Annotated in this window: 31 protein-coding genes (1 of these 31 cut by a window edge); 12 read left to right on the forward strand and 19 right to left on the reverse strand. The window is 40.8% G+C overall.

Going from position 1 to position 42,582, the window contains the following annotated elements:
• From ABF638_RS01160 to ABF638_RS01170, 3 genes are all read left to right on the forward strand, one after another.
• Positions 1-1,148: the 3' portion of a glycosyltransferase gene (locus ABF638_RS01160; RefSeq protein ID WP_435019502.1), read on the forward strand. 1 nt of this gene lie to the left of the window's left edge; 1,148 of the gene's 1,149 nt are visible here — the last part of the coding sequence; the start codon is cut by the window's left edge — 2 of its three bases fall inside, at positions 1-2; the stop codon is at positions 1,146-1,148.
• 191 nt (positions 1,149-1,339) lie between these two features.
• The gene (locus ABF638_RS01165; RefSeq protein ID WP_435019504.1) at positions 1,340-2,506 is read left to right on the forward strand and encodes a glycosyltransferase; all 1,167 of its coding nucleotides are present in this window, start codon (positions 1,340-1,342) and stop codon (positions 2,504-2,506) included.
• Between the two features lie 237 nt (positions 2,507-2,743).
• A complete protein-coding gene (locus ABF638_RS01170; RefSeq protein WP_435019506.1) occupies positions 2,744-3,511 on the forward strand; it encodes a glycosyltransferase family 2 protein in 768 nt (255 codons plus the stop codon).
• A 128-nt stretch (positions 3,512-3,639) separates the two neighbouring features.
• Here ABF638_RS01170 and ABF638_RS01175 read toward each other — a convergent pair whose 3' ends face one another.
• Positions 3,640-4,515 (reverse strand): class I SAM-dependent methyltransferase, encoded by an 876-nt coding sequence (locus ABF638_RS01175; RefSeq protein WP_435019508.1) that lies wholly within the window; start codon positions 4,513-4,515, stop codon positions 3,640-3,642.
• A 61-nt stretch (positions 4,516-4,576) separates the two neighbouring features.
• Here ABF638_RS01175 and ABF638_RS01180 point away from each other — a divergent pair, with 61 nt between their 5' ends.
• From ABF638_RS01180 to ABF638_RS01190, 3 genes are all read left to right on the forward strand, one after another.
• Entirely contained in the window at positions 4,577-5,410 is an 834-nt protein-coding gene (locus ABF638_RS01180) for a 2OG-Fe(II) oxygenase (RefSeq protein ID WP_435019510.1), read from the forward strand.
• Positions 5,411-5,639: 229 nt separating this feature from the next.
• Positions 5,640-6,134 carry a YdcF family protein gene (locus ABF638_RS01185; RefSeq protein ID WP_435019562.1) on the forward strand — a complete coding sequence of 165 codons (495 nt, stop codon included), beginning with the start codon at positions 5,640-5,642 and terminating at the stop codon, positions 6,132-6,134.
• A gap of 22 nt (positions 6,135-6,156) precedes the next feature.
• Positions 6,157-6,696, forward strand: coding sequence for a WcaF family extracellular polysaccharide biosynthesis acetyltransferase (locus tag ABF638_RS01190; protein ID WP_435019512.1), 540 nt, complete (start codon positions 6,157-6,159; stop codon positions 6,694-6,696).
• A gap of 188 nt (positions 6,697-6,884) precedes the next feature.
• Here the strand turns inward: ABF638_RS01190 and hpsJ-A are convergent, their stop codons facing one another.
• The 8 genes from hpsJ-A to ABF638_RS01230 form a co-directional block, all read right to left on the reverse strand.
• Positions 6,885-7,616, reverse strand: a complete 732-nt coding sequence (gene hpsJ-A, locus ABF638_RS01195) for an HpsJ-like protein, cyanoexosortase A-associated (RefSeq protein ID WP_435019514.1) — start codon at positions 7,614-7,616, stop codon at positions 6,885-6,887.
• Positions 7,617-7,653: 37 nt separating this feature from the next.
• Positions 7,654-8,313, reverse strand: a complete 660-nt coding sequence (locus tag ABF638_RS01200; protein WP_435019516.1) for a cyanoexosortase A system-associated protein — start codon at positions 8,311-8,313, stop codon at positions 7,654-7,656.
• The gene (gene crtA, locus ABF638_RS01205; RefSeq protein ID WP_435019518.1) at positions 8,313-9,221 is read right to left on the reverse strand and encodes a cyanoexosortase A; all 909 of its coding nucleotides are present in this window, start codon (positions 9,219-9,221) and stop codon (positions 8,313-8,315) included. Before crtA ends, ABF638_RS01200 begins: the two co-directional genes overlap by 1 nt.
• Positions 9,222-9,555: 334 nt before the next feature.
• Positions 9,556-10,281 carry a PEP-CTERM sorting domain-containing protein gene (locus tag ABF638_RS01210; RefSeq protein ID WP_435019520.1) on the reverse strand — a complete coding sequence of 242 codons (726 nt, stop codon included), beginning with the start codon at positions 10,279-10,281 and terminating at the stop codon, positions 9,556-9,558.
• 977 nt (positions 10,282-11,258) lie between these two features.
• The gene (locus ABF638_RS01215) at positions 11,259-13,361 is read right to left on the reverse strand and encodes a glycoside hydrolase family 10 protein (protein WP_435019522.1); all 2,103 of its coding nucleotides are present in this window, start codon (positions 13,359-13,361) and stop codon (positions 11,259-11,261) included.
• A gap of 298 nt (positions 13,362-13,659) precedes the next feature.
• The gene (locus ABF638_RS01220; RefSeq protein WP_435019524.1) at positions 13,660-14,232 is read right to left on the reverse strand and encodes an HdeD family acid-resistance protein; all 573 of its coding nucleotides are present in this window, start codon (positions 14,230-14,232) and stop codon (positions 13,660-13,662) included.
• Between the two features lie 300 nt (positions 14,233-14,532).
• Positions 14,533-15,084, reverse strand: a complete 552-nt coding sequence (locus ABF638_RS01225) for an alpha/beta hydrolase (protein ID WP_435019526.1) — start codon at positions 15,082-15,084, stop codon at positions 14,533-14,535.
• Between the two features lie 184 nt (positions 15,085-15,268).
• On the reverse strand, positions 15,269-15,460 hold the full coding sequence (locus ABF638_RS01230) for a bromodomain-containing protein (protein WP_181929045.1): 192 nt from the start codon (positions 15,458-15,460) through the stop codon (positions 15,269-15,271).
• Positions 15,461-15,900: 440 nt separating this feature from the next.
• On the opposite strand from ABF638_RS01230, the gene ABF638_RS01235 reads away from it, so the two are divergent.
• From ABF638_RS01235 to ABF638_RS01245, 3 genes are all read left to right on the forward strand, one after another.
• A complete protein-coding gene (locus ABF638_RS01235; protein ID WP_435019528.1) occupies positions 15,901-16,362 on the forward strand; it encodes a pyridoxamine 5'-phosphate oxidase family protein in 462 nt (153 codons plus the stop codon).
• A 59-nt stretch (positions 16,363-16,421) separates the two neighbouring features.
• Positions 16,422-17,543, forward strand: coding sequence for an aldo/keto reductase (locus ABF638_RS01240; RefSeq protein ID WP_435019530.1), 1,122 nt, complete (start codon positions 16,422-16,424; stop codon positions 17,541-17,543).
• Between the two features lie 264 nt (positions 17,544-17,807).
• The gene (locus ABF638_RS01245; protein ID WP_435019532.1) at positions 17,808-18,404 is read left to right on the forward strand and encodes a DUF411 domain-containing protein; all 597 of its coding nucleotides are present in this window, start codon (positions 17,808-17,810) and stop codon (positions 18,402-18,404) included.
• Between the two features lie 59 nt (positions 18,405-18,463).
• Here ABF638_RS01245 and ABF638_RS01250 read toward each other — a convergent pair whose 3' ends face one another.
• Together ABF638_RS01250 and cbiE are read right to left on the reverse strand one after the other, a co-directional pair.
• Positions 18,464-19,432: a tetratricopeptide repeat protein gene (locus ABF638_RS01250; RefSeq protein WP_435019534.1), complete on the reverse strand. Its 969-nt coding sequence runs from the start codon at positions 19,430-19,432 to the stop codon at positions 18,464-18,466.
• A 336-nt stretch (positions 19,433-19,768) separates the two neighbouring features.
• Positions 19,769-20,986, reverse strand: coding sequence for a precorrin-6y C5,15-methyltransferase (decarboxylating) subunit CbiE (gene cbiE / locus ABF638_RS01255; protein ID WP_435019536.1), 1,218 nt, complete (start codon positions 20,984-20,986; stop codon positions 19,769-19,771).
• Between the two features lie 105 nt (positions 20,987-21,091).
• Between cbiE and ABF638_RS01260 the strand changes: the two genes are divergently transcribed.
• Positions 21,092-21,301 (forward strand): hypothetical protein, encoded by a 210-nt coding sequence (locus ABF638_RS01260; protein WP_435019538.1) that lies wholly within the window; start codon positions 21,092-21,094, stop codon positions 21,299-21,301.
• Positions 21,302-22,004: 703 nt separating this feature from the next.
• Here the strand turns inward: ABF638_RS01260 and ABF638_RS01265 are convergent.
• From ABF638_RS01265 to ABF638_RS01280, 4 genes are all read right to left on the reverse strand, one after another.
• Positions 22,005-23,213, reverse strand: a complete 1,209-nt coding sequence (locus ABF638_RS01265) for a 4-hydroxy-3-methylbut-2-enyl diphosphate reductase (RefSeq protein WP_435019540.1) — start codon at positions 23,211-23,213, stop codon at positions 22,005-22,007.
• Between the two features lie 532 nt (positions 23,214-23,745).
• Positions 23,746-24,603, reverse strand: coding sequence for an SGNH/GDSL hydrolase family protein (locus tag ABF638_RS01270; protein ID WP_435019542.1), 858 nt, complete (start codon positions 24,601-24,603; stop codon positions 23,746-23,748).
• Between the two features lie 170 nt (positions 24,604-24,773).
• Complete coding sequence (locus ABF638_RS01275; RefSeq protein ID WP_435019564.1) at positions 24,774-26,168, reverse strand: ammonium transporter; 1,395 nt, start codon at positions 26,166-26,168, stop codon at positions 24,774-24,776.
• Between the two features lie 492 nt (positions 26,169-26,660).
• Positions 26,661-26,984 (reverse strand): YnfA family protein, encoded by a 324-nt coding sequence (locus ABF638_RS01280; RefSeq protein WP_435019544.1) that lies wholly within the window; start codon positions 26,982-26,984, stop codon positions 26,661-26,663.
• A gap of 222 nt (positions 26,985-27,206) precedes the next feature.
• On the opposite strand from ABF638_RS01280, the gene ABF638_RS01285 reads away from it, so the two are divergent.
• Positions 27,207-31,850, forward strand: coding sequence for a GAF domain-containing protein (locus tag ABF638_RS01285; protein ID WP_435019546.1), 4,644 nt, complete (start codon positions 27,207-27,209; stop codon positions 31,848-31,850).
• Positions 31,851-32,044: 194 nt separating this feature from the next.
• On the opposite strand, the gene ABF638_RS01290 is transcribed toward ABF638_RS01285, so the two are convergent.
• The 4 genes from ABF638_RS01290 to ABF638_RS01305 form a co-directional block, all read right to left on the reverse strand.
• Positions 32,045-33,547, reverse strand: a complete 1,503-nt coding sequence (locus ABF638_RS01290) for an acyl--CoA ligase (protein ID WP_435019548.1) — start codon at positions 33,545-33,547, stop codon at positions 32,045-32,047.
• Positions 33,548-36,898: 3,351 nt separating this feature from the next.
• On the reverse strand, positions 36,899-37,615 hold the full coding sequence (locus tag ABF638_RS01295; RefSeq protein ID WP_435019550.1) for a pirin family protein: 717 nt from the start codon (positions 37,613-37,615) through the stop codon (positions 36,899-36,901).
• A 516-nt stretch (positions 37,616-38,131) separates the two neighbouring features.
• On the reverse strand, positions 38,132-39,685 hold the full coding sequence (locus ABF638_RS01300; RefSeq protein WP_435019566.1) for a cation:proton antiporter: 1,554 nt from the start codon (positions 39,683-39,685) through the stop codon (positions 38,132-38,134).
• Positions 39,686-39,755: 70 nt separating this feature from the next.
• Positions 39,756-40,757 (reverse strand): DUF389 domain-containing protein, encoded by a 1,002-nt coding sequence (locus ABF638_RS01305; protein ID WP_435019552.1) that lies wholly within the window; start codon positions 40,755-40,757, stop codon positions 39,756-39,758.
• 178 nt (positions 40,758-40,935) lie between these two features.
• Here ABF638_RS01305 and ABF638_RS01310 point away from each other — a divergent pair, with 178 nt between their 5' ends.
• The gene (locus ABF638_RS01310) at positions 40,936-42,501 is read left to right on the forward strand and encodes a cation:proton antiporter (protein ID WP_435019554.1); all 1,566 of its coding nucleotides are present in this window, start codon (positions 40,936-40,938) and stop codon (positions 42,499-42,501) included.
• The last annotated feature ends 81 nt before the right edge of the window (positions 42,502-42,582 follow it).

Raw genomic sequence — 42,582 nt, forward strand, 5'->3', positions numbered from 1 at the left:
TGACCAAAACCGCATATCATCTTTGGTTTCCAAATATCTTTGAATTTAAAGGTGGAATCCAAACTTATTCAGCATTTTTACTACAAGCTATTCAGAATATCTACCCTAATGATAACTACGGCGTGTTTCTCATGCATGACCGCAGTCCATCGGCTAATTTTACTAACGAAAAAATTACTCAGTTTCACTGCGCTGGGGTTGTGCCATTACCACTTAGAACACCTGTCTTTACTGCACAATTAATAGGATGGGGAATTTGCCAACGTCCTAATTTAGTTATTGCTAGTCACTTGAATTTCACTGTTGTAGCTAACAAATTAAATCGGCTAGCAGGTATACCATACTGGACAATTGCTCATGGAGTAGAAGCTTGGGATCTGAAAAACGCTGAAGTAAAAAAATCTCTAGGTCATGCAGACAAAATTTTAGCAGTCAGTCACTACACACGCGATCGCATACTCAAAAAACATCATCTCAATCCTGATAAAATTTCTATCTTACCTAATACATTTGAATCAAGTCGCTTTCAACCAGAACCAAAACCTGGCTATTTACTAGAGCAATATCAATTAAAAATAGAACAACCAATTATATTGACTGTGGCCAGACTAGCAGAGGCTGAACGCTACAAAGGCTATGACCAAATTCTGCAAGCACTACCTTATATTCGTCAAATAATTCCTGATGTCCACTACGTCATTGTTGGTAAAGGTAATGACAAAAGTAGAATTGAGCAGATGATTGTACAACTAGGGTTACAAAATTGTGTGACTCTAGCTGGATTTGTCCCTGATGAACAACTTTGTGATTATTACAACCTTTGTGATGTTTTTGCAATGCCTAGCAAAAGGGAAGGATTTGGTATTGTCTATCTAGAAGCACTAGCTTGTGGTAAACCTGTCTTAGGAGGCAACCAGGATGGAGCTATTGATGCTCTTTATCATGGTGAATTAGGTGCACTAGTTAACCCTGATAATGTAGAAGAAATTGCTCGAACTTTAGTTCAAATTATACAAGGTATATATCCCAATCAATTGATGTATCAACCAGATATTCTGCGTCAAAAAGTAATTGATTATTTTGGTTTTGAGCGTTTTCAAACTACTCTGGCTAAATATTTGGACAAGCACTTGCAATCTCTAAAATAATCAATATAAATATTTGATAGATAAATCGTATAGGACTAAAATTTACATAATTAATCACTGTAAGAAAGCGTATAAGCTTTTTTACAAATGCTTTGTAAAAATCCTGTGAATTAGGATTAATGTTTTTAACAAACTGGTATGATTGCCTTGATTTGGTATTACTTACATAACTGCTCGGAAATATTGACAACATGAAAGTTCTGCATGTGATTCCCTCTATTGCTCCAGTTAGAGGTGGGCCGAGTCAGGCAGTTTTAGAGATGGTAAAAGCCTTAAGAGATGAGTGTATTGAGGCTGAAATTGCTACGACTAATGATAATGGCACACAACTTTTGAATATACCTCTGGGGCAATGCACCCATTACCAACATGTTCCAGTCTGGTTTTTTCCTCGTTTCTCTCCTGCTATCCACTCACTGCGAGAATTTGCCTTTTCCAGAGAGTTAACCATTTGGTTGTGGCAGAATATTCACCACTATGACTTATTACATATCCATGCTATCTTTTCTTATGCTTCTACAGCAGCGATGGCGATCGCTCGGCTCAAAAACATTCCTTACATTGTTCGCCCATTAGGACAACTCTGTGAATGGTCGTTACAGCAAAGCGCTCGCAAAAAGCAAATTTATCTCAAACTCATAGAAAAGTCTAATCTTAATAATAGTAAATACCTTCATTTCACATCTGAGCAAGAACAGAAAGAAACTTCGCAGTTGAATCTAAGTTACTCAAGCTTCATTTTACCTCATGGTATTTCTATTCCGAATGTTATTCCTGATGCACATCAACGTCTGCGGCAATATTTGAACCTGCCAGCAGATGAACCAATTATTTTATTTTTATCTCGTTTACATCACAAAAAAGGTTTAGAATACCTGATTCCAGCTTTAGGAAAATTATCTGATTATCGCTTTACCTTTGTGTTAGCAGGTAGTGGTTCACAAGAATACGAAACTGAAGTTAAATCACTTCTCGTGTCCAATAGCATTCAAAACCGTACCCATATTACAGGATTTGTTAAAGGTGAAATTAAAGATTTATTAATGCAAGGAGCAGACTTATTTGCTCTAACTTCCTACTCAGAAAACTTTGGAGTAGCAGTTCTGGAAGCTTTAGCGGTCGGTCTTCCTGTTTTACTTACTCCTGGTATCGCTTTAGCTGATCTGGTTGCACAGCAACATCTTGGCTATGTTGCAAAACTAGAAGTAACTGCAATCGCTTCTGCCATACAGCAGGTTTTAGATTGTCCTCAAGAGGCAAAGAAGATGGGCGGTCATGCTCGTCAATTTATATGTGAAAATTACACATGGGATCGTATTGCATCAAAACTGATCTCAGTTTATACAGACATAACTTAAAGTAAGACTATTCCTGCTGTCAGCCAACACAAACGATAAATAATGAATGACTAAACAGATGGATTCAAATATTACTAAGCAATACAAATACTGATACAAATCAGCAGTCAGCCAATCAATCCTATTATTTTATATCATCAAACCTCTGATATAGATAGATTTTCCTATTTTTGGAAGTCTATACCTTCTTCTAGTACACTAAATACGAAATTGATCTGATATAGATTTACTTTTTATATGCTAAAGCAGATTACTCCTCTTATTCTTACCTATAATGAAGCTCCCAATATTGAACACACACTCCAGCAACTCACTTGGGCAGAGAAAATTATAGTTATTGATAGCTATAGTACCGATAAAACCCTAGAAATTATTAACTCCTATCCACAAATTATTACATTACAACGGGAATTTGATACCCATGCTGGGCAGTGGAATTATGGTTTAGAGCAAGTTCAGTCGCCGTGGGTGCTATCTCTAGATGCAGACTATATATTTACTGATGAGTTAATTTCTGAAATTGCTGCTCTGCCAGTTGATGGAAAGATTGATGGCTATTATGCCAGATTCAAGTATTGTGTGTTTGGTAAACCAATGCGTAGTAGTATACTTCCACCCCGTCAAGTCCTTTTTCGTAAAAGCAAAGTTACGTATATTGATGATGGACATACACAACTTTTGCAAATGTTTGGTAACTCTGCAACACTTTCTGCTTATATTCACCATGATGATCGCAAACCCCTAAACCGTTGGTTATGGGCACAGGATCGTTATACAGTGTTGGAAGTAAAAAAATTATTAGAGACTCCTACTAGTGAACTTAGCTTAGGCGATCGCATCCGCAGACAAAAAATTATTGCACCTTTTATAATTTTATTTTATTGCTTGATTATCAAAGGCGGTATTTTAGATGGTTGGCATGGTTGGTACTATGCCTTTCAGCGCATTCTGGCAGAAATACTCTTGAGCATTCGACTCATCGAAGCTGAGAAATTTAAAACCTAATAATTGCGTTATTAGTTGTTAATAATTTATTTTAGATTGGGTCAATTTTTACATTTACTTAATTCATAGGGTTACCCTTTAGCCCTCTAACATCTACATGGCGCTAAAAAATCCTATGGATATTGTGTCTATGCTTGACGTTGAGCAACACACATTAAGGATAATGCTGCCTCTGGTAATTCAGGGTTGATCCCTGATAATATTTGAGCTAGACGACACTTCAAACTCGACTGACCATAATTACCCTCTAGTACCTCTGCTCCCACCGCATGGTTATGAGGATAAAGCTCAACTGTAAACCCCAGTGGTTCTAATATCTGATAGTAAAGTTCAGGCGTTACACCGTCACCTGGTTTGTGATGAATCTCCGATGCTAAACCCCAAAACTGCTCTTCATCCGTAGAATGTCCACCCCTTTTGATTTGCCGATATATTGGCAAACGTGCATTCCAAAGCAGAAGACCCAAACCTCGAAATTGATATGCAGTGCGTTGAGGATCATGATCGGTAATTAAAAATCCGCCAGGACGAACTAATCTAGCTGCTTCCCCCAATGTTTTTGCCATATCATCGCAATGGTGTAAACAGGCATTAGCTATAACGATGTCGGCAAAACCTGAAATAAATGGTAGATTTTGAGCGTCTGCTAATACTGGGGTATAACCAAGTTGCTGAGACATTTTCAGCGCCCCATATGATACATCTACTCCAATTAATAGCTCAGGTTCACCACAACTTTCTTTTAATGACGCATATACATTACCTGGGCCACAACCTATATCCACAACAATTTTGCCATGCCAACTACCAATAACTGCTTGCCACAGGGCTATAAATTTTTCATCTCTATGACAGCCTTCAAAATAACTTTTTGCCCATTCTGGATGGCCAAAATAGTGACTGTTTGCTTGGATAGCTGGTGTTAAATTTAATATTTTGCAAACAAGAATACCTTCGTCCCACTTATCAGAATTATTCTCTAAAGGAAAATATTGAGTTAACACTGTTTTGATGTATGAAATTGATATAACAATATTTGTAATACTATAATACAGACTTAAAAAAATGTCAAAAAATCAACCAAGCATTTTTCAAGCAAGGCATGATTATGCGGAAAAAATCTACAACAAATTAGAAAACTGCCAAGATGCGCTACAACGAGATTTTTTAAATAACAGGCCTATTTATAGCTGTTATGTAGATAACCTGCTAGATGAAAAGGATGCTAAAGAAATATATGAAGCATTTCCTCCAAAAGAGAGTTTAGTACTCTTGAAAGATTTGCGAGAGTATAAATACGTTGGAATGCAAATGAATAAGTTTAATCCAATTCTCGAAGAAATTATTTATGCATTTCAAGATCCTAGAGTAGTTAAACTAATCTCTAAAATTACTGGATTTGAAGAGTTATTGCCAGATGAATATCTCTATGCAGGTGGAATTAGCCTGATGGATTATGGCTGTTTTCTCAATCCACATCTTGATAACTCACATGATAAAGACCGAAAAAATTATCGTGTGATGAATTTGTTGTATTATGTTACTCCTGATTGGAAAGAAGAGTATGGTGGAAATCTCGAATTATGGAATAATGGTTTAAAACAGAGTAATAGAACTATCCCCAGTAAGTTTAATCGGCTAGTGATAATGTGCACAAATAAGAAATCCTGGCACTCTGTTAGCAAAGTTAATTATAAAGGTCGTCGTTGCTGTGTATCTAACTACTATTTCTCGCCAAAACCTGCTGAAGAATATGATTACTTTCACGTTACTTCCTTCCGAGGACGACCAGAACAAAAGTTGAGAGATATCATATTACAAGGCGATGCTGCCCTACGTAATGGAGTTCGTAAAATTGTCAAATATGGAATTAGAAAGCCCTCTATTTATGAAAAATAAACTTCAAGTATTAGTTCCAACTTATGCATATTTTCATCTAATTAAACTTATTAAGTTTGTATATTTAACACCTTGATATGCTACTTTCATAAACAAAAAACGTATTTTTGAAAATTTGTCAATACTAAGGACTAAACGGCAGGAGAAAACAGTATATTTGGTGAAATTTTACTATCGTCGTAAACGTAAAAAAAAGTTCCTTTTAGCTCTAGTAGCGTTGATTCTCGTAATGCTAATGTTCATTCCAGTACGATTAGCGATCGCCTATCACCAAGCACCACAACCCCAAGCTATTCTGGTGCTCGGTGGTGACGGAAACAGAGAAGAATTCACTGCCCAATTTGCCGAATTTTATCCAGCCCTAAAAATTTGGGTTTCTTCTGGTACAGTGCCTAAGAAAGCACGGGCAATTTTTCAAGCCGCAGGTATTGCAGATAAACGCGTTTACCTCGATTACCGTGCTACAGATACTGTGACTAACTTTACTACCTTAGTAAAAGTTTTCCAGCAACAGCAGATACAACATCTATTTTTAATTACTTCAGATTTTCATATGCCCAGAGCTAAGGCGATCGCTACTCTTGTCCTGGGTAGTCAAGGTATTGCTTTCACTCCTATTGCCGTACCATCGAACCAAAATCAAGAATCGATCTTCCATATTCTTCGTGATATTGCTCGCTCCCTCCTCTGGATCGTCACAGGTCATACAGGAGCCAGCTTTTAACCTACTTTTATTTATCTAACCTATGCGTCTAGATCAATATACTGTTGGCAACTATACTCCAGGCGCACCATACTGGAAGCAACTTTTTTGGTATTTTGTTGGGTCGCCCTTAGTCGAAAGTTATTGGCTACCATTTTCAGCTTTTAAGCTTTGGGTACTCCGCAGTTTTGGGGCTAAAATCGGTCAAGGTGTCCGCATTAAACCGGGAGTGCGGGTAAAGTTTCCCTGGCGATTAAACATTGGTGATTTTGTTTGGATTGGAGAAGATGCGTGGATAGATAACCTTGCTCCTGTTACCATCGAAAGCCATGTTTGTCTCTCTCAAGGAGTCTATCTCTGCACTGGAAATCATGATTGGAATCATCCCGATTTTAAATTGATTGATGCCCCAATTCATATTCAAGAGAGTAGTTGGATTGCTGCCAAGTCGGTAATTGGTCCAGGAGTGACTGTTGGTCGGGGAGCAATACTGACTTTAGGTGGCGTTACCGGCAGGTCACTAGAGCCGATGACCATTTATGCAGGCAATCCGGCTTTACCCATTAAGCAGAGAAAGTTTTGATACCCAATTTTTGCGATCGCATCCCATAATTCAGTTTGCTACAAATTAGTAGTAGGAAAAGTGATTGGTAGTAGTTATTCAAGGGAGAATAATCAAGTTTGCTACTTATTAAACTTGATATCAATTCCCTCATTACATCATCTCAATTAGCAATCAAAAGCTAAATTGTATTTAAATTCTCCTACAGATTATCGCTTTCTCGCCCAAAGTGTTTCTTTCCAAATACTAATAAACAAAGCCGCAGATATTAAAGCTCCTATATTCCATTTCACAGAATTTTTGAGTAAAACCAGAGTCGTAGAAGACTTATTTGCTTCCGTTTGCTTCTTAAGTTGTTGCTTGGCTTGCGTAACTTCTGAGAGAACTTGATTTTTTAACTCTTCAGGATTTTTGCCAGCTATTGAACGACCCTGACGCTTGAGAAAATTATCTATATCCGTAGGTGAAGCTTGGCTAAATTGCTGCTCAACCTGATTAGCTTGAGTCACCTTCTGATTATAGTCGGCATGAATTTGCTCAATATTGCTATTATACAAACGTATTGTGTTAACTACTCCTAAAGGAATTAGTAGGATAAACAACAATCCAACTAACAAGGTTAAATGAGATAATAAAGCCAAGATGCGTGGTTCCCATTTGGCTCGCTTTGCCAACTTACCCGAAAATACAAACAATATTCCAATTAATGGGACGGCTACTTGGTTGACTAATCTCCCCATTGTTTGAAATTCCCAATTAGGATTCATGAAGTTTGGAGGTATAAAAATCTCAAGGATGTCTAGGAACGCAAGCAACAAAAGACCGTAGCCAAGTAACCGCCAAAGATTAATTAATTCTAGTAAAGGTTGTATAGTCTCTACTGATTTACTCAATTTGGTGAACTCTACTTCAACTAATTCACGAATGTCAGTTTCAGGCATAAGTTAAAGATAATTACAAAATGTACAGTTCTTAAATTCAAGGTTTTGGAAACCGGGGTTGCCACCACTGATACCAGGAAAACCAAGCTTCTTCTAGTACTTCGTAGGCAGCTTCCGGCGAAGAATTTCCTAAAGTAATCGATAAATGTACCCATAGACAACGTTTGTCTAAAAGTGCCTCCTGTCCTTGTAAAATAGGTATTATCCGAGCAAAACTAATATCTTTGAAATAGCGATTCTCTCTAAACTGTGGATGAGTAAAGGTACTATTTCCCCGTGGGTTAATACAGCTACTTAAATAGGCTTTGTGTCTATCTACCCCTACACCATAGTACCCTACTCCTTTTCGCTGACGCATCGCGGCAGGAGATGTTATGGCAAGATTTTGCTTAATGTATGAACCTATATCTGCGTTGTAAAGATTCTGTAAATAACGCATTTCAATATCTAGAGCTAGGTCATTGTTAACGTATCGATAATGTTTTTCTGCCACTAAGTTTGGATTCTCATTAGTTAAAGATTTTATCGGGCTAGCCACACTTGGTTGCCATTGTGCTAAAGGTACTTTTTCAGAAAAAGCGAAGGTGTTAATTTTCGGTTTATCTGGATTAGGAAATAATATCGCTTTTACCAAAACTAACATTCCGGTGCTAAATACTAAAGCTAAAAACTTAATGCGGGTTTGTTTCCAGTACATCACCTTGGGTTATTTCTAGTATTTTCATTTTCTTGCTCATTTCTGCTGAGTAAAAACCAGCAGAAACAGCCAAAGAATAGAGTAGCAATCATAGAAAATATTAGGGAACCATCACCTTCGTGCCAATATTCAAATGCTTGCTTATCGCCTTGTGCTACTAAGATAGCCATAAGAGCAACCCTGAAGCCATTGACAATAAATCCTAATATTGCAGCTACTATTGGTACAATAAATTTTTGCTGCAAACTTAAGTTAAATAGAAAAATAAATAGTACTGCTAAACTTAATAAATCTATGATTACGTCTATCCCAGCACAGCCAGAATACACTTCTATACTTCCGCCTGGAAGATTAATCATAACTCCAGAACGATTGACTTGAGAGCCTGTATACCAAAGAATAGCTGTAGATAATTTAGCAGTTATAAGTGATATATCTAGTTTATGACGAACCAATACTAAGAAATTGCGTATAGTGAGAAAACCTAATAGCAGCAATTCTTTTCGGTATTGCTTTAGTCCCTTACACCCAGAAGCCAGCAGAGCAAGACCAAAGCCAGATATTAAAGGTAAAAATAAGGATAATATACCAACATTTATCTGAAATGTACTGTTAATAAATACCACTACAAGCAGCAATGTACCTAAAAAGCTAGAGAAAATTCCACTCTCGAAAGTTAAGTTATGGCGCTTTTCTTTAAGGAGAATATACATAGCTATGAAAAATAAAAAACTTATGTAAAGGCTGCTTATAGTACCATGTCTTAATACTAGTGTTAAGTTAATTGCTATTAATGATGATCCTATTCCTAATAGCCAAAATTCGGCATTTTTTAGTGATTTGGCGATAAAATAACTTTTTATCATACTACAAAATACTTTTGCAAGATACTTGATATTTTCTATCAAAAGGCTAGGTCAGTTAGTACAAAGTTTCCAATAATATTAAAATGAAGCGAGTTATCGGGAACGCTCTTATCACCCATAAGTTGGCTGGAAAGTGAACTCTTTATATACTTAGAACAAGTGATTGTATCATGGCTGTAACTGCTAACGAGGGAGTCTAATTTGAAAAAATATATAGATTCACTTGATAATACCATCTCAGAAAACACTGGATGGAGATACATAAGTAGGGGCGTACAGCTTTACTTCCCTATAGCCGATTTATATGTTGCAAATATTTTTGGAAATGGTAGAACATGGTGCTTTAGGTGGTATGTATCGCCCCTAATCTCAATGATTAACTGCTCAATTTGCTAGAGGGTTTTGCTCCTTTTGCGTACTTTCTGCGGAGTATGACTCCAAATCCAGATCCCATCACCATTGCGGCGATCGTTATTGGTTCAGGAACAGGGACAGCCTCAACTTCAACACTGCGAATGAAAAAGTCATCATTTACTTGACTAGCCCTGAATCCAAAAGAGTTACCTGTTTGAAAAGCTAAGGAAGGAGTAAAAATACCAGTGGCGGTATCTCCAAAATTACCTCCAGGGACATCTTGACTAGACCCTATTTGGGTGCCATTTCTAAAGAAAATAAAATCGTCATTCAATAGACCAGAGCCAACATTACCAAAGGTGACAGATGTTAGCTTTACAGCTTGGTTAAAAGCCAATGTGAGTGTTTCAAATGCACCCAATCCATCAATCTGATCAGTAGTGTCAGGGGACGTAAGAATAAAGCCACCACTACTTGTCTGTGTAGATGTTCTTATTCCTAAACCGCCGGTTGTACGAACAGCATTTGTTGCTAATACTATATTAGTTGTACCTGGGATAATATTAGGGGTTGCACTGGCCGATGCAGTCAATGTGACACCACTTACCGGAGCATAAGTTGGATTGACTAAAGTAGAACCACCGAGGTTAAAGGTGATAGCTGATGCTTTTCCTCCAGTAGCAATTACTGCTACCACCGAAGCCGCAGCCACTGCGGATACTTTTTTAAGAATGCTCAAAGTTTGCATTAAATTTCTTCCTCAAAATAAAATAAATGTGTACATCAATATGTGCGATTGTCTGGCAGAATTGCCAGATAATCGCACATATTAGAACTCAATCAGCAGCATCTCACTTTTGTCAAAATATATCTAGCTTTGGGGAATACAATTCGCACGCTAGTTGCTGCTTTTGTGGTCAATGCTGCCCGAACAAGTCAGCACAATATAAAGCCAGTTACTTCAAACGGGTGAACCTCAACTTGAAGCAACTGGCGTGCGAATTCTAATCATCAGGTAGATATGCAAAACCAAAATGCTCCACCAGTAATGAATTGCTATCTAGTCAATAACACGGACATCTAAGATAGTTGCATATAATATAGTCCAAACACAATATTTATTCAATTTGCTTCATTAAATCTTCATCTGATATTGTTGAATATCCTATGCGATCGCTCTTGGATTCAATAGCTTCACAGTAGCGTTGCGGCAGCTTATTTGCATAGTTGTCACCGGCGATCGCTTTTTTAATCAGCTAATGAGCATTTAAGCTGCATAAAACAAGGGCTGGAGCCGCTTACTACAAGCGAACCAGTCTGGAAAAATGAATGACGATTAACTTAGTAGTGTGACGACATCGGGACAAAATCGCTTGCCGTAAAGTATTCAGCGCCAGATTAACCGCAAGTGTGATCGCATTTTAAACTTTTTGATGTCTTGTGCTGTTAAGAAATTAACATTTCGATGAAATAGAAAACCATCCCAGGATTACCCAAGATGGTGAATTTTTCCCAGGATGGGAAAATATTTAAATGTTGCTCAGGTAAAGGGTGAAATTGACTTTAAACACAATACGCTTGGGTTAAGGGTTATTAGTGTAGATAATTGGTCTTTGAAGACGCGATAAATCGCGTCTCTACATCAGGGTTTTGTTGCTCATTCCGAACTGTATTGACTTTAAACAAATCACTTTTGCTTATCATTGTGAGAAATCCGGGTTTTGTTTAACTCACTGTAATAACTGTTCCTACACTCTCATTGGCCAATCTATCCACTGCACACACCGCATAGCTTCCTGCTTGTTGGACGGTAGCGAAGGTTGTGCCAGCAGACAAAATTCGCTGAATTGTCCAAGTATCGCCACTCAGCCGATAAAGTGTCCAAGAACGAACTGGCTGATTATCACCAGGCTGCCAACTCAGTTTGCGGTTATTCACTTGTAATCCAGTCGGTGGTGGGGGTGGTGTTGTATCTTGCCAAGACAAAGTTGGCGGTAGCGCAGGTTTGTTATAAAGAAGACTTTGGAATTTATCAGCAATGCCCTGACTATTTTCCGTCAAAACACCGAGATTAAAGAAGATATTCCCTAATGACAACTGTCCAGCTTGGCTGCGACTAATTATCACCTGCTTTTCAATCTCACCACTCTCTCGACTCTTGTTGCTTGGCTCTGTCAAATTGTTTCCAGCGTAAACGTGTCTTTGCTTTGTATTTATCTGTGTCCACCACTTTAGCAACGCCGAATAACTTTGTTGTGGTTGGTCTGTGCGCCAATATAATTGAGGAGCAATATAATCAATCCAGCCTTCTTCTAACCATTTCTTAGAGTCGGCATACAGAACATTGTAAGCATCCAACCCAGTGATACCAGCGGGTTGTCCAGGGCGATAAATTCCAAAGGGACTAATACCAAATTTTACGTCGGGTTTGGTTGCTTTAATTCCCTGCCAGAGGCGCTGTACCATTTTGTTAACATTGTCCCGTCGCCAGTCGCCAAGGCTGAGTGTACCACCGGCTGCTTTGTATGCAGCGTAGGTTTTGTCATCGGGAAAAGACTGTCCTTCAATGGGATATGGATAGAAATAATCATCTAAGTGAATGCCATCAACATCGTAGCGCTTCACTACATCGAGAATTACGTTGTACGCCCTATCCTGAACTATTTTCAGTCCTGGGTCCATCCAGCGTTGAGTTTTCCACAAATAAACGCTTTCTGGATTGGTAGCTGCTATGTGGGGACGGACTGTTTTGGCTGGGTCGGTGGAAGTGCTAGCGCGGTAAGGGTTGAACCAAGCATGAACTTCAATATTACGCTTGTGACATTCTGCGATCGCAAACGCTAAAGGATCATAAAATGGTTCTGGTGCTTTCCCCTGAGTTCCGGTAATCCAAGCACTCCAAGGCTCTAATTGAGATTCATATAAAGCGTCTCCTTCCGGTCGCACCTGGAAAATCAGGGCATTGAAGTTCAACGCTTGCAATTTAATGGTAATTTCGGTGAGTTCAGCTTTTTGTTGTGCAACAGAAAGTCCGGCTTTGGAAGGCCAATCACCATTCCACACAGATACTAACCATGCCCCCCGGAACTCCCGGCTATGATTTACTCTAACGCTACCGATAGGTGTAGGGGTTGGCGTTGGCGTTGGTGTTGGAGTCGGTGTTGGTGTTGGTGTGGGGGTTGGTGTTGGTGTCGGTATGGGTGTAGGTGTGGTTATTGGCGGCTGCACTAAGTAACTAGAGGCAATTTTTTCTGCCTCACCTAAATACACCAAAGCTTGATAAATAATCACTGCCACATCTGCACGGGTGGCTGCGATATTGGGACTGAGTAATTTCAGATTTGGGAAACTAACCACCAATCCGGCACTAGTGGCAATAGCTACGTGATTTCTACCATAGCTAGGAATCTGAACAGAATCTTGATAAATTTGTGGGAGTGCTGAGAGGAGGTCAGGTTTTACTTTGGTGGCAATTTCTAGACCAGCTACCAAGGAAACTAATACTTCTACTCTAGTAATTCGGTTAGCGGGACGGTAACTTTTATCAGGAAACCCACTAATAAATGCTTTTTCGTAAGCTGCTTGAATGGCGGCGGCGGCCCAATAACTAGTGGGTACATCAACAAAGGGGACATACTGCCGCTTCTTGGCAACTGTGGGAAATGCCTTGGCGATGATGGCGGCAAATTCAGCGCGGGTGAGTGAGTTATCGGGGCGATAGGTGCCATTAGGCAACCCACTGACAATACCACGTTGGGCTAAGGCTGTAATAAATAAGCGTGCCCAATGGTTTTGAATATCCGAGAAGGGAGTAGCAATAGATACCATTGTTGATCGCAGCTAGCTGGCCTGGATTTTGGTTTCCTTAGTTAATTTAGCAATATTGAGAGCGATCGCTGCTGCAATCTCTTTTGAAGTTTGGGATAGGGCATTGAAACGAGGCAGAGGGGCAGAGGGAAGAGTGCAGAGAAGAGGACTTTTCCCCCATTCCCCATCTACTAGGTAGGCGGGAATAAACCAAACAAACTATGTTACTAAAAGTAAACACGCCTAAAACCCTTACCAATGACGAATGACAAATGACAAATGACGACTCTTACAAGTTAACTTTGTTTACGCCCATCTACTAAGTAGCATTTGTAGCTTCGTTAGTAGGGTTTGAGGTTGAACGCGCATTCAACGCCAGCATCACGCGTGAAATGCCAGTGAAAATAATACTGACACCAACTAGTGTGCCAAGAAGCCAAGGCGCATTGAAGGGCCACTGGAACCAAATCATTGCACCTAATACCAGCGTAATAATCCCATCAGCTAGTATCCACGTCCAATTATCTTGCGGACGTAACTGGAATGCCAGAATTAACTCGAATGTGCCTTCAGTCAGCAAAAAGCTGCCAAGCAATAGAGTGAGTGTGAGAACACCCGTATAAGGATAAACAAATAGCATTATGCCCGTTGCAATATAGAGTGCGCTCAACAAAATTTTCCAAAGGAAACCTCCGCGATCGCGGGTTTGAGTGGCATACACTAGTTTTGTAAATCCTGCGAAAATCAAAATCACTGCAATCCAAGTCTCGGCGAATATCGTTGAGATATTAGGCACTGCGATCGCAATAACCCCCACAATACTCAGAAGAACACCAGTTATCAGCGCTCCATTAACATTCTTGTTAATATCTCTAGAAACGTTGGTTGTCATATAAAGTTTTCCCTAACTCTACAATTACGTTAGGGAATTTCTCAGTTAGAAAATAGAACCTTAAGATAGACTCATAGGTATTAAATTTCAGCATTCAGGAGGCAGGAGGAACCCACGTTTAAAACGTGGGATTGAAGTAAGAACGCTTTGTACCGCACTTCGTGCCGCTACGCTAACGCACTCCGCATCTCGGTATAATTTTTTTGATTAACTGGGCAATAACCCAGAACTAAAGTTTCAAGTGATACTCCTAACCTCCTGCCTTCTGCCTCCTAACTCCTGCCTTTTTTGTAACTAGCCTCAGAAAAGTTCTGCAAGATTGCTTAGGCGTTCATAAACAGGGATGAGACGATCTCCTTCAAGTTCCACAGAAGTACTTGGATAATTCTGGATGGCTCCAAGCAGTGTAACTTCACCATTTTGTTTAATAGATTCACTTAAAGCGTTTCGCAGCGCCTCCTGATCTAGTTCTCCTGCGGGAGGGTGAACTACCTCACCAATTTGGTTAACTAAAACTGGCCCTGCCCAGCTAGACAGTAAGCTATTTAAAAAGGAAGGATCGGCTTTTATCGAAGCTTTAAGTGCCTTACGAGCTACAGCGGGATCTTGTTGCGCTGCTTGTAAATAAGCTCTTAATGTCGGGGAAGTTTTGCCAGTTTCTGTAAACTGAGTTAATTCTTGAACAGATATTTGCCCCTGAAAATTACCATACTTTAAAATAACTTGCTCGGCAGCATTAGCATTAGTACTTGAGAGGAGAACAATAGCACCTACACCTAAAGCTACTGTTTGAGTGAGTAACTTAGCGAATTTCTTATTGTTTAATCGATTGAAAAATTGAGTAATCTGCATTTTGTCTAACTTTCTAATGGTGCGGAGTGTACATAGGCAAAAAATGCCTAATCGTTGGATTTTGTAACGAAATTATTGCTACAGATACATGATTAGGGGCTTACATCTGTACGCCCCTACAGCCAATTTATTTATTACAAAGATTTTTGGAAATGGTGTTATCAAGCCTTGTCATTAGGCGAAGCTAATGAGGTAGTATTGGTTTATCTTCGTCTAAGGTTGGTGCAGGTATGCCCAAATGCTTCCTTGCAGATTCTTCAGCTAGCTTTCGGTCTTGCTCGTTCTCGAACTGACTCTCATCTAACAAGTGAGGGTTTTTTGCCGCTTCATCTCGGCTTGGTTTATAGCCATTTTTCCACCTGTACTTCCAGTCCATAAGTTGAAAGGCAGATATACTGCGATTTGATTACCTAGTTTTCATCGTAGGTGCTTAATGGAAAATTATACTCCTGCTATAGGTTGAAGAGGCTCATTCAGAGGGTACAAATCTAACATAAAATTTCACAGTTCCAGAATTTATTTGCCAGAATTTGTTTGATTTTATATTTTCATTCAAAAACCAATCGACGATCGCACCACTAATTTTGTTCCAAATACCATGCCTACAATTGATGCATAAATAAAGTAGTGGTTTTCAAGCAATATCTCTATAGATATAACTAAAATAGCTAATTTTATTATGAGAATTATACCTTTAGGCTCACGCAATTTAAACTAAAAAATTTAATACTGAAAAATATCTTTGCCAGTTTTAAATCTACTTGTAATCAAAAAATTGCAGTCCAGAAAAAGTAAATAGAGAAAAAACTACAACCAATGACAACTTCTACAGATAGGAACCAAGAAATTACAAAACTACATGAACTAATCCAAGATATTGATTATGGTATGTTTACCACAGTCGATGATGATGGAAGTTTGCATAGTTACCCGATGTCCAAGAGTGGCGAGATTAATTCTGATGCCACACTCTGGTTTTTTACCTATGCCGCTTCCCATAAGGTAACAGAGGTTGAACACCATCCGCAGGTCAATGTCAGCTTCTCGTCACCCAATCCGCAGCGGTTCGTTTCTATCTCAGGTACAGCGCAGCTTGTGAAAGATCGCAACAAGATGCAAGAGCTATGGAAACCGGAACTTCAAACCTGGTTTCCTAAAGGACTGGACGAAGCCGATATTGCTTTGCTCAAGGTGAATATTAATCAGGTTAATTATTGGGATAGTGTATCGAGTTTTAAGCCACAAACAATTAGTTTTTTGACCCCATCACGCCTTTAAGACATGTAATTATTGGGCGAAATTGACAAGAATTAAGTGTTTTAAATTACAAAAACTCAATGGCAGATCAAAACAATAATGAAGCCGTCCAAAAGCATCTACCTTTAGAGGTAAAACGGCGACATTTTTTAAAAGGAATCGGCTTTATCGGTGCAGGTGCAGGAGCAATTCTCACTGACCACATCCTCAATGTCAATTCGGAAGTAGAAGCGGCAGAGGTTCCAGCATCATCTGCCACTCCAATGAACAGCACAAACACTGGTGAAATTCCTCTCCGTCCACTGGGAAAAACAGGGGTGAAAGTGTCGGCGATCGCTTTGGGAGGAGCAACTGTAGCGCAGGGAAACAAGCGAGAAGAGGCAATTCGCATCATCCAGGAAGCCATTGATAATGGCATCACCTTCATGGATAACGCCTGGGAGTATAACCAGCATCGTAGTGAAGAGTGGATGGGAGAGGCGTTGCAAGGGCGACGAGACAAGGTTTTTTTGATGACGAAGGTTTGCACACATGGACGCGATCGCAAAGTAGCAATGCAGCAACTTGAAGAATCCCTACGTCGTCTCAAAACTGACCACCTTGACTTGTGGCAAATCCACGAAGTTGTTTACGACAACGATCCAGAAAAGATTTTTCGTACCAACGGGGCAATTGAAGCTCTAGATCAAGCGAAAAAAGAGGGTAAAGTCAGGTTCGTTGGGTTTACGGGTCATAAAGATCCTGCTATTCATCTGAAAATGCTCTCTTACAATTACCCATTTGATACGGTGCAATTGCCGCTTAATTGTTTTGATGCCAGCTTCCGCAGCTTTGAGCGACAGGTATTACCAGAACTCAACAAACGGGGAATTGCCGTAATTGGCATGAAAAGCCTCAGCGGTACTGGTGATGCAGTAAAAAAAGGTGTAGTGACTCCCCAGGAAGCCATACGCTATGTGATGAGTTTACCGATCGCCGCACTGGTTAGTGGTATTGATTCACTGGAAGTACTGCGTCAGAACTTAGCCATCGCTCGTAACTTTCAACCGATGGAAGCAAAAGAAATGCAGGCGTTGCGCGATCGTTGCGCCCAATATGCAACTGATGGGCGTTTTGAACTTTTCAAAACCTCCATGAAGTTTGATGGCGATATAGGCAGAATCCAGCATGGCTTTCCACCCCAAAGCCAAATGGCAACTTGATATTGGGGATTGGGGACATCAAAATAATGCGATCGCAGGCATTGCTGAATCAAAAATGAATCATGCGACATCGCCTTAAGAAAAGCGATCGCTCCATTTATTTTTACCAAAAAAGGCTACAAGATAGATTTTGTAGCCTTTTTTAGGCATTTTTTATAACTAATAAGGAATCGATTTTGCTTTATGGAATATAGTATAATTTTGCGTAAAATCGCAGTGTTTTTAAACACAGAGAGACGCAAAGTAAGTGCAAAGGTACGCAGAGTGTTTTTGAATTATTACTGGCAAAAATGGTTACCGCCCATCTTGGTACGTGCTACTGTGCGAGCAGTAGTAATGATTTGTCTAGTAGCAGGAGTGTTGGGTATTTTGGGAAGCACTGCTCAGATGAGTTATGCTCAAGCTATTTTTCCTAATGCTCAACTAGTAAGTACTACTACGCCTATCCAGGATAAACACATAGCATTAAAATCAACAGCGCTTAATGCCACTGTATATCACAGTCCTGATTGTAACTGTTGTGGCGGGTGGATTGATCACTTAAAGGCACAGGGTTTTAAAGTCACAGACTTTTCTACACCTAACATCGAAACAGTCAAACAAAAGTACAACGTGCCGGATAACTTGTCATCTTGCCACACAGCAATTATTAATGGATATGTCATCGAAGGACACGTCCCCGCAGACGACATCAAACGTCTACTTCAAGAAAAGCCAAATGTTGCTGGTTTATCTGTTCCTCAAATGCCTGTAGGTACTCCTGGGATGGAGATGGGGAATCGAAAAGATCCGTTTTCTGTGTTTTCCTTCGATCGCAAGGACTCAGTTGCAGTATTTAATAAGTATGGTGCTGAGTCTTGAGTGAGTTACGAGTGCTGTTAGCCCCGCTACCGCTAACAGCACTCGTAATTCAGCACTCTTCAATGTTTGGAACCAGATTTGATCAACTGCGACAAATGATTTAACCATCTCTCAAACCAGAAGGTAGATGCGAAAGTTGCAACATTTTGAGAAAGAAGCTCAATTGCATGGTTACAATCTTGCAGGCTTTCATCAAGTCCCATTAGATGATATATTTCACGAGCATTGCAAAAGGCATTAAGCGCTTCTGATTCTCGATTAATTTTTTCTAACACCAAACCCAAATTAAACCAGGCGTTTGCTTCCCCATTTTGGTCATTGAGATCCATTTTAATCTCTAATGATTGTTGATAAAATTCAAACGCTCTTTGGTATTCTCCCAAAGCTTTATAAGCACTGCCCAAACCACTCAAGGCCATAGCTTGGCTATTGCGATCGCTAATGAATTTTGCCAGCCCTAACCATTGCTGGTAAAACTCAATTGCCAGTTGGTAATTCCCTAATGATTCATAAGTATTGCCCAAACTTCCCAGGCTTATGCATTCTCCAGTCCAATCGCCGATTTTCTTGGTTATACTCAACCACTGTTCATAGAACTCTATCGCTTGCTCATACTTACCCAGGTATTCATAAGTATTACCCAAACTTCCCAAGCAAATACCTTCCCCAGTGCGATCGCCTATTTTTCTGGTGATACTCAACCACTGGTGATAAAATTCAATCGCTCGCTGGTATTTGCCCAGTGATTGGTAAGCGTTACCCAACCCAGATAAAGATTTGGCAACGCCTGCGTGATCGCCTGTTTCTCTAGCTATATCCAACCACTGCTGATAAAACTCAATTGCCAGATGGTACTCGCCTCGTGAGTAGTAAGCATTGCCCAAACTTGCTAAAGAAATGACTTCTCTATTGCGTTGGCTTTGCCCGCCATAGGCATCGCCTGTTTCTCTAGCTTTTTCTAAGCACTGTTCTTCAAACTCAATAGACTCAATGTTATTTAGGCTCCCGAATCTAATTACTTCTGTCATTTTCTATAGAAAACGAAATTTTTGGTTAATAAGCTGTCGATTATACAATTTTCTGTGACTTCAGCACAGGATAAGTGCAACTTCTTTCAAAATCTAGAAATTGTTCTTCAAAAACTTTCTTTTATACACAGCCCTGACTGTGTATAAAAGAATTTTATTTATATTCTTTCAAATAAAAAAATACTCAATTACTTTTTGTGGAGTTGGCGTTTCACCCGTAGCTAAAAGCGGGCTTTCCGACCCACCCCACAAGATTGGATAATTTATTTGTTGGAAGTCTCTGAGTAACAAGCCTATTAAATATAGTATGCTACAAAATTTAGACTACTGTTTATTTCAGTTTTCAGATTTTACAACTACCCATTGCGTCACAGGCGCCATTGCTCGCCAGCCCAAAAATTTACCAATAGGTTCCGCCCGCTGAATAGCAATACGAGTAAAATCGCCACCGACTCGTTTATGCCATTGAAATAAAGTTTGCTCACCCTCTACCGTCACCACATTTGCCACCAAACGTCCACCCGGCCGCAGTGCTTCCCAACAAACATCAAAAAGTCCCGTTGCTGTCACTCCACCACCAACAAAGATGGCATCTGGTGCTGACAAGTCTTTCAGGGCATGGGGCGCTTTCCCTTCAATGATTTGCAGATTCGGAGTACCAAGAGTGGCAGCATTATCAGCAATATATAGTAGTCTAGAAGAATTTTGTTCGATCGCGATCGCTCGACACCGAGCATGGCTCCGCATCCATTCGATAGAAATTGAGCCGCAACCCGCGCCAACATCCCACAATAATCCTCCCGGTGTGGGAGCCAAAGCTGCTAGGGTAACTGCCCTAACTTCACGCTTTGTTAACTGTCCATTGTGGTGGTAGGCGTTATCTGGTAATCCTGGTAATCTTGGCAAAGGAATAACCCCAGGATCAGCAATACAATAAACTGCGATCGCATTCAAAGCCGCAACTTCAGTTTCACTCCAAGATGCAGCCGTCCCTTCCACAATTCTTTCATGAGTGCCACCCATGCGCTCCAATACGGTGATTTTACTGCCACCGTAGCCGCGATTTGTCAAAATTTCAGCAACAATGGCGGGTGTGTCTTTCCCTTCACTCAAAATCAACAACCGCGCTTTTGGATAAATGTAAGACTGGAGTAGGGAGGATGGACGACCATTCAAACTTAAGGTTTCCACCTCAGTTAAAGACCATCCCACCCTGGCACAGGCGAGGCTGAAGGCTGAAGGTGCGGGAATAATCGTCATTTCAGAGACGGGAATTCGCCGCATCAAGGTGACACCAATGCCGTAACACATAGGATCGCCACTGGCTAGTACGCAGATTGACTGACCCCGACGCTGGATGATTTCCTCTACAGAAGTGCTAATAGGGGATGTCCAGACTAGTTTCTCACGCTGGTCATCTTTAGGGAGCATTGCTAAATGGCGATCGCCTCCCACAATTACTTTAGCTTGAGTGATTAGGGAAAGAGCGATCGCGCTTAATCCCTGTAATCCATCTTCCCCAATGCCGACGATAGAAAGCCATTTCTCTGTCATGCTAATTCATGATTAATAACTAATATTTGACGCTAATTCTAATTCTGAATTATTCCGTCAATTTTGGTAGAATATAGTTCATAGTGCTGGATTGAGGATAACAGGATGAACTCACTCCCAGAAATAGAAGCTGCTATTCTGCAACTGTCTGAAGATGAAATGCGGGATTTATCAAACTGGCTTCAAGAATATCTCAATGATGCCTGGGACAAGCAAATCGAAGCAGATGCAAAATCCGGTCGATTGGATCAGTTAATCCAGCGTGCAAAAGTAGATATTGAAGCTAATCGGGTGAAACCGTTAGAGGTTGTTTGAAAAGTTTTTCGCTGTGACTTTAAGCACTTTTAGATCCGCCCTTACCCCCTTTTTAAGGGCTACGGTGTACACACAAGTCCTAAAAACCTAGCTTGATAAGCATTTCCTCGTTCCCAGTCTCCGACTGGGAATGCATTCATTGAGTCTCTGACTCAATATCTAACTAGAGGCAGAGCCTAGGCTGTTGACTCTGTACCTTTTAGCCCACAAGACTTCATGCAGAAATTGTGTTTTTTATTTTGGCGTAAAGATGGCTGTTGCGGGCGCTTTCACACAAGCAAAAACCAGCACAAATAATTTTTCGGTAATTCCCAAAAAAATAGCCAAAATCAACAGCCTAGGCAGAGCCTCTAATTAGGCATTCCTATGCAGAGCATAGGAACGAGATAAAAGATTGATCTTTTTTCGACTTGTGTGTACACCGTAGCTTTTTAAGGGGGAGGGAAACAGAATCAAAGTCCCCCTTTTTAAGGGGGATTTAGGGGGATCTAAAATTTTTGATACAGACAAGAGGACTTTTCAAATATCTTCTTATGCTGCACTTTCAACTAAAATTGCTGCTTCAACCTTCACCAATTTTAAAACTAGTGAACAGTCAATAGTTATTAGTCTTACCTAGTACAATGTTTAAGCTAGTTTTGAGGGTTCGTAGTCAGGACTAAAGTCCTGACTACGAACTTATATACTTGATAATTGATCACCGTTAAACCAGCGCTGCTGTTGCTTTCAAAGCAAAAATCTTCTCAATCACATCTTCTACTACCTTATCTGGCGTAGAAGCACCAGAAGTGACTCCCACAACAATTTTTCCATCTGGCAACCAGTTTTCTGTAGTTATTAACTGCCCATTTAATTGCCGATGTTCTATGGAATCTCCTGATTTAATCCGTTCAACAGTATCAATATGATAAGAAGGAATTCCCCGCTCAAAAGCAATTTGTTGTAATTGCGTAGTATTGGATGAATTAAACCCACCAATTACTACCATCAAATCTAAATTATGTTCCACTAATTCCAACATGGCATCTTGCCGTTCTTGGGTAGCGTCACAAATAGTATTGAAGCTTTGGAAATGCTGATTTAACTCTATAGGGCCATACTTGTGCAACATAGTCCGCTCAAAAAGCTTACCAATTTGCTCAGTTTCGTCTTTAAGCATGGTAGTTTGGTTAGCAATACCAACTCTTTTTAAATCTTGATCGGGGTCAAATCCGGCTGAACAAGCTTTAGCAAATTTTGTCAAAAATTCTTCCCGGTTGCCACCATTAATAATATAGTCAGCAACATATTGCGCTTCTTGCAAATTCAACACAATTAAATACTTGCCAGCAAAAGAACTAGTTGCAACTGTTTCTTCGTGCTTATATTTACCGTGAATTATTGATGTGTAATCGATTTTTTTGTGCTTTTCTACTGTATTCCAAACTTTAGAGACCCAAGGGCAAGTTGTATCAACAATTTTGCAGCCTTTATCGTGAAGGATCTGCATTTCTTGAACGCTTGCCCCAAAGGCGGGTAATATGACTACATCGCCAGTTCCCACAACCGAAAAGTCTTTATTCTTGCCTTCAATAGGGATGAATTCTACTTCCATCTCCTGCATCCGCTGATTTACGGAAGGGTTGTGGATAATTTCGTTAGTAATCCAGATGTGTTCTTTGGGGAAGTGCTGACGGGTTTCATAGGCCATAGCTACAGCTCGTTCTACACCCCAGCAAAAGCCAAAGGCTTGTGCTAGTCGGATTGTGACATCGCCTCGTTGCAGGATGTAATTGCGATCGCGAATTTCCTGAATCAAGTTACTCTGATACTCAGATTGCAACTGGGTAGCAACTTCTGCTTGATGACCAAAACCCTTGCGATTGTAATTTTCTGAATGTTGGAGGCTGCGCTTAAAAGCTTTTGTATCCATTAGATTTGTCTACTTAAACCACTATTTTGTATATTCTCGCACCCAGACGCGATTTATAAGAAAAATGCTGAAAACCCCTGAGAAAAAGCAACTGCGTTGCTTTTTCCTTACTTGAGGCGCTTGGGTTGAAAGCTAGCTGCACTATGCAAGGGTGCTTTGATGTTAATATAGTTTCAACAGGTAGGGTAATCAACCTGTATAAAAACCCGATGTTGCCTAACGGCTCTACGCTGTACCTTGACAATTGAAAATATGGGGTTCTATTCCATAGTTCTAGCTCCTTTCCAGGAATAGGTAAAATTTTCACGGAGACTAGACGACCAGCCTTTTAAAATAACATAAAACAAATTTTGGAGTCATCCAACTACGGTAGGGCATACCGAAAGTTAACGCTTGAGGAGAGAACCACCTCTGGCTTAGATACCGCAAGGGGTCTAGGTTAAGTGGACTCGTTGAACCAAGAATCTCCGTTGCGTAGCAAAGGAGAGTGTCAAACAGAGTTGTATTCAAAGATATTACTTCTTTTTGCACTTTACCCTTTTTCCCCCGCAGGACGTTGACTCTGGGATTTTAATTCGATATCGCTATAAATCTGCAATGCAGAACGCCAAACTATATAGCCTTCAGGACTTAAGTGTAAGCCATCGGTAGTAAATTCCCTGCGGAGATTTCCTTGCTTGTTGATAAACAGCGGGTATAAATCGAGAAATTTGACACCTTTTTTGGTAGATATGCTTTGCAGTTGCTGATTCAACTTGCGAATGCGACTATTGGCAACAGCCAGAAGTTTTTCTCGTCCTTGCCAAGTTGCTTCGTCTGCTCCATGTGGCAAAATCGATTGGACAACAATTTGCGCTGTGGGATGAGTCTTTTGCAGGTAACTGATAATTTGCCGTTGATTATCTAAAATTACCCTGTCGCTCATCCCCCGAATTAGGTCATTAATGCCAATCATCACAAAAATCACCTCTGGCTGGGTGCGGTCAAATATCTTCAATCTTTTCAAGAGTCCATTGCTGGTTTCGCCAGAAATTCCTTGATTGAGCCAATTTTTACCTTCGGGTAATAACTCAGGGGGAAACCACAAACTCAGAGAATCTCCCGCCAGGATAGTTAAATCGGCAGGACGTTGGTCGGCGGCGACCTTGGCTTCTTGCTTAAGAATGTCTACCCACTCTTGATAACTGAGTTGGTGACGGCGACCCAAATCAGGCGTAGCAATTTGGGGTGAGTTGTTCAGGTTGATTGGTTCTGGGGATGTTACTATCCCAAAAAAAGCGGACAATCTCTGCTGTTGCCAAATTAGCAGGATGACCGCCAACATTAGGATGCCGTTGGTTAACAGCGAGAAAAATGCCCAGATAGGAAAGGTTTTAAGAGAAGTAGACACAACTAGCGAAATTTACCAATTATTTGAATCAAATTTTAACGCTAGCGATCGCAAATGACACACTCTTAAAGTGGGGATTGGGGATTGGGGACTGGGAACTGGGGATTGGGAACTGGGGAAGCAAACAGAAAGTTCTTTCCTCCTAACTCAACACTCACCACTCAGCACTCCTAAGTCGGACGATCGCCAAACTCGGAGTTGTAACCTTCTTCACCATGTTCGTTGATATCTAAACCTTGCAATTCAGCTTCCTCTTTGACTCGTAGCCCGACTGTAGCATCGATAACCTTGAGAATAATCCACGTACCAACACCTGCGATCGCATAAGCAATGGCAATTGCTGCTAGTTCAATTCCCAATTCACCAAAATTACCGCGCAACACTCCGTTTTTACCTCCTCCATTGACTTGAGTCGTGGCAAAGACTGCTGTTAAAATTGCCCCCACTGTACCACCAACACCATGCACGGGATATGTATCTAAAGCATCGTCAATTAGCGTTTTATGCTTGAAACTCACAGCATAGAAGCAAACAAAGGCAGTGATCAAACCAATTAAAATCGCTGATAGGGGTGTGACAAATCCGGCGGCGGGAGTGATACCCACCAATCCAGCAACGGCTCCTGTCGCTGCTCCTACAGCGGTTGGTTTACCCCGTAATGATCCTTCCAAAATTAGCCACATTAATGCACCAGCCGCCGCAGCTGTATTCGTAGAGACGAAGGCTGTTGTTGCCACATTTGTTACTAAGTTACCAGAAGTTCCACTAGCAAGAGTTAGAGCACTCCCAGCGTTGAAGCCGAACCAACCAAACCACAATAAGCCTGCACCCAGTAAAATAAACGGAACGTTGTGCGGCGGGCTAAGACGATCGGGATGGGTTTTCCGAGGCCCAAGGACGATCGCTGCTACCAGGGCTGAAACGCCTGAACTAATGTGAACTACTGTACCACCGGCAAAGTCGAGGGCACCCAAGCCACCATACAAACCTAGAAATCCACCTTTAGCCCATACCATGTGTGCCAGGGGGGCGTAAATAAAGGTTGACCACAGTAGCACAAACAGACAATAAGCGCGAAAACTCATCCGTTCTGCGATCGCTCCAGAAATTAAAGCTGGGGTGATAATGGCAAACATGGCTTGGTAGATCATGAATCCCTGGTGAGGTATCGTTCCAGCATAAGAAAGAACCTCCGGGGGATTTGACCCTTTCAGATAATCGGTTATCTCTAAGCCGACACCATTCAATCCCAGCCATTGCAATCCACCGATAAATGGTAAACCTGGTGCAAAAGAAAGACTATAACCCCAGAGAATCCAGCTAACTCCCACGATCGCCATCAACACAAAGCTCATCATCAATGTGTTTAGGATGTTGCGCGATCGCACAAATCCACCATAGAAAAATGCTAATCCTGGTGTCATTAGCAGCACAAGGGCTGCTGAAATCAGCATAAATGCCGTATCTCCAGTATCAGCAGCAGGTGGAGTAGCGGCTGGTGTTTGGGCAAAAGCATTGCCCATTAGCGGTACTCCCAAAAACAGTAGAGTGATAGCCCCAATCATCACAACTTTCTTCAACACTTGTTTTTCTTCCTAAGCACCAATGATTTGTATCCTTAACTACATTTGATTACTTTTAGTTACACATTTTTGTCTTGAAAGTTACTTAACGTTAATTTTGTGGAAATGTTAACAAAAATATAATCCTGCTGGTAGTTACCAAGATAAAAAACGGTATGAATATGCAATAGTTGCATGTTTATTTTTTGAAGAATAGCATTTTATTCAACCGCTACAAAATCCCAAATTTTTAGTTACCTCCTGTTACAAAGCAAAATAGTTTTGAATTCTGACAATTATGGTAAATTAGCAGAGAATTTGCCCAAATATTTCATGATTTATCTTAATATCTCCTGCAAAAATGCATAAATATCTGCATGACTGCTTCTCACAGTTTGGTAGTTAAAAAACTTTTACATTTTGGGGTGAGGTTATTATCTGTTTAAAAGGGAACAATATAAAAGTTATTGTTCAAAAATAATCTAGAAATTTTACTTAAGTTCTGGGTGCAAACATGATAATTAAAACACTTACTAAAGCTAAACATGCTCCGATTAAGTCATAGCGGTCTGGAATTACCCTGTCTATCTTCCAACCCCAAAGCATTGCCATCGCGATAAACGCGCCACCGTAAGCCGCATACACTCTGCCAAAATTTGCCGATTGGAGAGTTGCAATAACCCCATAGCAAGCTAAAGAAATTCCACCCAATATGCCCCACCAGAAAGGCTTACCTTCGCGCAACCACAACCAAATCAGGTAGCCGCCGCCGATTTCAAAGAAACCAGCCCAGAAAAAATACAGTAGAGACTTGATCATTTGAACGATTATTTCACAAAGTCGAACTCAGTGAAATTACGCTAACGCTTTTAACTAAACTATTGTCATTAATTAAAGTAAGTTTGTTGAATTGGGCATAGGGAATTGGGCATTGGGCATTGGGCATAGGGAATTGGGCATTGGTTATATTATCCTGCTCCCCTGCTCCCCTGCTTTTTCCCTGCTCTGCTACCTCTCCCAGAATGTAGATAAGGCTTAAGGATGAAAGCACCATTACCTGATAACGAAGCAAAGAGAATTGAGATGCTTTTGCAGTATAAGATTCTCGATACCCCACCTGAAGCTGCATTTGACGACCTCACCCGTCTAGCTTCGTATATTTGTCAGACTCCTATCGCCTTAATTAGCTTAATTGATACAAACCGTCAGTGGTTCAAGTCAAAAGTCGGAATGGAAGCCTTAGAAACACACCGAGATTTAGCATTCTGTGCCCATGCTATTCTCCAGCCTGATATTTTGGTTGTACCTGATGCAACAGATGACGAACGGTTCGCTACAAACCCACTGGTAACATCTGACCCAAATATTCGGTTTTATGCTGGTGTACCTCTGACTAATCCAGAGGGATACCCGCTAGGAACCCTGTGTGTAATTGACTACGTACCACGAGAACTTAATCCAGAACAACTGGAGGCATTACGAACATTAGGCCGTCAAGTCATTAAGCAACTAGAATTGCGCCGAAATTTAGCAAGTTTGGTACTTGTTACCAAGAAAGACAAACAATCACAGAGGGTAGGCAAGCAATTTTTCCAAAAGATTGCAGCAGGTTTTGCTTTGGCGTCGGCAATTTTAGTTGTGATTGGCGTGGTTTCTTATCAAAATACAAGAAAATCTACTAATAATCGCAGTATCGTAAAAAACACTTACAAAAAACTCAACAGCTTAGAAGAACTACTGTCTCACATCAAGGATGCTCAGACTAGACAAAGTGGTTACATTCTGACTGGAAAACAAATTTATCTCAAACCTTATCAAGCAGCACTTGCTAACGTCGATCAAGAAATCGCTCAACTGAAAAGTCTAACGGCAGATCAACCGGATGAACAAAAGCAGATTGCAACGCTTGAATCTCTGATAACAGCTAAACTTACTGAACTAAAACAGACTATCGACTTGCGCCAGAACAAGGGATTAGAGGCGGCGTTGCAAGTACTACTGAGAAATGATGAACAAAATCTCATAGGTGATATCCGCAAGATGATCAATGAGATGGAAAACGAGGAAAGGGGGCAACTTCAGCAGCAGTTACAAGCAAAACAAGCCAGAATTCGCAACACATTTTTGACACTTGCGATCGCTATCAGCCTAAGTTTTATCATTCTTGCTGTAGTCTACTACTTCATCTATCGTGAGGTAATTGAGCGGAAAAGGACAGAAGAAACCTTAAATCAAGAACGCAACTTTATCTCAGCAGTCCTTGATACAGCCAGCGCGTTGGTAACAGTTCTCGATTCTCAAGGGAAAATCGTTCGTTTCAATCAAGCTTGTGAGCAAATAACGGGTTACTCTTTCGATGAGGTAAGGGGTAGGTATTTCTGGAACGTGTTCCTACTTCCTGAAGAGGTGAATTCAGCCAAAGCAGTTTTTGAGCAATTGTTAACTGGTACAGGCTTTCTAGAAAACGAAAACCATTGGGTAATGAAAGATGGTAGTCGCCGACTGATTGCCTGGTCAAATACCTTCTTAAAAGACTATGAAGGATCAGTAGAATACATTGTTGGTACTGGCACTGACATTACTGATCGCAAACGCACACAACAGCATCTAACTGCACAATATGCTGCAACCCGCGTTTTAGCCGAATCCGCCACCATCAGCGAAGCTACTCGCCAAATCTTGCAAGGGATCTGTGAGAGTTTGGCATGGGATTCGGGTGAAATTTGGATGGTGGATCAGCAGGCAAATGTGCTGCGTTTTCTCGATACATGGCATAAAGCATCCCTTGAGATGCGAGAGTTTGAAGCATTAAAGCGGCAAACTACCTTTGCGCCAGGAATTGGATTACCTGGTCGGGTTTGGGCTAGTTCTGAACCTGTTTGGATCGCTGATATTGTTAAAGATATTAATTTCTCTAACTTCAAAATTGCTGCTCAAGTAGGACTACACGCGGCTTTTGGTTTTCCAATCCGCAGCGGTAACAAAATCCTTGGCGTCATTACCTGCTTCAATCGTGAAATCCAGCCGCTTGACGAAGATTTGGTAAAAACGATGAATTCGATTGGTGAGCAAGTGGGGCAATTTATCCAGCGGAAACAGGCTGAAGAAGAAATACAACGCCAAAACTTGCGATCGCAATTATTTACCGAAATTACCCTCAAGATTCGCCAGTCTTTACAAATCGAAGAAATTCTCCAAATCACTGTCGAGGAAGTACAAAAGATTCTCCAGACTGACCGAGTTTTGATCTATCAGCTTTTGCCAGATGAGTCTGCAACCACCGTTATAGAAGCAGTAGTTTCTGGCTTACCAGCCATCAAAGAGCAAAGCATCACCCCTCCCTACTTCCAAGCGGAGTATCTACAACAATACTATCTACAGCAGTACCGTCAAGGAAGGGTTTTAGGACTGGCTAACTTGGATCTATTAGAAGTTGAACAAAGCCATTTAGAATTAATGCAACAGTTTGGGGTCAAAGTCAATTTGGTTGTGCCCATTCTTGTCAAAGAAGAAGTTTGCGGTTTGCTCATAGTTCATCAGTGTGACGATTCCCACCATTGGTCTAGCTTTGAAACTCATCTCTTGCGGCAAATAGCCGACCAAGTAGGTATTGCCTTAGCGCAAGCCCAACTATTAGCAGCAGAAACTCGTCAGCGACAAGAACTTGAAATTGCCCGTCGCCAAGCCGAATTAGCTTCTCAGACTAAAAGTGCTTTTTTGGCAAATATAAGTCATGAAATTCGCACTCCAATGAACGCTGTATTGGGAATGACCAGTTTAGTTTTAGATACTCCCTTAGATGCAGAACAGCGAGATTTTATTGAAACAATTCGGAGTAGTGGAGATGCTCTTTTAAGTTTAATTAACGAGATTTTGGATCTTTCCAAACTTGAAGCTGGAGAAATGGCTCTCGAAACTCTAGATTTTGACCTATCCACTTGTATAGAAGAAGTGGTGGAATTATTGGCTCCTTCAGCCCATAACAAAGGATTAGAAATTGCCGCCATGATTGAGCATAACGTCCCCACCCAGCTCAAAGGAGATGCTGGTAGACTGCGGCAAATTCTGATGAACTTAATCAGCAACGCGATCAAGTTCACCAGCACTGGCGAAGTATTAGTACAAGCCGAATTGCGTGCGCTTTCTCCTACTACAGCCACAATCCATTTTGCCATTACAGATACAGGTCTTGGCGTTAGCCCTGAAGACCAACGCAAACTCTTTATGCCCTTTACCCAAGTGGATGCTTCTACCACTCGCAAGTATGGTGGTACTGGTTTGGGATTAGCCATCTGTAAACAACTTGTAACCTTGATGGGAGGAGTGATTGGGGTAGAAAGTCAGGTAGAAAAAGGATCTAACTTTTGGTTTGAGGTGCTTTTTACCAAGCAAATTGAGCCTGTTTTGCCAAAATGCGTTCGCGGACTTTTGCACAATCGCCGCTTGTTAATAGTAGATAACAACGCTACTAATTGCAAAATTATCCGCCATCAAGCTACTTATTGGGGAATGCAGGTAGATCAAGCTGACAGTATTGCTGCGGCCCTCAAAGTTATTCAGAAAGCTTATGAGCAAGGGAAATCATATCATGTTGCCTTGATTGATATGCAAATACCCCAAACAAATGGCATGACAATAGGAGAACAAATTCAAGCCAATTCGGCAATTGCTGAGATACCTTTGATTATGCTTGCCTCTACCAATCAACGGGAGGAAGTGCAGCAGGCGCTCAAAATTGGATTTGCTGCTTATTTAGTCAAACCCATTAAGCCATCACGACTCCTCAATACCATCATCACTATTTTAGAAACTCAGTCGGAATCAGGGCTAGAGGCTACCGAAGAAATCCAGAGTACAGAGACTTCAGCCGTTCTTACTTCCTCTTCCCCTAACACCGCTACTAAATCCAAGTTAAGAATTCTCTTAGCTGAAGATAATTTGGTGAATCAGAAAGTAGCCTTGAAACAACTCGATAGTTTGGGCTATAAAGCCGATGTTGTTGCTAATGGAAAGGAAGTTTTGCAGCAATTAGAAAAAATTCCTTACGATTTGATTTTAATGGATTGCCAAATGCCAATTCTTGACGGTTTAGAAACCACAAAAGAAATTCATCGTTGGCAAAAGGGCGACTTTGCCTTACGTCGCCGTCCGGTGGTGATTGCGATGACGGCCAATGCGATGAAAGAAGACGAACAAATGTGTCTCAATGCAGGTATGGATGACTATTTGAGTAAGCCAGTGTTTAAAGAAAAATTGGCTGCGACCCTAGAGCATTGGACAGGTGTGATTGTTTCACAACAAGAGGCGGTTGTCTATGAACAGACAGTTTCCAGCGACCTAGCAATTGATTGGGAACACTTGCATCAGATATCGGGAAATGATGAAGAATTTGAATTAAATCTATTGCAAATATGCGTTGAAGATATTAAACCCCGTTTAGAGATCATTAAAGTTGCGATCGCATCTCATAACTTTGGGCAAATAGCGCGAGAAGCTCATCACCTTAAAGGTGCCACTGCCAATATTGGAGCCACAGCAATGTATATAGCCGCTGACAAACTAGAACAACTAGCTGACTGTCAAGAGCTTAGAGATACTACTAACTTAATTTCAGAATTAGAAGAATTTGTCAACTGCATTCAAGAATTTTTAATCAAAAACAAAGTTTTCACAATTCAAAATTGAACTAGGGGCTGGGGAATGGGGATTGGGGACTGGGGACTGGGGATTGGGGAATGGGGAATGGGAATGGGGAATGGGGACTGGGGACTGGGAATCATTTCTTTCTTCTCTTTCTTCTCTTACTTTGCGTTCATCTCCCCCTGCCTCCCCTGCTCCCCTGCTCCCCATCTCCCCCATCTCCCCCATCTCCCCACTCCCTACTCCCCAATATTCAGCAATTTCGCCATAGCCAACCGTTGCAGTTTCCCAGTAGCACCACGAGGTAGTTGATCCAAAATGTGAACTTGCTTGGGAATTTTGAAGTCTGCCAGCATAGTTGCACAGTGAGCTAAAAGTTCTTTTTCGCCAGCTTCTACCTTGAGGACAACAGCGGCGTGGATATCTTCTCCTAAAGATTTGTGGGGGACAGCAAAAGCCAAAGCTTCAGCAACGGCGGGATGGCGCAGCAAGACATCATCCACTTCTAAGGGAGAAATTTTTTCCCCACCCCGATTAATCAATTCTTTAATGCGTCCAGTCAAGCGGAGGTAACCGTCTGCATCCACTGTACCCTGATCCCCTGTGCGGAACCAACCGTTCACAAAAGCTGTGGCGTTAGCTTCCGGGTTGTTTTCGTAGCCATCTATAACATTGGGTGCTTTTACCACCACTTCGCCCAAGCTTCCTTGAGATAACAAGTTGCCTTCGGAGTCCATAATGCCCACTTCTACACCAAAGCCATAACCTACAGTTCCTGGTTTCCGCACTTTTGGTGGTAGGGGATTGGTGGTCATTAAGTGAGATGCTTCAGTCATGCTGTAAGCTTCCACCACCGGAGCATTAAGAGTTGCCTCTAGCTGTTCAATGATAATCGGGGGCAAGGAAGCGCTACTAGAGCGAATAAAACGAAAGCGGTTAGCTTTGACAATTTCTGTGTTGCGGCTAGCGCGGGCCAAAATTGTCTGGTGCATAGTTGGCGCTGCGGAGTACCAGGTAGGTTTATAGGTATCTACCAGTTTCCAAAACTCCAGGGCATTAAAACCATTGGGACAAATTAGTGTACCGCCTGATGCCAGAGTTGCTAGTAAACAGCCCACCAATCCGTGAACATGGAACATGGGCATTAGACAAAGTGTAGTGTCATCTGCTGTGAGTGAGTAAGCATCAATGAGGTTGCGGGCTGAAGCGATTAAGTTGCGATGACGAATCGGTACACGCTTGGGACGACTGGTAGTACCGCTAGTGTGGAGAATCATGGCGATATCATCAGACTGAGGCAAGGGAGCTTTTAGCTGGGAGCAGGGGGGAAGTTCTTCCTTGACTAATTCAAAGCTTAATGTGCCATCAGTGTTTACCTTGGCATTAATCAGCATCATGTCGGGTGTGACAGCAGCAATGGCTGCTTCTGGATCTTCAGACAATGTAATCAGTGCTTTTGCCTGGGTATCTTTGTAGTAAAAGGCAAATTCATCTTGCTTATATTTAGGATTTAGGGGAGCAGCAGTGCCACACAGAGAAGCAGCCAAAAAGGTAATAGCCATTGGTGAACCGTTAGTCATAGCAATGGCTATGCGTTCCCCCCGTTTCAATCCAAAGCTATTAAGTTGGGATACTAGTCCAACAATATTCTCGCGCAATTGCTTATAAGTTAGCGATCGCTCTCCCGGCGTAACAACGGCTAGATGATCGTCTTCCCCTGCTAAAAGCTCAAATAAGTTCATTAGTTTTTCCGGCCTGTCAACAGATGACTGATTGACATCCTTACTATGGCCAAAGCTACAGTAAGGATGTCAATCAAACAAGTTTAACTACTTGTATTCTATAGGACTCATATTTGATTTCTGAAAAAACTCAGTACAACTAAGAAGCCTTCTTGACTGTTGCCTGTTGCCTATTCCCTATTGCCTGCCTACGCAAATTAGTTCAGAAATCAAAGCGGATTCCTATAGATGGGTTGACACTAATGGCTTTCCGATCAACTCCACAAGATTGGATAATTTATTTTAGGACTTACGCAAAATTACGCGCTGTAAGGGCAATACCTGCGGATTCGCTGAAAGCGTTCTCGTAAGAGTAGCCACTACGCGTCTACATGAATTGCCCATACCGTAAAATCATTTTTTTCGGCTATTGTTTGCCTAAGTCCTAATTTTTTGGAAGTCCCTAAATAAAAAGCCCCTGGTCAACACCAGGGGTATCCATCTTTATTCCCTCATATTAGAATCGCATCTGTGAAGCTATAGTAAATCCGTAGTCATGCAATTAACGCATAATATCGATGATTATTTTGCAAGCTATGCTTGGACAGGAATTTACCCAGTGTCATGAATGAGAGCGATGTCTACGACGGGCTATTCGGTGTCTTTTATTTCTCGTCACTTGCTCAAAAAAAGGTTTAGCACCCAGCTAAACCTCTATAGGACTCATATTTGATTTTTGAAAAAAATTCGGTACACCTTAATCTTCTGAAATCCTATTGCCTATTGCCTTTTGCCTACCTACGCAAGTGATTTCAGTAATCAAACCGGATTCCTATATATATTTAGTGCTTAAGCAGACATCCCAGATTAATTTAGACTCACTCTTACTTTCGTTCATCTTCCTATAGACTGTATCCAAATATCCTGAAGACTGATATACCATTACCTGATAATTAATAATAAAAGGCTTGGTTAGACCAAGCCTCTATATATACCAAGCATTTACTACACCAAGATTAATTTAGACCGACTCTTACTTTAGTTCATCTTCCTATAGGCTGTGTCCAAATATTCTGATATCTGATATAACATTTCCTGGTTACTTGTTAAAAAAAAGGTTTGGCTGTGAACCAAACCTCAATAATTGCTGTGCTTAACAACGTACTAAATTAATTTAGTTCTACTCTGTTTACAGATCATCATCCTAGAGGATGTGTATAAATATTCAGGTATCTGGTATCCAATCACTTGGTAAAATCTTGACTGCTTTATTTAATAAATATATAAAAATCTACCTAAAGAATGAAAAAGTCTTAGTTTTAAACCAAGTCTCCATATATTACAAAGTATTTACCATAGCTAGTCAATTTAGAATTACGTTGACTTCAGTTTATCTTCCTAGAAGATGTGTATAAATATTCTAAAAGCTGATATCTCATCAGCTAAATATAAATTGGAAGAATAATTCTATATTTTGATAAAATACTGCTCGGTTAAGAATATTCGTAAGTCGGGTTAAGGCAATGCGTTACGTGCGTTACCCAGCAAACCTCTCTAAATATTGGGTTACCCTGTGAGAAGCCCCTTCTCTTCTCTTTCAGAGACGCTAATGCGAATGAGAGGCTTTGCGAACCGATCTACGTTCAATTTACCGTTACTCTAATGAGAGTTTATCTTTTGCTGATCTAAGCTTTTATAAAAAAAGACCCTGGGTATTACTCCAGGGTGCATACACGTTTTTCAGGCATTAACAGGCTGAATAATAACTCTGTAAAATAGTTATTTCTACTATCCATAGAATGATACAAATATTGATCTATATATGGTATTGGTAGTTTTTTGTTGCTTAGTCTATTGCAGATGGTATTTTTTAATACTAGAAAGATAAAATGGACGATATTTTCTAATCCTTTAGTATCAGTTAAAACACTCTGGTATCTGATGTTAATCTCTTATTTACATTAGATATAGAGATTATAGAGTAAGTATTTTACTGATTATTTCTACGTTTCACTGACTTGATGCTACTCACGAAAAAGGCATGGCTAAAAGCCACGCCCTATATATACCAAGTGTTTACCATACCTAGCTAATTTAGAATTACTTTGATTTCAGTTCATCTGTCTATAGTGGGTTTACAAAAATCCTCCAAAGTGTTGGCAAATCAACAATTCATTGATATAAAAAAAGCTTGCATTAAGCTAAATATTAATCTAATACCAGTGCTTTATACAATTTACATTAAATTATACTTAATTGGAATTCATGTTAATTAAAAGATGAAGCTACAAGCATAATCTGCAAACAAATCTAGGGACTGACAAAAAGACATATTGTCAGCAAAGCTAGTTAAATAGCAACAATTACTATATGTAATTATGTCTGAGAATTTACCAGATATTCAACCAATTACTTAACAAAAAAACTTGGTTTATCACCAAGTCTTAGAGGCTTTTTGAAAAGTCTAATTTGTTACTTTTATCGGCGATTTAAAATCGCGGCTACACAGGTAAAACATGCCTTAGCAGGTTATAAACTATTGATTTTGTATTAGTCCACAGAGGTGTATTTTTTTGTAGTAGGGAATTATATTTGCCCAATACTTTTCAAATATCCTCTTAGCTCGACTTTATCCAAAAGTAAGAACTCGGTTGCTGTTAGGGAGTATACAAATATTATAAGAATCCTTATCAGACGATAATGGAAGGCATGAAAAAGGTTTAGCACTAAGCTAAACCTCCATAGAAAGCAGTTATTCGACACACCAGAATTAATTTAGAGCTACTCTTACTTCTGGTCATCTTGCTCTAGGATGTGTAAAATAATTATAAAATATGATACAGATTGGTATTGCCATTTTGGCAAGTGATTAAACCTCCTTTAGATAGATAAATAGTTAAATATAGTGAATTAAAAATAAAAATTGTCACATTTAAAATTAGCATACAGCAATGGGATAACTTAATAAATATAAATAACCAAATCATTTGGCAATATTATGATTGCTTTTAACTTCAAATAATCTTGGATTAATCTATACATTTAAGCTAATTTTATTTTCGGTTATGAGATAAAAACCAGATCGGTATTCCAGTCAGATGTAATAGCATAGTATCCCTGCACGGACTTAGAGGATGTTTGAAAAGATATTTCTCTGTAACTTTAGGCACTTTAGATCCCCCCTAACCCCCATTAAAAAAGGGGAACCGGAGTCAAAGTGCCCCAATTTATCGGGGGATTTAGGGAGATCTAAAAGTTTAGATACCGACAAGAAGACTTTTCAAACATCCTCTAAGACAAAACAAGGGGCTTAAGCCCCTTGTTGTATTGTTTGTGTAGAGGCGGTTTCTAACCGCCCTTTTAGCCGGAATATTAGCCCAAATCGAAAAGCAAGATTTCGCCGCCGATGTTGGTGCTAATTTCTAGCTGTTCTTCGCCGTTGATTTGCACACCATCGCCGGCTCTGAGTTCTTCACCATTTAAGTTGACTATGCCTTGGGCTACTTGTAACCAGGCATAGCGATCGCTTTTGACTTGATAATTAACAACATCACCTGACTCTAAAACAGATGTATATAAATCAACATCTTGGTGAATCGTCACAGCACCATCGCGCCCATCTTTAGAGGCAATTAAGCGTAATTTGCCGCGCTTTTCTTCGAGAGGAAAAGATTTTTGTTCGTATCTTGGCGTTATTCCTTCTCGATCGGGAAGAATCCAGATTTGTAGTAAGTGCAGTGGTTCAGTTGGCGAGGGATTAAATTCGCTGTGGCTGATTCCAGTACCAGCACTCATAATTTGGGCATCACCAGGGCGAATCACCGACCCAGTACCCAAGCTGTCTTTATGCTCTACAGCACCTTCTAAGACGTAGGTGAGAATTTCCATGTCACGATGACTGTGGGTAGGAAATCCAGCACCAGGGGCGATGCGATCGTCGTTAATCACTCGCAGAGAGCGAAATCCCATGCGGTTGGGATCGTAAAAACTACCGAAGGAAAATGTGTGATAACTATCGAGCCAGCCTGTTTGAGCGTGGCCGCGGTCATTGCGATCGTGAATTAAGTGGGTAATTGTATTTTGAGACATAAGTTTACCTCGTTGTTAATTGTTTTTAGAAGAATTTAGAATTCCAAATTTAGAGTTCTGATTGATTAGACCTAATTTGTAACTATTTAAATAGTAAAGTATATACATATAAAATGAGAAGTACGCACTTAAAAGTGGCGTACTTACCAAAAAGATACTGTGAGATTTGACGGCGGTTTTCAATTGAATGGAATACACTCTTTAAACACTAAATTACTGTAATTTTAATTTTTGAACAACAAGATTAGCTACTAGGATGTCTTAATAGCAATTCTGCATTAAGATGCACATCATAAGTCCACCCTTGGCAAGGTGGGACGGCGTAACCGGGGGGATGAAGAGTGCTATTAGCGGGGCGTTTAGCACTGCTACTGCTCACACGTTTTGACCAATGCCCCATATCCCAATACGCTTGGGTTAAGGGCTAAGTGTACAAAATTGTGGGTTTTCGAGACGCGATAAATCGCCGTCTCTACAAGTGTATTGGTCTTATCTGAACTGTATTGCCCCATATCCTTAATCATCTTCTAATTTCAGTAATTGTTCATCAAGAGTTTGTATCCGCCCACGCACAATTTCTTCGGAGAGAATTCGCTTCCGCATTGCCTCATTGAGCGCTCCTTTTTCTGCCAAGAGTAAACGTCGGCGAATGGCTTCAAGTTTACTGCTCTTGCCACTTCTACCTTCCACCTCATCAGGGCGACGATTATATAGTTCCCGCAGTGTTTTTTCTGCACTGGCAATTCGCACCTGATAAGCTGAACGCATCTCTTCATAAACAGCTTTTGGTAACACCCCTGATTTCAACAAACTATCTAATTCATCTTGTGCTGCCTTACCCGTCATCAACTGGGCTTGCAATTCTTCAACCTGTTGTTGAGCTTCTGAAAATTTAGATAATTTCAAACGTTTTACCACCCAAGGCAAACTTAAACCCTGTCCAACTAACGACACCAGCACACTACCAAAAACTAAAGCGATGAGGATATCTCGTCCTGGTAGTGTTGGAGGTAAACTCAACGCCAGAGCCATTGAGAGCGAACCTTTGATGTTACCTAAAAAGAGTAGATGTTGCCAGCGCAATGGAATTGGACGGTCAATCAAACGAATCCCTGCTAGTAGAGGATAGACTGTAAGAACGCGCCCAATTTGATAAGCCAAAACTGCAAATATAATTGCAGGTAAAGTTCTCCAGAGCGTTACTAGGTCTATTTCTACACCAATCAACAAAAAAATAAAGGTGTTGACAGTAAAACTGGCATATTCCCAGAAACTTAACAAGGTGATGCGACTAGAAGCAGAAGTATTCTGAGAAAGTCCTAAATTCCCGAAAATTAATCCCGCAACAACTACGGCCACAGCACCCGATACGCCGAGAAATTGCCCAGCCTGAAAAGTTCCTAATGCAACTGCAACTGTCAACAAAAGACTGCTAAGGGCATCATCTAAACGCGCGAATATAGGTATACTCAAGTAGCCCAAGACTAACCCCACAAAACATCCCCCTAGAGAGATAAATAGTAGTTGTTGAATTCCCTCTATAAATGTGAGTGAGCCTGTTGAATATACTTGCAAAATTAGGTTGAAGGAAACTAGGGCAGCGGCATCATTGAATAGAGTTTCGCCTTCAACGATAGTAGAAAGCCGAGAAGGTACTGGTATATCCTTAAAAACGGCAATCATGGAAACTGTATCAGTATTTGCCAAAATTACTCCGACAAATAACGCAGGTATCCAATCTAGTCCCAGCCCAAATTTTAAGAGGACGGCAATAATAGCGCCAGAAAGTACAGCCCCAGGCCCAGCTAGTAGGGCAATTGGTTTAAAGGTGCTGCGTAGGCGGCTGACATCTGTATTAATACCAGCTTCAAAAATGAGAATTGGCAAGAAAAGATTCAAAACTAGGGTTGGATTTAAACCAATTGGTCGAGACAATAGCTCAGTGATGGGCAAACCTGCTAATACTAAACCTGTAACGTAAGGGATTCCCAACCGCCGAGATAGCAGAGCTACACATGTAGCAAGGAGCAAAAGAATAATTGAAACTTTGACTAATTCGGTAACATCCACTATTGCATCTTGAAAAGTTAGTTTGACTTGACTGATAGATTCTCTCCTCATTCATGCCAAATTAGCAAGTTCAGCGTGTGGGTTCAGAACGTCGAATTTCCTCCACTTGACCAACTTCAAAAATTAGAGTGAATGTTTGCCCCATCTCTCGTTCGATAAATTCTTCTAATAACTCTACTTGCCGGGGTGTGACAGGTTCCTTGGCGCGGACACTCAAACGGACTTCTGGGGGATTTGTCAACCAATTGGTATTACTATTAAGCAACTGCAAGCGTCCAAAGGTGACAGTTCGGTTTAATAATGCTCGTCGTAGACTATTTTCTAGTTGTGCCTGTCGTACAAGTCGGGCAAAGCTGACTCCCAAGGGAATTACCAGGATAGCCGTCAAAGCCATAGTCCAAATTAGGGGCTGACGGGCCCGCGCCATTGAAGTGTAACCTACTACCACGAATGTCACCATACAGGAGAGGGCAATACCTAACAAGTTGGTGAGATAAAGTAGGGTTGCCCCGAAACTGAGTGACCAATTTCCTTGTGCCAAGCCTAAACCAATGACACAGATGGGAGGCATAAGGGCAACAGCGATCGCAGTTCCCGCTAAACTAGTAGAGATTTTCGTCTCAACTTTTGCGTAGCCACTAATACCACCAGCCGCTACCGCAATTCCCAAATCTAATAATGTTGGTCTTGATCGAGCCAGGATCTCGCTACCGTAGCTGGGCAACCCTACTAGCCAACCCAGAGTCCAGGCGATCGCTACCGCTAATATAGTCCCCACTGCTACAGCAATTATTCCCTTACGGAATAATGTAATATCTGCTTGCAAAGCACCAAAAGCTAACCCGCGAATCGGCAACATCAGAGGGGCAATAATCATCGCGCCAATAATCACGGCCGCACTATTAGACAATAAACCTAAAGTAGCGATCGCACAGGAGCTAATAATCAAAATTATGTAAGCTGAGTCTAGAGTCGATTCTGCCAGCAAGTCTGTTTGTAGCTGTTGGAGTTGTTCTGGGTGAGAACCCCGGCGGCGGAAATTTTTAAAGCGGTCTCGAATGTTATTACCCAAGACCTTCCTCCTAAATGTTCGGTTAACTGTAAAATCTTCATTCTCTGTTAATTAAAGTCTTACATTGAATTGGTGTCATCTGAAAATAGTCATATCTAAGTCTGCCAGACATACAGAATTCACGTCTTTATTCTGAATTCTGTTTCGATAAATGCAAAATTATACCAGGAATTTACTTATGGTACTTGAATCCGCGATCGCTGAAGAAGTGATTACAAACAATCTCAAGCAGTTTTTGCTGGTACTTTCGGTATCTCTAGGTGTGGCGACACTACCGCAGATATTTAGCTGGTTTCGCAATATCCCTTATACCTTACTACTGGTGATTGTCGGGTTAGGTCTGGCGTTGGTGGATGTCCGTTTAGTAACCCTTTCTCCCGAATTAATTTTGTTTATTTTTTTACCACCGCTGCTATTTGAAGCCGCATGGAATTTGAAATGGTCAGAACTGAAGCGGGATTTAGTGCCAATTTGCTTGTATGCAGTATTTGGGGTGTTAATTACAATAGCAGGGGTAGCGATCGCTCTCAATCAATTCGTTGGTATTTCCCTAACTACAGCTTTACTCATCGCCGCCAGTCTATCTGCCACTGACCCGGTTTCTGTCACCGCTTTGTTCCGCCAACTCGGTGTAGGTAGTCGTCTTACCACCTTAATGGAAGGCGAAAGCTTATTCAATGATGGTATGGCTGTAGTTGCCTTTAGTTTTTTGGTGGCCTTATCTTTGGGAACTGTGGAATTGGAATTCCAGCCCATTGTATTGCAGTTATTTACAGTTGTTGGCATCGGTGTAGGGGTAGGAGCTTTCATTGGATTTGGGATTTCCTACCTCACCCAGCGCTTCGATTTACCTTTAGTAGAACAATCCTTAACCCTAGTTTCCGCCTACGGCACTTACCTAATTATCGAAGACTTGGGCGGTTCTGGGGTAATTGGGGTTGTCACCACAGGTTTGATTTTAGGCAACTTTGGCTCTCGTATCGGCATGAATCCCCGCACTCGGATTATTGTCTCCGAATTTTGGGAATTTTTGGCGTTCTTTGTTAACTCGATTGTCTTCTTGCTAATTGGCGACCAAATACGCTTTGCTAGTTTAGGCGAAAACCTGCAAATCATAATGGTGACAGTGGTAGCAATGATTTTGATGCGAGCAATTGCTATTTTGATTCTCACCAAATTTAGTACTAGCATCACCAAATCGGACATTTCGTTACCAGAACAAACTATCCTCTGGTGGGGTGGGTTACGTGGTTCCGTCTCCATTGCCTTGGCATTGAGTGTACCAGTAACATTACCAGAGCGAGAAAAAATTATTGCAACGGTATTTGGAGTAGTTTTATTTACTCTACTTGTCCAAGGATTAACCATCAAACCATTGCTAGAGAAACTCAATTTGCTAGGTGATGCACCCTTACGTGAGCAATATTTAGAATTCGTTGCCCGTCATGTTGCCTTAGAACGCGTTCTAGAACATCTCCAGGCAGACAAACGCCCAGGTATTGACCCAGAGTTTCGCCGTTATCAAGAGACACTAATCAAAGGTGAACTTGCAGATTTACGGATAGAAATTGACAAATTACAGGGTGAATATCCCAATCTTCAGAGCTTTACAACAGAACAATTTCGAGGAGAACTGCTGGCAATTGAGGCAGATACTTATGCAGAATTTGTCAAATCTGGTCGGTTAAATAAAGAATTAGAGTCTATGCTTGAGGGTGTTTTGCCAAATCAAAAAGAAGGTTGACTTCCAATACTGTTCGGTTAGGGCAAGAGACGCGATAAATCGCCGTCTCTACAATAATTAGTCTTTTGTAGAGACGGCGAT

Origin of the sequence: Nostoc sp. CALU 1950 (assembly GCF_051172895.1) — a bacterium.
Taxonomy (GTDB): Bacteria; Cyanobacteriota; Cyanobacteriia; order Cyanobacteriales; family Nostocaceae; genus Nostoc; species Nostoc edaphicum_A.

Excerpts from the sequence above, each read along its gene's own strand:
- ABF638_RS01185 (WP_435019562.1), top strand. The coding sequence starts at position 5,640 with ATGCTAATGTTCATTCCAGTACGATTAGCGATCGCCTATCACCAAGCA.
- ABF638_RS01295 (WP_435019550.1), bottom strand. The coding sequence starts at position 37,615 with ATGTCTCAAAATACAATTACCCACTTAATTCACGATCGCAATGACCGC.
- cbiE (WP_435019536.1), bottom strand. The coding sequence starts at position 20,986 with ATGACAGAGAAATGGCTTTCTATCGTCGGCATTGGGGAAGATGGATTA.
- ABF638_RS01260 (WP_435019538.1), top strand. The coding sequence starts at position 21,092 with ATGAACTCACTCCCAGAAATAGAAGCTGCTATTCTGCAACTGTCTGAA.
- ABF638_RS01230 (WP_181929045.1), bottom strand. The coding sequence starts at position 15,460 with ATGGACTGGAAGTACAGGTGGAAAAATGGCTATAAACCAAGCCGAGAT.
- ABF638_RS01225 (WP_435019526.1), bottom strand. The coding sequence starts at position 15,084 with ATGCAGATTACTCAATTTTTCAATCGATTAAACAATAAGAAATTCGCT.
- ABF638_RS01310 (WP_435019554.1), top strand. The coding sequence starts at position 40,936 with ATGGTACTTGAATCCGCGATCGCTGAAGAAGTGATTACAAACAATCTC.
- ABF638_RS01250 (WP_435019534.1), bottom strand. The coding sequence starts at position 19,432 with ATGACAGAAGTAATTAGATTCGGGAGCCTAAATAACATTGAGTCTATT.
- ABF638_RS01280 (WP_435019544.1), bottom strand. The coding sequence starts at position 26,984 with ATGATCAAGTCTCTACTGTATTTTTTCTGGGCTGGTTTCTTTGAAATC.
- ABF638_RS01240 (WP_435019530.1), top strand. The coding sequence starts at position 16,422 with ATGGCAGATCAAAACAATAATGAAGCCGTCCAAAAGCATCTACCTTTA.
- ABF638_RS01200 (WP_435019516.1), bottom strand. The coding sequence starts at position 8,313 with ATGTACTGGAAACAAACCCGCATTAAGTTTTTAGCTTTAGTATTTAGC.
- ABF638_RS01215 (WP_435019522.1), bottom strand. The coding sequence starts at position 13,361 with ATGGTATCTATTGCTACTCCCTTCTCGGATATTCAAAACCATTGGGCA.
- ABF638_RS01220 (WP_435019524.1), bottom strand. The coding sequence starts at position 14,232 with ATGACAACCAACGTTTCTAGAGATATTAACAAGAATGTTAATGGAGCG.
- ABF638_RS01170 (WP_435019506.1), top strand. The coding sequence starts at position 2,744 with ATGCTAAAGCAGATTACTCCTCTTATTCTTACCTATAATGAAGCTCCC.
- ABF638_RS01165 (WP_435019504.1), top strand. The coding sequence starts at position 1,340 with ATGAAAGTTCTGCATGTGATTCCCTCTATTGCTCCAGTTAGAGGTGGG.
- ABF638_RS01275 (WP_435019564.1), bottom strand. The coding sequence starts at position 26,168 with ATGATTGGGGCTATCACTCTACTGTTTTTGGGAGTACCGCTAATGGGC.
- hpsJ-A (WP_435019514.1), bottom strand. The coding sequence starts at position 7,616 with ATGCCTGAAACTGACATTCGTGAATTAGTTGAAGTAGAGTTCACCAAA.
- ABF638_RS01190 (WP_435019512.1), top strand. The coding sequence starts at position 6,157 with ATGCGTCTAGATCAATATACTGTTGGCAACTATACTCCAGGCGCACCA.
- ABF638_RS01210 (WP_435019520.1), bottom strand. The coding sequence starts at position 10,281 with ATGCAAACTTTGAGCATTCTTAAAAAAGTATCCGCAGTGGCTGCGGCT.
- ABF638_RS01285 (WP_435019546.1), top strand. The coding sequence starts at position 27,207 with ATGAAAGCACCATTACCTGATAACGAAGCAAAGAGAATTGAGATGCTT.
- ABF638_RS01290 (WP_435019548.1), bottom strand. The coding sequence starts at position 33,547 with ATGAACTTATTTGAGCTTTTAGCAGGGGAAGACGATCATCTAGCCGTT.
- ABF638_RS01265 (WP_435019540.1), bottom strand. The coding sequence starts at position 23,213 with ATGGATACAAAAGCTTTTAAGCGCAGCCTCCAACATTCAGAAAATTAC.
- ABF638_RS01180 (WP_435019510.1), top strand. The coding sequence starts at position 4,577 with ATGTCAAAAAATCAACCAAGCATTTTTCAAGCAAGGCATGATTATGCG.
- ABF638_RS01235 (WP_435019528.1), top strand. The coding sequence starts at position 15,901 with ATGACAACTTCTACAGATAGGAACCAAGAAATTACAAAACTACATGAA.